This is a genomic window from Citromicrobium sp. JLT1363 (genome assembly GCF_000186705.1).
Taxonomy (GTDB): Bacteria; Pseudomonadota; Alphaproteobacteria; order Sphingomonadales; family Sphingomonadaceae; genus Alteriqipengyuania.
Genome location: NZ_AEUE01000002.1, coordinates 1 through 56,446 on the forward strand (window position 1 = coordinate 1; position 56,446 = coordinate 56,446).

Below are 56,446 nucleotides of genomic sequence, written 5' to 3' on the forward strand. Positions count from 1 at the left end.
CCTGCGCCCACCCGGTGAGCCCCGGCTTCACGATGTTGCGGTACGAATAGAAGGCAAGGTGTTCCTCGTACCACTCGGCCAGCTGGTTGGCCTCGGGGCGTGGGCCTATCAGGCTCATCTCGCCCTTCAGCACGTTGAACAATTGCGGCAGCTCGTCGAGCCGGATCTTGCGGATGACCCGGCCGATGCGGGTAATCCGCTTGTCGTCGTCCTTGGTGATTGCGTCATCGCGCGCCGCATCGCCCCTGGCAGGGGGGCGGCTGGTCATCGATCGGAACTTGTACATGCGGAACGGGCGTCCGCCGTGGCCCGTGCGCGTCTGGACGAAAAACGGCGACTGGCGGTCCTCCAGCCAGATCATCAGCATCAGCGCCAGCATCACGGGCAGGGTCAGGACGATTGCAATGATGCTGCCGACCACGTCGATCAGCCGCTTGATCGGGGTGTAGGACTGGTTGGGGATCAGCGATCCGAAGGAGTTTTCGGAAAGATGTTCGATCTTTACCTGCCCGGTGATCGATTCGAGCAGCTGCTTGTAATGGTAGACCGGCACCCCTGAGAGCGAGGCGTTGGCCAGCAGGCGCTCCCATTCGTCCGACAGGTCGGCGCGGAAATCGGCCACGATGCTGACCCGTGACCCCTCGGGTATCACGGGCGCGGTCATCATCTGCGTGGGGAACTTGGCGACTTCCTGCATCCGGTTCGCTTTGCCGAACGGGACCACATGGAACGTCTGGGCCACCAGATCGCGGTCGATCCAGCGCAACCGCATGGCAAAGAAGGTGCCCGTGATCGTGGAATAGAGCAGGAAAAGGCGGCTGTATTCGATCCTGAAGGCAAACAGGACCAGCGCCGCCAGCCCGAAGGCCAGCAACATGATCGGTACGCCGTGAACCGTGCCCCGCGTGCCCGGCAGGTTGAGCACGCGCCCGACAAGGAACAGGCCCGAAAGCAGCGCGATCGACGCGGCAATCGCCGTCCGTACCATCACTGGATCGGTAAACGCCTCGACCGTTTCGAGCGTGTCGTACGTGACCAGCGGCACGAACACCACCAGCGTCCAGGCAACGCCATAGCGAATAATCGCTCGTATAGGGTTGAACGGGTGGCGCAAGTCCAGCGCCCCCGGCTTCGTATCGAGCAACAAGACGGTTTATCCGGTAAGGGGTGAACCTTCGCTGTTGCCCTTAGACGATTTGCGCATCACCCGGCAATAGGACCGCTCCGGGCGCCCCGCCAAGAACACCGTTGCCTTCGCCGCAAGCACGGTTGTAAGGGGTCGCGGAGTTCTCGGGGGCGGGCTCGGCACGTGTCGGGCCAGGCGCTCTCGTCCATCACAAAGCGACAGGCGAGTTTCCCGACCATCATGCTGAACAACAAATCCGTCCTCGTGACCGGCGGCACCGGGTCGTTCGGCAAGGCCTTCATCCGCACCGTGCTGGATCGCTATCCCGATGTCCGGCGTCTGGTGGTCTATTCGCGCGACGAGCTGAAGCAGTTCGAGATGCAGCAGCTCTTCCCGCAATCGCGATTCCCCGCGCTTCGGTATTTCCTCGGCGATGTGCGCGACGAACAGCGCTTGCGTCGCGCGCTGGAGGGGATCGACATCGTGGTCCACGCCGCCGCGCTCAAGCAGGTGCCGGCCGCCGAATACAACCCGTTCGAATGCATCAAGACCAACGTGCTGGGCGCACAGAACCTGATCGAGGCGTGCCTGGACAACAAGGTGGAGCGCGTCGTCGCCCTCTCGACGGACAAGGCCGCAGCCCCGATCAACCTGTATGGCGCGACCAAGCTGTGCAGCGACAAGCTGTTCGTCGCGGCCAACAACGTCACCGGCAATCGCGACCTGCGCTTCTCCGTTGTGCGTTACGGTAACGTGATGGGCTCGCGCGGCTCGGTCATCCCGTTCTTCATGGCGAAGAAGGACGATGGCGTGCTGCCGATCACCGATCCGCGCATGACCCGCTTCAACATCTCGCTGCAGGAAGGCGTCGAGATGGTCCTGTGGTCGATCGAGAACGCACAGGGCGGCGAAGTTCTGGTGCCCAAGATCCCGTCCTACCGGATCGGCGACGTCGCCACCGCCGTTGCGCCCGAGGCCGAGCAGAAGGTGATCGGCATCCGTCCGGGCGAGAAGATCCACGAGGAAATGATCACCGCCTCGGACAGTTTCAACACGGTCGACATGGGCGATTACTACGCCATCCTGCCGGTCGGCATGCCGCAGACGATCGAGCAATATTGCGAGGCCAACGGCGGGAAGCCGGTGGAACCCGGCTTTGCCTACAACAGCGGCAGCAACCCCGATTTCCTCACCGTGGAAGAGCTGCGCGATCTGATCGACAAGCACGTCATCGGCCAGGCAATCGACTGAGGCGATCTGCGGCGATGGCCTTCATCCCTTACAGCCGCCAGCAGATCGAACAGGCCGATATCGACGCGGTCGTGGATGTCCTGAAGTCGGATTTCCTGACGCAGGGGCCGGCGATCGAGCGGTTCGAGAAAGCCTTCGCCGCGCGCCATCAGGTCGCGCACGCGGTTTCGCTCAGCAATGCAACCGCGGCGCTGCACATTGCCTGCCTTGCCATGGGCGTGGGCCCCGGCAGCCGGGTCTGGACCAGCCCCAACAGCTTCGTCGCCAGCGCCAATTGCGCGCTTTATTGCGGCGCCGAGGTCGATTTCGTCGATATCGATCCGGGCAGCCGCAACATGTCGGTCGAGCGGCTGGCGGAGAAGCTTGAGCAGGCGGAGCAGGGCGGCGCGCTGCCCGACGTCGTGATCCCGGTCGATTTCTCCGGGATGCCGTGCGACCTTGCCGAAATCCGCGCGCTGGCCGATCGCTACGGCTTCAAGATCCTGCAGGACGCCAGCCACGCGACCGGCGCACAGTACCAGGGCAAGCCGGTGGGCGGGCAATATGCCGACGCGACCGTGTTCAGCTTCCACGCGGTGAAGATCGTCACCTCGGCCGAAGGCGGAATGGTCACGACGCAGGACGCGGACCTTGCGAAACGGATCGCCCTGCTGCGCTCTCACGGCGTGACCCGCGATGCCGACCTTCTGGAGCGCGAGCCGGAAGGCGGCTGGTACTACGAGCAGGTCGATCTGGGCTATAATTACCGCATCACCGATATTCAGGCTGCGCTCGGCGCATCGCAGCTCGAACGGATCGACACGATGCAGGCCGAACGCGCCACGCGGGCCGACCGTTACGATCGGATTCTGGCCGATCTCCCGTTGAAACTGCCCAAGCGCTTCGTCGACCGGACCTCGGCCTGGCACCTCTACGTGGTCGAGCTGACAGATGAGGCGAAGTGCGACCGCGCGAGGCTGTTCGCCGCGATGCGCGAGGCGGGGATCGGCGTGAACGTTCACTACATCCCGATCCACACCCAGCCTCATTACGAGCGGCTGGGCTTCAAGCGCGGCGATTTCCCGGCGTCCGAAGCCTATTACGACCGCGCGATCACCATTCCGCTGTTCCCCGCGATGACCGATGAGGAGCAGGACCGCGTGGCGCAGGTCATCCGCGAGCACGTGATATGAAGATCGCGGTGATCCCCGCGCGCGGCGGCAGCAAGCGAATCCCGCGCAAGAATATCAAGCCCTTCGCGGGCAAGCCGATGATCGGTTACGCGATCGAGGCCGCACTGGCGTGCGAGGCGATCGACCGCGTCGTGGTTTCGACCGACGACGAGGAAATCTCCGCCATCGCGCGCGAATTCGGTGCCGAACTCCCCTTCCGCCGTCCTGCCGAACTGGCCGACGACATCACCCCGACCGTGCCTGTGATCGCGCATGCCATCGAGACCTGCCGCGGGCTCGGCTGGGACGTGACGCATTGCTGCTGCATCTATCCCGGCGTGCCCTTCATCCGCACGGCAGACCTCGACGAGGCGCTGGCGCTGCTCGAAGAGCATGGGGGCGAAGGTTACACTTTCCCCGTCACCGGCTTCCCCTCCCCGATCCAACGTGCGCTGAAGTGCGACAAAGATGGCAAGGTCGCGCCGTTCAATCCCGAGCATGTCGGCACCCGCACGCAGGATCTCGAGCCGGGCTATTTCGACGCGGGCCAGTTCTACTGGGCCAAGGCGGATACCTGGCTCGAAGGTGGCTCCGCCCATGCCAATGGGCGCGCCATCGTGCTGCCCGAATGGCGCGTCGTCGATATTGATACTCCGGAAGACTGGAAGCGCGCGGAAATCTTGTACAAATCGCTCGCGCAATGAAGGTCGCGATCCGGCTGGACGTTTCGACCGAGATCGGCACCGGCCATGCCAAGCGGATGTCGGCGGTCGCGCATGCGCTGCGCGAGAATGGCGCTGAGATCTGGTTCATCCATCGCCAGCTGGATCTCGACGCCGGGTCTTTTCTCGACCTTGACGATGCCGCCATTCTGTCGCTCGCCCCCCCGGAAGCAGCGTTCACGCCCGATCCGCTGGTGCCACATTCGCACTGGGCCCGCGTCCCGCAGGAACGCGACGCCGAAGAGACCTGCGCCGCCCTGCGAGGCCAGGACTTCGACGCCGTCATCGTCGATCATTACGCGTTTGACGCGCGCTGGCACGATGCGGTCCGCGATCGGCTGGGCGTGCCGCTGATGGTGATCGACGACCTGGCCGACCGGCGCCTGTCGGGCGAGTGGCTGGTCGATCACAATTTCCACCCCGATCATGGCGCGAAATACGCTGGCCTGACTCCCGCGTCCATGCACATGCTCGCCGGTCCCGCCTTTGCTATGCTGGGCCCCATCTATGCCGGTGCGCCGCGTTATGAGATGCATGACCAGGTCGGCAGCATCGGCGTGTTCATGGGCGGCGTCGATGCGTGCGGGGCCAATTTCACGGTGCTGGACGCGTTCGATAGTATCGGTTGGGAAGGCCCGGTAGAAATCGTATCGACCTCGGCCAATCCGGCACTCGATCGCTTGCGTGCCCGGATCGCGAATCGCGCCGGTACCAGCCTTGCGCTGGACTTGCCGAACCTCGCCGAGTTCTTTGCCCGCCACGACCTCCAGATCGGGGCGGGCGGCGGCGCCATTTGGGAGCGGTGCTGCATCGGCCCGCCCACGGTCTGCATGGTCTGCGCCGACAACCAGCGGTTGAGCGTCCCGTTTCTCGACGCGGCGGGAGTGGTCCTCGGCTATGATCCGGGTGACGGTGCCACGCCGCCGCAAGTCTCCTTGGCTCAAACGATCGAGTGCGCCATAGGAGACGCGTCAAAGCGTCGCGCCATGAACCGCGCGGCAACCGCCTTGGTAGATGGCAAGGGGGCCATGCGCATCGCGCAAGCCCTCTTCGGGAGCGCATAGGAGAGCATATGGCCTGCAGATTGCGCCGTATCCGCGAAGAAGATCTCGACCGCGTGCGCGAATGGCGCATGCTGCCGGAGATCACCCGCTACATGTATACTGATCCGGACATATCACCTGCCGATCAGCGGGCGTGGTTCGAACGGATTCAGGCCTCGCTCCGCGATATCGTATGGATCATCGAATTGACCGATGGCGATGTCCCGGTCGGGGTGCTGAGCCTGAGCGACATAGACCAGGTCAACCGCCGGGCCTGCTGGGCCTATTACATCGCCAGCCCCGAAGCGCGCGGCAAAGGGCTGGCCAAGTCCCTCGAGCTCAATGTCTATCGCTACGTCTTCGAGACGATGGGCCTCAACCGCCTGTGGTGCGAGGTCTTCTCTTCCAACGATCGCGTGGTTTCGCTGCATGAACGCTTCGGCAGCAAGGTCGAGGGCGTCTTGCGGCAGCATATCTGGAAGGATGGGGAGAGCTACGACGTCGTCCGGATGGCGGTGCTGGCGGACGATTGGCCGGCGATCCGCGAGGCGCACACCTACACCCAAATAGAAGTCGAATAGGAACCGAACCATGCAGATCAATGGCCGCACCATTGGCCTGTCCGAGCGCCCCTACTTGATCGCGGAGATGAGCGGGAACCACAACCACTCGCTCGACCGTGCGCTGGAGATCGTCACCTCGGCTGCCGAACACGGTGCCGATGCGATCAAGCTGCAAACCTACACGGCCGACACGATCACGCTCGACGTGGATGGACCGGGCTTCACGATTGAGGACGAAAATTCGCTCTGGAATGGGCGACGGCTGCACGAACTTTATGAAGAGGCGCATACCCCGTGGGATTGGCACGCGCCGATCATGGAACACGCGAAGAGCCTGGGCATAGACTGCTTCTCCTCGCCCTTTGACGCTACGGCAGTCGACTTCCTCGAAGGGCTGGATGTTCCGGCCTACAAAATCGCCAGTTTCGAATCGATCGATCTTCCGCTGATCCGCAAGGTGGCGAAAACCGGCAAGCCGATGATCATCTCGACCGGCATGGCCAGCGTGGTCGAAATCGGCGAGGCTCTGCGCACTTGCCGCGAGGCGGGGAACGAGCAGGTCTGCATCCTCAAATGCACCAGCACCTATCCGGCGACCCCGGAGAACACGAATATCCGCACGATTCCCAACATGCGCGACACCTTCGGCTGCGAGGTCGGCCTGTCCGATCACACGATGGGCACCGGCGTATCGGTCGCGGCGACGGCGCTGGGCGCGGTGCTGATAGAGAAGCATTTCACGCTGGCGCGCGCCGATGGCGGCGTGGACAGCGCCTTCAGCCTGGAGCCGCATGAATTGCAGCAGCTGCGCGACGAGACCGAGCGCGCATGGCAATCGCTGGGGCAGGTTACTTACGGGGGCACCAAAGCCGAAGGCGGATCGCGCCAGTTCCGCCGCTCTCTCTACGTCGCCGAGGACATGGCGGAGGGCGAGGCATTTACCGAGAAGAACCTGCGATCGGTTCGCCCCGGCTTCGGCCTCGCCCCCAAGCACTACGACGTACTGCTGGGCAAGCGCGTGAACCGCGCGCTGACCAAAGGCACCCCCACAAGCTGGGATCTGATCGCCTGACCTCGCCATGGCGTACCGCGTCCTCATCATCGGCTGCGGGGCCATTGCGGGCGGATACGACGCACAGCGTTCGCCCGACGAGTGGCCGCTGAGCCATGCCGGCGCCATTGCAAGGGACGACAGTTTTGAACTCGTCGCCTGCGTCGATCCGGACGATGCGACGCGCGATGCCTTCGCCAGGCGCTGGGATGTACCGCAGGCCGCCGCATCGCTGGATGCCTTGGGCGCGAAGCCGGGCGAATTCGACCTGATCGTCATCGCTTCGCCCACCGGCCATCACGCCGCGCATCTGGATTGGGCGGCGACGATGAAACCCCGCGCCGTCTTCTGCGAAAAACCGCTGGGGTCCAACCTTGCGCAGGCCGAGAAGCTGGCAGGGCAGTACGAAGCCGCGGGCGTCCCTCTCGCCGTGAACCACCTGCGTCGCTGGGCGCCGGAGATCGTGACAGAGGCGTCTCGGATCGCCGCCGGCAGGTATGGCGCGCTGATCGCGGCCTCGGCGATCTATACCAAGGGGATCGTCCATAATGGCGGGCACATGGTCGACCTGCTGCGATTCCTCGTCGGCGAGGTGGGGCTTCATTCGGTCGGGCCCGCGCGGTCCGACCACTGGGATGACGACCCCACCGTCAGCGCGATCCTGACCGCGCAGAACGGCGCGCCCGTCCACCTCATTGCGGGCGATGCGCGGTACGTCACACAGTTCGAACTCGTGCTCAGCTTCCAGAAGGAACAGATCGCCTTTCGCGACGGCGGGCGGCGGATCGAGCGCAGGCTCGTGGAAGACAGCAGTGTTTTCGCGGGCTATCGCGAACTGGGGCTGGCGACATCGTCGGCTCATGGCCTGGATGCCGCGATGACGAGCGCCTACGACAATATCCGCAAAACGCTCGACCAGAATGCGCCGCTCGCTAGCACTGCCAAGACAGCGCTAGCCGCCCAGCGGCTGTGCGAAGCAATCCGCCGCAAGGCACTCGATACAGCAAACGAAGGCACTCCGACATGACCGACACCCTGGCGCTTCACGGTGGAACTCCCGTCATCTCCCGCGAGCTTGCACCCTTCCAGTCGATGGGTCGGGAAGAGGAGGAAGCGGCGGCGCGCGTCGTGCGATCGGGCGTCCTGTCCGCCTATATCGGCGCGCCGGGCGAGATGTTCATGGGCGGCACCGAAGTGCGCGCGTTCGAGAAGAAGGCGGCGGAGTATTTCGGGGTCAAGCACGCGCTCGGGGTGAACAGCTGGACCAGCGGGCTCATCGCGGAAGTCGGCGCGATCGGCGTCGAGCCGGGGGACGAGATCATCACCACGCCCTGGACGATGTCGGCCACCGCAATGGCGATCCTCCACTGGAATGCGATCCCCGTTTTCGCCGATATCGACCGCGAAACCTTCAACATCGATCCCGAAAGCGTCCGGTCGCTGATCACACCCCGGACAAAGGCCATCATGGCGGTCGACATCTTCGGCATGACCGCCGATGTCGCCGCACTTCGCGCGATTGCCGACGAGCACGGGTTGAAGCTGCTCGGCGATACTGCCCAGGCCCCTGGCGCGCTGCGCGAAGGCGATTTCACCGGCACCGGATACGATATCGGCGGCTTCAGCCTCAATTATCACAAGCATATCCATTGCGGCGAAGGTGGCATCCTCGTCACCAATGACGATGCTCTGGCAGAGCGGCTCGCGCTGATCCGCAACCACGCCGAAAGCGTCATCAAGCCGAAGAGCCGCGAAGATCTCGCCAACATGATCGGCTACAATTTCCGCATGGGCGAGATCGAGGCAGCGATCGCTTCGGTCCAGCTCGACAAACTGGAAGAACGCGTCGCCGACCGGCAGCGCGTCGCCGACGAGCTGAACGCGGGGCTGGGCGGCCTCAAGGGACTGACCACGCCCAAGGTCAAGGACGGCGCCACGCATGTCTACTACGTCTACGGCATGGTGCTGGATACCCAGGCGCTTGGCATATCGCGCGCGAAGATCGCGGATGCCCTGCGTGCGGAAGGGGTGCCAGGCTTGGCCGCCGCATATCAGAATATCCACCGCCTGCCGCTCTTCACCGAGCAGGTCGCCTATGGGACCGGCAACTTCCCTTGGAGCCTACGCAAGGATCGCAATTTCGCCTATGGCATCGGCACATGTCCGGTGGCGGAAGAGCTTCAGGATACGAGCTTCCTGGGCTTGTCGATCTGCCTCAATCAACTGCCTCGCAAGGATGTGGCGGATATTGTCGCCGCGTTCCACAAGGTATGGGACAATCTCGATCAGCTGAAGGATTAGGCGTGGCGCCCCTCCCGGAGATTGCAGGCACGAAGGTCGTGCTTCGGCCGTTCGAGGCGAAGGACATAACCGAGACTTATCTCGGCTGGCTGCGCGATCCGGAGGTGACGCGCTTTTCCAACCAGCGCTTTCGCGAGCATACCCTCCAGACCTGCCGCGATTACTTCGCCAGCTTTGCAGACAGCCCCAACCGTTTCGTTTCGATCCGCGACAAGGCGACTGGAGACGCCATCGGCACGATGACAGCCTATGCCAATCCGCACCACAACACCTGCGATGTGGGCATCATGATCGGCAACCGCGATTATTGGTCCGGCGGCTACGGACAGGAGGCGTGGAACCTGCTGCTCGACTGGCTTCTCGCCCCGACGGGGGGCGGCATCCGCAAGGTCACGGCCGGAACGCTCGCCTGCAATCGTGGCATGGTGAAGCTGATGGAACGATCGGGCATGACCCGCGAAGGCGTGCGCGTGGCGCAGGAAATCGTCGAGGGCGAGCCGCAGGACATCGTGCTTTACGGGCGCTTCGCATGATCGACGATCTGCCCGGTCCGGTCGCGGTCGTCGCGCATGATGCGGGGGCGGCGAACATGATGTTCGCGTGGATCGCCGCAAGCGCGCGCAACGACCTGCAGGTAGCAGTGGCAGGCCCGGCGGAGAGCCTGTGGCGGGCACAATTCCCGGGCTGCTCGCCAGTACCTTCGATTGCAGCCGCACTCGAAGGGGCCGCCACTCTGCTGAGCGGAACCGGTTGGGCGAGCGACATGGAGCACGACGCGCGCGTCATCGCAGCCCGCCGTGGTATTCATTCCATCGCGGTACTGGACCATTGGGTGAACTACGCACCCCGCTTCGAGCGGAACGGCGAGCGGCAGCTGCCCGACGCGCTCTGGGTCGGTGACGAATATGCTGCGGCCATCGCACGCCGAGAATTCGGCGGCATGACGATTTCGCAGCAGCCCAACTCCTATCTCGAAAATCAGGCCCGGGAAGCCGGGCCAGTGCCGCGAGAAGGGGACGTACTGTTCGTGGCGGAGCCTGCGCGCAGCAGCTGGGGGTATGATACGCCCGGCGAATTTCAGGCGCTCGACCATTTCATGGCCAACCGGACTTCGCTGGGAATTGGGCAGAACGTTGGAGTCCGCCTTCGTCCGCATCCTTCGGACGAACCGGACAAGTATGACGGATGGATCGCAGCACATCCGGGCGTCACGCTCGACAGGGCGGCGAGCATGGGCGAAGCGCTTGGTAAGGCTCGCTGGGTGGTCGGCCTCAATTCCTTTGCTCTCGTCATAGCACTCAAGGCGGGACGTACCGCTATCTCCTGCCTCCCGCCGTGGGCCCCGGATTGCGTCCTGCCCCATGACGACATCCGGCGCCTCTAGCCTGACGCGATGCAATGGCCCTTTATGTCATCACCGATTTCCTCCGGGCCCACGATTGCCGGGTGAACGAATTCCGCGGCGTGCGCGAGAAGCGCTTGCGGTTTCGCTTCCGCGGTGAGAAGGCGCAGCGTCATGCGCGCGCGTTTTCCGAAAACCACCGCTTCGTGGCCCCGCTTGCGTGAGAGGCGATCGGTATGAGTGTGCGTTCGGCACGGACCGTCTGGCTGGAAGGGCCGGGTAAGCTGGTATTGCGGGAGGAGCGTCTTGACGCCCCCCGCAAGGGCGAGATTTTATGCGAGACGATCGTCTCTGCCATTTCGCCCGGCACGGAACTGGCCGCTTGGCGCGGGCTGCCTCCTCTCCGCCCGGGCGTCGTCTTTCCGCGCTTGCAAGGCTACTGCAATGTGGCGCGGGTCCTTGAGTGCGGGCCGGACGTGACCGGTTTCGCCCCGGGTGACCGGGTGTTGAGCCTGCAATCGCACCGCAGCCATTTCGTAATGCCGGCCGCCGGGGCGTTGTACACTTTGCCCGCGCAAGCACAGGCCCGGCATATCGTGGCGGCGTATCTGTTCCACCTCGGTTACAATGCGGTGCTACGTAGCGACGTGCGGGTCGGTCACAGGGTCCTCGTTATCGGTCTCGGCGCTCTGGGGCTAACCACGGTGGCGATGGCCGCCCTTGCCGGAGCACGGGTCTATGCACTTTCCGGCCACCAGAAGCCGGCTGACATCGCGAAGCAGTACGGCGCAAGCGGGGTGTTTTCGCGAGACCGGGAAGATGCTTTGGCCGACGCGCTCGGCGAAGGAGCCGATATCGTCGTTGCGACCACCAACGGGTGGGACGATTTCGCTCTCGCTCTGCGGCTCACCGCAAAAAACGGTATGATCGCCTGCCTCGGCTTTCCCGGGCGCAACGAACAGCCGGGGGAGTTTAACCCGCTGGCCAGCGAGTACTTCTACACGAAGCAATTGAGGATCGAGGCGGTAGGCGCGTCGCCCCTGGAGAACGACGCACGCGGCTTCATCCGCTTCAACCAGCGCGACAATATCGCCTTTTTGGCCAGTGCAATCGAAGATGGCCGCCTCGATCCGCAACCGATCCTTTCCGGCACCTACCGGGGCGAAGACATTGCGCAGGCCTATGCCGATCTCGACCAGCGCAAGGACGATGCGATTACCTATCTGCTGGAATGGAACCCATGAGCGGCACATCCAATCTGACCGCCGGTGTCGTCGGATGCGGACGCATGGGCGCTTTTAGCAGCGAGAGCATGCGGGTTCATGGCCCGGATTCCTACTTCCCGCTCGCTCACGCCGAAGCGATAGAGGCGGCCGAGGGGCTGGACCTCGTGGCGCTTTGCGATTCCAACGAGGACAGCCTTGCTCGCGCCGGCGAGCGTTATGGCGTCGAACGCAGATACGCCGATTACCGCAGGATGCTCGCCGCCGGTGCTCCCGATCTGCTCGGGATCGCCACCCGCACGATCGGCAGGGCTGATATCATGATCGATGCGATCGAGGCGGGGACGCGCGCGCTGCACGTCGAAAAGCCGATGTGCAGTTCGATGGGGGAGTTGTCCCGCCTCGAAGCTCTGCTCGATCGGGCTGACGTGTTCGTCACGCTCGGGGCGCTTAGGCGGCACCTTGCCATATATCGCGAGGCGCTCGCGATGGCGAAATCGGGTCGCTTCGGAGAGTTGAAGGAAGCTTTCGGCGAATTCGGCGAGCGCACCTTGTATTGGTCCCATCCCCACACGGTGGACCTCATTCTCATGGCGGCTTCGGGCGCGCCCGTGGAGGCGGTGGAGGCACGGCTGGGCCCCGTCGAGCGCACGGGTATGAGAATTCTCAACGATCCGGTCGTGAAACACGCGACGATTCACTTCCAGGGCGGCTTCATGGGGCATGTGACCCAGCTTCCCGGGACGGATTTCCGGATGGCGACGGAGACCGCGCAGATTGCGGTGGTGGCGAACGGGCATAGCCTGTGGCGGTCGGGCCGGGAAAAGCCTGCACCCGGAGCAGCGCGATCGGCCGATCCGGCAGGAGACAATCCCTACCACGAACCCGAACGTCTCGATTACCAGCCACCCGAGGTGCCGCAAGGCGCGCTGGCGCCGATCATGCAACTCATGGCGGCACTGCACGGACAGATAGCAGCGCAGCAGGCCAGTCAGGCTCTCAAGCGCGATATCCTGACCGGTCAGAAGATTCTCTTTGCCATCGTGCAATCCCATCTCGAGGGCGGGCGTCCCGTCGGTCTGGACGAGATAGATCCTGCGATGTTCATCGAGGCTAGGAGCGGGGATTTCTACGCATGAATCAGGCACCTGATCGGAAGCCGAACGTCGTTTTCTTCGCACGCGGATACCAGGCCGGTTTCTATCCGGAACTGCGAGACGATCGCTACGAAGCGATTTTCGCGACCCTGACACGCGAGGAAGCGGCGCGGGTACGGGCCAAGGGATGCACGGTATCGGCCTGTTTCGAAGAGGATTTCGACACGATCGAGCCTGCGCAAGTTCCGCCGCACTACCTCCTGACATCATTTATGTCCGAGCGCTTCCTGGGTCGATACTCCCAGGCGGAACGGCTCGAAATCCTCGGCAAGGAGATTGCCTGGTGGCGAGGTCTTCTGGACCGGTGGAGCCCGGTGGCGGTGGTGAACGAACTGATCGCGATCGAGATATCGGAAGTCCTGCTGATCGAAGCCCGCGATCGCGGGATCGTCTATCTGGCACCGATGTACTGCCCCATCGAAGGCATGTTCTACTGGCTGCCGGATCCACTGACGCTGTCGGGTCAGGCGCTTGACCTGCCCGAACCCTCCGCGCGCGCTCTCGAGCTCGCCGATACGTATCTCGGCCAGGTCCGGCAGAGCGATTACAAGCCCTACTATGTCCGCAACCTGGCAGGTCGACGCAGTCTGCGACCGCTGACGGTCGGTCTGGCCAAGTCGGTTCTGTGGCGCTGGCGCGACCGGCGATCGAGTAATCTGAGCAAGCCGCACGCCTTCCGCTACGAGACGTATAGTGAGGAGTATTCCAAGCGGTTACAGGGGTTTCTGGCCAGCTTTTCCGAGGGATACGACCGGCTGGAGCAGATCCCCGAGGCGTCGGAGGTCGTCCTTTTGCCGCTCCATCAGGAGCCGGAGGCCACGCTCAATTACATGAGCGAATTCATGTCCAATCAGGTGGCGACGATCGAGAACATCCTCAAATGTCTCGGCCCTCATCAGATCCTCGTCGTCAAAGAGCACCCCGTGGACAAGGGCGCACTATTGCGCCCCAAGTTCCGCGAACTACGCGAGCGCTGTTCCAATCTGGCCTTTCTCCCAGCCGAAGTTCATGCGCGCGAGGTACTGGCACGGTGCGAACGAGTAGTGACGCTGACAAGCAGCGTAGGCTGGGAAGCGGCGTGTCTCGGCAAAAGCGTCTGCGTGATGGGAGAGATTTTCTGGGACAGCGTGCCCGGCATTACGCGAATCGCGTCCTGGCACGATTTGCGCCGGGCCATGCGCACCCCCGTAGAGCAGATGGAACGAGTTTCGCCCCAGGCGGCCCGACAATTCGTGGCCGGACTGGTGGAGTTCAGCCACGAAGGCCGCCCGCTTCCCAACCCGCAGCTCTATTCGCCCGAAAACATCGCGCAGGTCGCGGATGCCGTGGCCATCGGTGCGGGAATTGCACCGGCGAAAGCCAGCGCCTAGGTCGGCAGGCGTGAAACGCATCCTGCTCAAGCTCTGGATGGTTGAATCCAATATTCGCGGGACGATGCGCCTGTCGAAATGGTTTCACTACAAGGTGCCGATCTTCGGACGGGCGATCTCGATGATCCTCGATCGGTCGCTCTTGCTGCGGTACGGCTTCGAGGTGACCTCCTACAGGGTCAACGTGCGCCAGTTGCAGGCCTCGCACCCCAGTGGCGTGCTGCTCGGCGGCAATGGCATCGTGTCCGACGGGCGCGTGGCGATCATGTCCGGTGTTAAATTCGTCGGTCCCTCGCCGGACAATCCGCGCTATCTCGAACGCCATCGGACAGGCGACGTATTCCGCTTGGGCGACAATGTCGTTATTGGGGCGAACTCGGTCGTGGTCGGTCCGGTTGAGATCTGCGACAATGTGGTGGTCGGCGCCATGTCGCTGGTGAACCGTTCCATTACCGAACCGGGCACCTATGTCGGGATCCCGGCAAAGCGGATCAACGACGAGGTGCCCAGCGATATCTGGGTCTCGCGCTCGGGCGCAACGCAATAGTCGCGATTGTTGGCAAGGGATGTAACTGTAATGGCAAATACGGTTTTGTACGACACCGCCAATTTCCTGCGCTGGCGGCTTGTCCCGGTGCGCAAGCTGACCAAGGTGAAGAACAAGCTGGTTGGCCGTGCCGCTCCACCACGGCGTTCCGTGTCGTTCGATCCCGTCCGGCTCGAACAATTGCAGACAAGCGGCTGCTGCCCCGCCCTGCCGGTCGACCCCGGCGTGGTCGGGGCGATCCAGGAAATATACCTGCCGCGTGCGGAAAAGGTCGTCCCCACGGACAAGGGGCACCCGTTCACCAACATCATGCCGCCGGAGGACTTCAACGCGGACAATCCCGTGTTCCGCCTCGCCTTCTCGGACGACATCCTGAATGCGGCCGAGGCCTATTTCGACGGCAAGTTCTCCTTCGCGAGCATCCAGGTCGTCAGGTCGTTCCCGACCGAGGGGCCGCTGCGCGAGAGCCAGAAGTGGCACAGGGATTACGGCGACAGCCAGTCGCTACATTTCATCATGTATCTCAATGATGTAGACAGCGACGATGGCGGCCCCTTCGCCTATATCGACCGCGCGAAGAGCAAGACGGTGAACCGTTCTCCGATCATCCGCCGCCTGACGGACGAGCAGATCGCGGGCGAGGTCGGCGACGATGAATACGAGCGCTTCTACGGCAAGGCGGGCGATGCGATCCTCGTCGATCCCGCAGTCTGCTATCATTTCGGAAGCCGCTGCAAGACGCCGCGCACGGCCATTTTCATCACCTTCAACACCCATGTGCCCTATACCGAGATGATGCAGCCGCTGGGCAGCAACCGGGCCAGCGCAGCCCAAGCCGCGCGCAAGGTGCGACCGGACCTGTCGGACGAATACATCGATTCGATCCTGCAGGTGTGACCGCTCCGGGCAGGCCCGCAATTCCGGCAATGATGAATTCTCGCGCCGCGTTCGTGGCTGTCGGACTTGGCGTGAGCGTGCTCACGCTGCTGCGCGGCGTCGTGCTGATGACCGTGCTCGCCTACGACGATCTGGGCCTGGTCGCGCTGGTCCAGTCGGTGATCCTGTTTTCGGGGCTGATGCATTTCGGCCTGCTCAACGGGGGGTACCGGCTGCTGTGCCACGCAGGGCCCGGGTACAAGCAGCGCATCATCGATCTCGCCTACACGGGATTCGGCGCGATCGGCGCGGTGATGGCGCTTGCCGCAGCCGTCATATCCTTCTGGCTCGATACCGATCTGCATCGGCTCATCGCGGCGCTCGCCGCGATTGCCGGATTCTGCACTCTGGTGCGGTCCTGGATGACGAACGAAATGGTGGCGGCAGGCCGGCTGGGCGCGGTCAATCTGGTGAATGCGGTCTCGATGTTCGCCTCGCTGGTGGTACTCGTCCTGCTCTACCCGGGCGTGTCGTCGATCGACCCGGCCCTCGTCGCTGTCATCGCGATGGCAATCCAGCCGGTGCTGTTCGTCGTGCTGTCCTTCGCCACCGGCGCGGCATTGAGACCGCGCCGGCTCAAGATGTCCCGCCGCCTCGCAGGGATCATCTTCTCTGCCGGGTTCACGCTGTTCCTGACAGGTATCGCGATCCAGCTGATGAACCTCATGGAGCGCAGTTATGTGCTGAGCGAGATCGGCCTCGAGCCGCTGGGGCGGCTGTATCTGGCATTCCTGTTCCTGACGCTGTTCCAGCTCGCGCCCAACCTGATCCAGCAGGTGTTCCTTCCGAACATCGTCAAGCACCGCAAGGCCCGTGATACGGCAGGCGTATCGCGAGAGCTCCGTCATCTGCTGGCGATTACCGTCGCCTATTCGTTCGCCGCGATCATCGCGCTCTGGCTCCTGGCCGAGCCGCTGCTCGGGCTGATCCTCCCGCAATATGTGGCGGACCTGCACTGGGTCTACCTCATCATGCCCGGGCTGATCGCATTCAGCTTGTCATCGCCCTTCGCGCTGACCTTCAACGTGGTGATCGATTACACCTGGTACATCGTGGCCTATGGGGCGGGCATCGCCCTGACCGTTGGCGCCTTCGGCATCGCCCTGATCGCCGACACGCCTTTCAGTCTGGATGGCGTCATGATCCTGCGCAGTGCGATCTACTGCGTGATGGCGATACTGCTTGTCGCAGGCTGGTGGCGCGTGTCCCGCCGCTATCCCGAATTCCGCCTGACAGTCCGCTAGCGACTGGCGCCTTGCTGCCTGCGGACCGAGCGTGTACGCGCCAGCCGCGAGGGACTGGACGGGCGAACGACACGACATGCCGCACTTTCCGAAATGCTGCGTCCTGAATAGCGTCCCGGATGCGGCTGGCGGTCACCGGGGCACGCGCTCGGCCGCGAGGGGAGACGCCCGCTGATGGCCCGCGCCATTTCCCGCCCCCCATCCCCCGCCGCCAAGAGCGAAATGAAGCGGGAACGCTTCAGGTTGCGGATCCGGCAGGTTGCCCTGTTTGCGGCCATCCTGATCTCCGGCGGGCTCAGCGTTATTCCACGCGAGCCACTCTTGCTGCTGGTGCTGGTGGCCTGTTGCTGGCTCGTGAATCCGATGCGGATGTTCAAGACCGAATTCGCGGGCATCTGGATCCTGCTGGCGGCCACGATCGCTGCCGCGCTGATCGGGGGGCAATCATTCCAGCTGGGGGCCCTCGCGATCCGCTTCTCAAATTTCCTCGCCGGCATAGCCCTGCTTATGGTCTATATCGATCGAAGGCCCGGAACGATTGCGAGCGATCTTCTGCCGATCTTCAGATTCTTCGGCGTTCAGGCGGTCCTGACACCGATCCTGGCTATTCTGGTCCCGGGATTGTTCTGGACCTTCAACGTAGAGAACACGACCTATCACACGCTGCTCTATGTCTTCACCTATCATGAATTCGTGGATACCGGCGCCATCTTCAAACGGCCGGACGGATTCTTCTTCGAACCGGGCGTCTTGCAGATATACCTCAACGCCTACCTCTTCATCGCCCTGTTTCTGCGGCGCTTTTCCATTTACGACGTGGGGTTGGCGGCTCTCGCGGTCGTGGCCACGCAATCGACCACGGGGGCGGTGATCCTGGTTCTGCAGGTTGCAGTGGCCTATTTCCGCTGGCTGCAAACCGCTGAACGCGTGCAGAAGCTTGCGGTCGTCATCATCGCGCCCCTCGTGCTGCTGCCGGTGGCGGGTTACACCACCTACAACCTCGTGGAGAAGTTCTACGGCCAGTTCAGCGGCTCCGCCGAAGCGCGCGAATACGACCTGCGCACAGGCCTGAATGTCGTGATGGAAAAGCCGCTGACCGGGATCGGCTTCGATTACGAGTACTACTTCGACGTTGCCGAGCAGGTGGGCTACCGCGATGTCGAGCTTTCGCGCGACAACATCACCGAACGATCCAACAGCAATGGTATCGTGACGCTGCTTTATTCCATAGGCATTCCCCTGAGTCTGGTCTTCCTGTGGGGGACTGCCCGCCAGCGCCTGTTCCGGCCACGATGGCTGTTCGGGGCTCTCATTTTTCTGTCGATGACATCCGAGGCCCTGTTCCTGCAGCCCTTCACGCTGATGGTCGTCTTCAGCGGCCTGCTGATCCCCGACCGTAAAGGAAGAGCCCGCCGGACCTATCGCCCGTCCGCCGGCCGACCGGTCAGCACGCAGGCTTGAGGAAGGCAGACCCGATGCGCCCCAGAATCCTTTTCATCGGCATCGATTTCTATGCCTATGTCCGCGAGATCCGCGCCGCGTTCGAACGGATCGGCTACGACAGCGATTTCCATCCGATCGAAAGCACGGATTTCTGGAGCAAGACTGCCAAGAAGTTCGCTCCGGGCCCCTACCAGAAGCGGCTCGATGCCTACCACGCGCGCCTGATCGAACAGAGCGCGGCGACGCGTTACGACATGGTCCTGTTCATCCAGGTCCACCATATGAGCCACGCGAACATGGCGCGTCTGCGCGAGGTGCAGCCGCAGGCCCGCTTCGTGCTGTACAACTGGGATTCGCTGACCACGCACGATTACCGGCCCTACGCACCGTTCTTCGATTCGATCTTCACCTTCGATCCCGACGATGCCCGGACGGCGGACGTAACCTACCTGCCGCTGTTCGCCATCCCGCCCTTCTACAAGGTGGATCGCAGCCGCCCGAAGGATCTCGATCTCTACTTCGTGGGCGCGATCGGCTCGCTCGCCCGGTTCGAGGCGCTGGAGAAGCTGCATGCCTTTTGCGAGAAGGAAGGCCTGCGCACCCATTTCCACCTGAAATGCAGCCCTGCAGTGAAGCTGATGCTGAAGCGCAAGGGGAAGAGTCTACCCGGGATCACGGGCGAATCGATGCCTTTCGAAGGCATCATCGATCTGATCGAGCGTTCGCGCGGCACCTTCGATTTCGCCAATCACGCGCAATCGGGCTACACCATGCGGCTGATCGAGAACATGGCGGCAGGGGTGAAGGTGGTGACGGAGAAGACCCGGATCGAAACGGAAGACTTCTATCGCGACGACCGGTTCCTGACGATCCGCGATCACGACCTGTCGGCGGTGCCGGAATTCCTCGCCAAGCCGATCACCTCGCAGCTGGATGTCGAGCAGTTCTCTGTCGACAACTGGGTGCGCCAGCTCGTGCAGCCGCAGGAGACCGGGGCATGAGCGAGGAAACCAAGGGCTTTCGGCAGGCAATCGCCAAGCGGGTGCAGTGGCTGCGCTGGTACAGGTACAAGATGGCGGGGTACGACATTCACCCCAGCTGCGAGATCGAGCGCGGCCTCAATCTCGATCGCTATTTCCCGCAGGGCATCCATGTGGGGGCGCACACCATCCTCACCTCGCGCGTGACCATCCTCAGCCACAAGCTGGTGCCCAAGAAGAGCCTGGGCCGCTACGACGGCGAAAAGGTGCACACCTATATCGGCGAATGGTGCGTCATCGGGATCGGCGCGGTCATCATGGGCGGCGTGCGCATTGGCGACGAATGCGTGATCGGTTCGGGCGCAGTCATCACGAAGGACGTACCCTCGAATACGATCATGGCGGGCAATCCGGCACGCGTGGTGCGTGAAGGGATCGAGATGGAAGACATCAAGCTCTAGTCCACACAAGGCTGCCCGGTTGATTCCCGGTCCCACGTTGCTATGCGGCTAGCGGATTTTTCGACGACAGCATTCCCCGTTTACAATCGAGTATTCTGCACGGACGAAGTGCCTGCATCGCGGGGCGGCTGGCGACATTGAGAGGATTTGAGACATGCAGAAGACCGCCCTTGTATGCGGTGCCGGCGGGTTCATCGGCGGGCATCTGGTCAAGCGCCTGAAGAACGAAGGCTTCTGGGTGCGCGGTGTCGACCTCAAGTTCCACGAACACGCCGAAACCGAAGCGGACGATTTCGCCATCGGCGATCTGCGCGACCAGCGCTTCGTGCGCGAAGTGGTCGATCAGCGCTTCGACGAGGTCTACCAGCTGGCCGCCGACATGGGCGGTGCGGGCTACATCTTCACCGGCGAGAACGACGCCGACATCATGCACAATTCGGCGACGATCAATCTCAACGTCCTCGACGCGTGCCACAAGCGCACCATCAAGCGCGTGTTCTATTCCTCGTCCGCCTGCATGTATCCCGAGCACAACCAGCTCGATCCGGACAACCCGAACTGCGTCGAGGATTCGGCCTATCCGGCAAATCCGGACAGCGAATATGGCTGGGAAAAGCTGTTCTCCGAACGGCTCTACCTCGCCTACAACCGCAATTACGGCATGGAAAACCGCGTCGCGCGCTATCACAACATCTTCGGCCCGCTGGGCACCTGGCAGGGTGGCAAGGAAAAGGCGCCCGCCGCGATGTGCCGCAAGGTCGCCATGGCCGAGGACGGCGGCAAGATCGAGGTCTGGGGCGACGGCAAGCAGACGCGCTCCTTCCTCTATATCGACGAATGTCTCGAGGGCACGACGCGCCTGCTGCGCTCCGACTTCGAGGGGCCCGTCAATATCGGCTCGGACGAGATGATCACGATCAACGGCCTCGCCGAAATGGTGATCGACATTTCGGGCAAGGACGTGGGGGTCGAGAACATCCCCGGCCCGCTCGGCGTGCGCGGGCGCAACTCGGATAACAACCTGATCCGCGAAAAACTCGGCTGGGCCCCGTCGCAGACCCTGCGCGAAGGTATGGAAAAGACCTACGCCTGGATCTCGACCGAAGCCAAGCGGCGCGACAACCAGCGCTGACAGGCAAACGCGGCAATGCTCCATTTCCGCATCCGCGACTTTGTTTCGATCCTGCTCTACCGGCTGCTCGCGCCGTTTTTCGGGCGGCTTGGCAAGGGCGTGCGGATCGTCTGGCCGCTGCGCATCTTCGGTGCGAAATTTTGCGAGTTCGGCGATGGCGCCGTACTGCAGTACGGCGCCTACCTCGCTGTCCTGAAAGAGCATGAAGACCCGCCGCTGCTGCGGATCGGCGCCCGCACCATGATCGGCAATCACAGCCATATCGTGGTGACCAAAAGGGTCGAATTCGGCGAAGGCGTGCTGACCGCGGATCGCCTGTTCGTCAGCGACAATGGCCACGAATTCGCCGACCCCACCGTGCCGATCCTCGATCAGGGCCTGCGCCAGCTGGCCGAAGTGCATATCGGGGACGGGTCCTGGATTGGCGAGAACGTGTGCATTTCGGGGGCGTCGATCGGGCGTAATTGCGTGATCGCCTCGAACAGCGTGGTCACGCGCGACATTCCGGACCTGTGCGTTGCTGCCGGTGCCCCGGCGCGGATCGTCAAGCGCTACTGCCAGACACGCAAGGCGTGGCGGCGAACCGATGCGGACGGCATCGTGATCGAGGAATAGCGGCGAACTCGCAGCCGCTTGCGCGCGGCATTGTCAATCCGGCACCCCCGGGTTACTGGCACGCCGACCTAAAAGGCGGGGACTTTTCATGAGCGCTAAGAAGAAGCTTCTCGGGCTGGCAAACAGCCTGATCGCACCCACTGGCGTGCAGCTGTACCGCAAGGGCGTCGACATGGAATCGGTGCTGCGGCAGGTTTCCGGCTGGAACCACGGCATCAACTCCGTCCTCGATCTGGGCGCCGCGAAGGGCGACTGGAGCCGGATGGCGCTCAAGCTGTTCCCGAATGCGCAGTTCGTCGGGGTCGACCCGCTGGAGGAGCGCAAGCCTTTCCTCGACAGGCTGAAGGCGGAAAATCCGCGCTTCGATTACGTGCAGGCAGTGGCCGGCAAGGATGACGGCGGCACGGTGGAACTGGCGGTGACGCCCGATCTCGACGGGTCCACCATCCACGGCAGCGAGGGCGAAATGCGCACCGTTCCGGTCCATTCGGTGGACGCGGTGGTCGAAATGAAGGGTCTGAAGGGCCCGTTCTTCATGAAGTTCGACACGCACGGGTTCGAAAAGCCGATCCTCGAAAGCGCGGAAAAGACGCTGGAGCAGACGAAGTACATCGTGATGGAAGCCTATAACTTCCGCCATTCGCCCGACACGCTGCTGTTCCACGAAATGATCGCCTTCATGGAAGAACGCGGCTTTCGCGTCAGCCACCTGGTGGACATTCTCAACCGCCCCACGGATGGCGCGCTGTGGCAGATCGACCTGTTCTTTGCGCGCAAGGACGATCCGATCTTCCGCAGCGATTCCTATCGCCATGGCTGATACCGCGCCCGCCGCAACCCCGGACCATGCGCGCCCCGACCAGTGCGTCGAGGCGATGGGCTATGCGGTCTATAACGAAGACCTCGCGCTGATTCCGCTACGCCGTCCGTGCTCCACGATCCAGACGATCAGCCCGATCAGCTACGGCAACGCGACGAAGGACGAAACCTATCGCAAGGCGATGCAGCAGGCCGACTACCTGTGCCTCGACGGGGTCTATTTCGGCCTCGCCAGCGTGATCCTCGACGGCAAGACGATGAAGCCCAACCAGGGGCCCGACATTTTCTATCACTTCATGGAGCGGCTGCAGGAAAAGAAGGGCCGCGTGTTCTTCCTCGGTGCGTCGCCCGCCACGCTGAAGAAGATGGAAGAGCGCACGCACCGCGACTATCCCGATGTGGAGGTCGCCAGCTATTCGCCGCCGTTCAAGCCCGAGTTCACCGATGAAGACAACGACGCGATGATCGCGGCGGTCAATGCCTTCAAGCCCGACGTGGTCTTCCTCGGCATGACCGCACCCAAGCAGGAAAAGTGGGGCTACCTCCACCGCGACCGGCTGGATGCCAGCATCGTGGCGGCGGTCGGCGGGGTGTTCGACTGGTATGCGGGCAACCGCAAGGAAATCCACGCCTTCTGGTGGAAGATCTACATGGCCTGGCTGATCCGCACGATCGACCGGCCCGAACTGCTCAAGCGCTATCCCAAGATCGGCCTGTTCTTCTGGCACCTGATGCTGGCGCGCGTGGGAGTGAAGAAGCACCCCGAATTCGACGACGGCAGGGGCTGAGGGCCCCCGCGGTGGCGCTGGGCGAGACTTACGACCTGACAGGCAAGCGCGTGTTCGTCGCGGGGCATCGCGGGCTGGTCGGCTCGGCGATTGTCCGGCGGCTGGCGCGCGAGGACTGCGATGTTCTGACCGCACCGCGCCGGGCGCTCGACCTGACCGAGCAGGCGGCGACACGCGAATGGTTCATCCAGCAGCGGCCCGATGCGGTGTTCCTCGCCGCCGCGAAAGTCGGCGGGATTGGGGCGCACGAACAGGCGCCGGCGGATTTTCTGTACGAAAATCTGATGATCGAGGCGAACGTGATGGAGGCCGCGCACCGCAGCGGTGTCGGCAAGCTGCTGTTTCTCGGGTCCTCCTGCATCTATCCCAAGCATGCAGACCAGCCTCTGCGCGAGGATGCGCTGATGACCGGGCCGCTCGATCCGATCCACGAAGGCTACGCCACCGCCAAGATCGCAGGGCTCCGTCTGGCACAGGCCTATCGCAAGCAGCATGGGCGCGATTTCATCAGCGCCATGCCGACCAATCTCTACGGCCCGGGCGACAATTTCGGCCCCACCACCAGCCATGTCCTGCCCGCGCTGATCCGCAAGGCGCACGAGGCGAAGCTGGCGGGCGATGCAACAATGGAGATCTGGGGCACGGGCTCGGCGCGGCGCGAGTTCCTGCATGTCGACGATCTCGCCGACGCCTGCGTGTTCCTGATGCGCGAATATTCGGACGACAGGCTCATCAATGTCGGTTTCGGGGAGGATATTGCGATCCTCGATCTGGTGCGGCTGGTGAACGATATGGTCGGCTACACTGGCGAGATCGCCCACGACCGCACGAAGCCCGACGGAACGCCGAGAAAGCTGATGGACAGCTCCAGGCTGAACGCGCTCGGCTGGCGGCCGTCGATCGGCCTTCGGGAAGGCATCGCGCAGACCTACGAATGGTTCGTGCAAGAGCTTGAAACCGGGCGCATCCGCGACCTGTCGTAGTGGCTTCAGATCGCGCATCTCCCCAGCCGACTCGGTTTGACTTGAAGCCCCAAGGCACTAGAAGGCGCGCGTTCCCCAGCCGGGGCCGAACGGCCTTCTGAAACCACGGACGGACATTCCCATGACCTCTCCTCTCAGGCTTGGCATCATTGGCGCCGGGCGCATGGGGATTACCCATTATTCCATCGCCAACGCGCATGACCATGCCGCCATCACGGGCGTTGCCGACCCGTCCAAGCTCGTCACCACGATGCTGGGCAAGTACGCGAAGGTCGGCACCTACAAGGATTACAAGGGCCTGCTGAAGGGCGAGGAGCTGGACGGCGTGCTGGTCTGCACTCCGCCCGCCTTCAATCCGGACATCCTCGACGCGGTGCTCGAAGCGAAACTGCACGCCTTCGTCGAAAAGCCCTTCATGCTGAACTCCGCCGACGGCGCGCGGTTCGCCGCCGGGTTCGACGCGGCGGGGCTGGTCAACCAGGTCGGCTACGTGAACCGCTGGAACGACATGTTCACCAAGGCCAAGACTTTCGTGGACGACGGGCTGATCGGCGAACCGCTGCGCTTCCGCAGCGAGATGTTCAGCGGCACCATCATCCGCGATGTAGGCGAGGCGGGGTGGCGCTCCACCCACGCCAATGGCGGCGGCGCGATCTACGAGATGGCGAGCCACGCGATCGACCTGATCGGATACTTCTTCGGCGCGCCGGACCGGGTCGGCGGCACCAGCCTCTCCAAGGTCTATTCCAAGCAGGTGGAAGACATCGTCAGCTCCAGCCTGTTCTACGACAACGGGCCGAGGGGGGGCCTCGCGGGCACGCTCTACGTCAACTGGTCCGATGCAAGCTATCGCAAGCCGACCAACAAGTTCGAGATCTTCGGCAAGGGCGGCAAGATCCAGGTCGACCAGCACGGGATGAAGGTGTTCCTGGCCGAGGCGAACGAGGCCCACGACCTCAAGCAGGGCTGGAACCAGATTTATATCACCGACGTGTTCTCCAGCGTGCCCTTCTACGTGCGCGGCATCGAATATACCGCGCAGCTGTTCGACTTCATCGCGTCGATCCACGAAGGCAAGCCCGTGCGCTGCACCTTCGCCGATGCGACCGCGAACCTGCGCGTGATGGAGCAGCTCTTCGCCGACGATGCGGCCCAGAGAGCCGAAACGCGGGCGGGAGACGCGGCATGAGCAACAACGGACCAATCGACCGCATCGTATTCGGCGATAACCAGTTCTTCGGCATCAACCACATGAGCCAGGACAAGGCGCAGGAACGTGCCGAACGTTTCGCCAAGCTCGACAATATCATGCAGGTCTACGACCACGCCATCGAGGCGGGCGTCGAGGGCATCATGCTCAACAGCAATGACCGAGCGAAGGGCATCTGCGACCGGTTCCGCGCTGACAAGGCGAAGTACGGCCACCTCAAATGGTATCCGTCGATCCCCTACCCGCACAAATACGCGGCGATGGTCAACGACAAGGGCATGGTCGGCGCGGCGCAGGAAATGCTGTTTGCCAAGGGCGCGAAGTCGGCACTGGGCAAGATGGTCAGCGGCGGCATGGCAGTCGCCACGCTGGATGCAGTGAAGCTGATGAAGATGCTCGTCGATCAGGAGATGGAGATCTATCACGATCTCGATATCCGGGTGGTCTTCCTGCAGAACATCATCGTCGACCTGATGCTGGGCTACGACGTGGCAGAGCCGTTCGTGGCCTATTGCCAGCACATCCGTAAGAAATACGGCGCCTATCCCGGCCTCATCACGCAGAACCTGCCGTTCCTGCGCCGCAAGCTGATCGAGTGGGGGATCGAGGATGTCGTGATCTGCGCCTCGATCAACAAGATCGGCTACCTGATGTCGCCCGGTGTCGAGGAATACGAGGCCGTGCTGGCAGAGAACGACGGGTCGAAATACCCGGTCATGGCCATGTCCACGCTGGCGTCGGGGGCTGTGCCGCCCGGCGAAGCCTATGATTACATCAACAAGCTGAACGTGCAGTCGGTGGTGTTCGGTGCGTCTTCGCCCGGCAATATCCAGCAGACCGTCTCGCTGATCGAAGGCGCACCCGCATGAAGGTGCTGATTACCGGCGGCGCGGGCTTCATCGGATCGCGGCTCGCCGCGCGGCTGGCCGAAAAGGGGCACGAGATCACCGTGCTCGACAACCTGCTGGAGCAGGTTCACGGCGACGATCCCGAGCAGTCCGAAGGCTATCGCGCGGTCGCGGAAACGACCAACTTCATCCGCGGCACGGTGACGGATCGCGCCACGATGGAGCGTGCGCTGGAAGGTCAGCAAGCGGTCGTCCACCTCGCGGCGGAAACCGGCACCGGCCAGTCGATGTACCAGATCGAGCGCTATTCGGACGTCAATATCGGCGGCACGTCGCTGCTGCTCGATATCCTTGCCAACACCGAACACGCGGTGAAGCGCGTCGTGGTTGCCTCCTCGCGCTCGATCTACGGCGAAGGGCGCTACCGCGCGCCCGATGGCAGCTACGTCTACCCCGATCACCGCTCCGAAGCCGACATGCAGGCAGGCGAATTCGAGGTGAAGCAGCCCGGTGTCGATGGCCCGCTGGAGCTGGTCGCGACCGACGAGGAATCGAAGATCCACCCCAGCTCGGTCTACGGCATCACCAAGCAGGTGCAGGAACAGCTGGTGATGACGGTGTGCCCCTCGATCGGGATCGAGGGTGTGGCCTTCCGCTACCAGAACGTGTTCGGGCCGGGCCAGTCGCTCTCCAACCCCTATACCGGCATCCTCTCGATCTTCTCGAACCTGATGATGCAGGGCAAGCCGATCAACATCTTCGAAGATGGCGAGGAAAGCCGCGACTTCGTGTTCGTGGACGACGTGGTCGAAGCAACCGTGCTCGGCGTCGAGCACCCGGCAGCGGCGAACGAGGTGTTCAATGTCGGCACCGGGGTTCCGGTGACCGTGATGACCGTGGCACACACGCTGTCGCGCCTGCTCGAAGCCGATGTGCCGATCGAGGTGAGCGGCAATTTCCGCTTGGGCGATATCCGGCACAACTACGCGGATATGACGAGGATCGGCGAAAAGCTGGGCTTCACTCCGGCCTATGATTTCGAACAGGGCATCGCGCGCCTGGCGGCATGGGCGAAGGCATCGGGCCCGCAGGCCAGCTCTTACGAGGAAAGCCTCGAGGAAATGCGCCGCAAGGGCCTGATGAAGTAACCGCGATGGCAAGACGCGAACCGCGAATCGCGCGCCTCAGGGGCGCGTTGGGCGACAATTGGCAACTCGCCACACTCTGCGTGCTGCTGGCCGCAGCCTTCCTGCTGGGCGGCGGATCGCGCGGGGACATTCTTTCGCTCATGATCCTGCGCCCCCTGGCAGTGGTGTGCCTCGGCCTGGGCCTGCTCGGCATGACCCGGCGCGACTGGCGCGCCTTTCGCGTGCCGCTGGCGATCATGGGGGCGATCCTTGCGCTGATCCTGCTCCACCTGATCCCCCTGCCACCCTTCATCTGGACCAATCTTCCGGGCCGCGAGATCGTGGTAAGGGCGAGCGAGCTGGCAGGGCTGGAAGGCATTTGGAGGCCCATCTCGATGGTGCCCTATCGCGGCTGGAATGCCTTTTACGCCATGCTTGTGCCCGCCGCTGCGATGGTACTGGCTGTGCAGGTCCCTCCCCAGCGCCAGAAGATCGTGCTCTACGTGGTGCTTGGGGCCATGGTTCTGGCGGCGTTTCTGGGCATTGCCCAGGCGGGCAGCGGGTACAATCCCGCGACCTACCCCTACCGCCTCAGCAATTTCGGCTCTCCCGTCGGCCTGTTTTCCAACCGCAATCACTTCTCCGCGCTGATGTGCATCGCCATCCCCGCGCTGGCCCTGATCGCAACGCGCGCGCCCGCGTCCAACCGAATGCTCGTCCACGCACTTTGCGCGGGCGGGGTGATGCTGGCGGTGTTCATGATCCTGGCGACCGGATCGCGTGCCGGGCTCGTGCTCTCCGGGGTCGGCTTCCTGACCGCGTGGCTGATCTGGTCGGCGCGGCCGGCCAGGGTGAAGCGTCGGCAGGTGGGCCGGACATGGATCGTCCCCGCAGTTGCGGTGGCCTTCTTCGTCGTCGTTGGGGCGTGCCTCGCCATCATATTCGACCGGGCCGAAGCGCTCGACCGTATTTCGACGAGCAGTGTCGCGGAGGAAAACCGGGTCCAGACCTGGCAGGTGACGGCCGAAAGCCTACCGGATTACATGCCGGTGGGATCGGGCATCGGCTCCTTCAAGGAGCTTTTCCAGATCCACGAGCCTTCCAGCATGCTGGGATTCGCCTACTGGAACCACGCCCATAACGACTGGCTGGAATGGCTGCTGGAAGGGGGTGTTCCGGCGCTTATTCTGATGCTGTTCGCCGTCTGGGCCTTTGCCCGCAGCGCCTTGTATTTATGGCGGCATCGGCGCTCGGACAGCTCCGGCGTCCGGCTGGGCATGTTCGGCGGCGCGGCCATTTTAATCCTTGGTCTTTGGAGCTTCGTGGACTACCCATTGCGGGTTCCCTCGATGGCGTGCCTTGCGGCGATCGCTGCGGTCTGGATGACGGCGCCGAGGGTGAGCAAGCCCTCCTTTGCTCGGAACGGATAGAATGCGTACGGTGAGTGTCGACGAAGGGCTGGCAGCATGTGTTCGGCTCGGTTGGCAGGATTAACAAGGGTCGGGATCGAGACATGCGACTGATTTTGCTCTTGGCTGTTGCCGCGTTCGGCCTGGCCGGCTGCGCGGGCAAGCCCCAGCCGATCGGCGGCGCCCCGGGCCTCCAGGTCATTCAGGGCGAACTCCCGCCCCCCACCCAGGCCGACGTGATCGGGCCCACGGTTTCCTATGGCGTGGGGCCGTTCGATACGCTGACGATCGATGTTTTCGGCATTCCCGAACTCAGCAACCGTGAGGTCAGGGTGGATGCCAACGGGCGCATCGAGTTTCCGCTGGTCGGCACGCTCGACGTCGCGGGGCTCCAGGCGCGGGAGGTTTCCGCCCTGATCGAGAGCCACCTGCGCGGGCAGTTCGTGCGCGATCCCGATGTTACGACGACGGTGGACGACACGGCCACGCGGTCGGTGGTGGTCTATGGAGAGGTCAACCAGCCGGGGGTCTATCCGATCCAGGGCCAGTCTTCCCTGCTCAAGTCGGTCGCAACTGCGCGCGGCCTTACGGACTTCGCCGATTCACAGGATGTGGTGGTGTTCCGCACGGTGAACGGGCAGCGGCTGGCCACGCTCTACAACCTGCAGGCCATCAGCCGCGGCCTTTATTCCGACCCGGCCATCTATCCGAACGACACGGTGGTGGTGGGTGAAAGCCGCTCTCGCCGGATGTTCGACAATCTGGTCGGCGCTGCTGCGCTGATCGCTACTCCCATCACGATCCTGTTGCAGCAAACCCTGTAACGGTCGGCTAGACTTGGCTTTTTTGCGATGAATATGGCGGCATCCCCCTCGGACGAGGGAAGTACCCTGATGGACGATCAGCCCGACCGGCAAGCGCGGATCAGGAACGAAACCCCGTTGATACGCGAATACTGGGCCATCCTCCTGCGCCAGAAATGGGTGGTCGGCGGGATCATCGTGCTTGCACTGCTGGCAGGCCTGGCGATGACGTTGCTGGCCACGCCGCAATACACGGCGAGCTCGCGGATCGAGATCAGCCGGCAGGATCAGCAGATCACCAATGTCGAAGGCGTGGACAAGGGCGACCGCACGTTCGACCAGGAATTCTACGATACGCAGTACGAGCTGCTGCGTACCCGCGCGATTGCGGAGCGGGTAGCCCGCGAACTGCGCCTGGCGAACAACGCCGAATTCTTCGCCGCCCACGGGCTGGAGCCCGATAACACGCCTTTCCTGGCCGATAATGGCGCTGCCCCCACGCGCGAGGATCTTGCCCGCCGCGAGAAGACGGCGGTAGGCCTGCTGCTGGGCAATATCTCGATCAGCCCCGTCTCGCGCTCGGCCCTGGTCGATATCAGCTACACCAGCGGATCGCCCACGATTTCGGCGCAGGTTGCCAACGAATGGGCCCGGCAGTTCATCGCCGAAAGCAACGACCGGCGTTACGAATCCACCGCCGACGCGCGCGAGTTCCTCGAGCGGCGCCTCGCCGAACTGCTGGAAGAGGTGGAGGAATCCGAACGCAAGCTGGTCAACTACGCGAACGAGAACGACATCGTGATCCTCGACCGGGTCGAACAGGACGGCGATACGGTCGGCAGCACATCGCTCGTTTCCCGGAACCTCGACGCGATGAACCAGGCACTGAACGAAGCGACGGCGCAGCGCGTGCGCCTCGAATCGGAAGCCCGGACGGGCGGCGGAGCGGCCACGGTGAACAACTCGGCGCTCAGCAACCTGCGCGCACGCCGGGCAGAGCTGCGCGCACAATATGCCGAGCTGATGGTCCAGTTCGAACCGGGCTATCCCGCGGCGCGCAACCTGCAGGAACAGATTTCCACCCTCAATCAGGCGATCGCGCAGGAAGAGGCGCGCATCCGGGGTGGCGCGGGCGACGATTATCGCGCCGCAGTGGAACGCGAGGAAACGCTTCGCGCGCGGGTGAACGCGCTGACCGGCCAGCTGCGCAATCAGGAGCGCGCGCGCATCCAGTACAACCTCTACCAGAACGAGGTGGATACCAACCGCCAGCTCTACGAGAGCGTGCTTCAGCGCTACCGCGAGATCGGCGTGGCCAGCGTGGGCGCCAGCAACATTTCCATCGTGGACGAGGCGCAGGTGCCCGGTGGCCCGTCCTCGCCCAACCTCCCGCTCAACCTGCTGGTCTCGCTTTTTGCCGGCGTCGCGCTGGCGGGAATTGCGGTGTTCCTGCTGGAACAGCTGGACGAGGGCATTCGCGATCCGGCGGAGATCACGCCGCAGACCGGCCTGCCGCTGCTCGGCGCCATCCCGACGAGCGGGGTGGAGAACGAGGAGATCAGCGAGATCATCCGCGATCCCAAGTCGGATCTGTCCGAAGCCTATCTCACCGTGCGATCCAACCTTGCCATGTCGACCCGGCACGGTGTGCCGAAGTCCTTCATGGTCACCTCGAGCCGCCCGGCGGAAGGCAAGAGTACCACCAGCTACGCGCTGGCCAGCGTGATCGCGCGCACCGGCAAGCGTGTCGCGCTGGTCGATGCTGACATGCGCTCGCCCTCGATCCACACGCTGTTCGATGCGAAGAACGAGGACGGCTTCTCGAACTACCTGACCGGCACCGACGATCTGCGCTCGCTCATCCACGAAACCGACATTCCCAATCTCTGGCTGATGACCGCGGGGCGCACCCCGCCCAGCGCGGCCGAGCTGCTGAGCACCGACCGCGCGGCGGAGATGGTCGCCAAGCTGCTGGAACAGTTCGATCATGTCGTGGTCGACGCGCCGCCGCTGCTCGGCCTCGCGGACGCGCCGCTGATTTCCAGTGCCATAGATGGCGTTGTCTACGTGATCGAAGCGCGCGGCGTGCCCGTTCGCGGAATCAACCTGTCGCTCGAACGTTTGCATGACAGCAACGCCAATCTGCTGGGTGCGGTCATGACCAAGTTCTCGGGCAAGGAAAGCTCGCAATACGGCTATGGCTACGGGTACGGCTATGGCTACGGGCTCAACTACGGACGCGAAGAAAAGCCCGCCTGATGCCCCGCCTGCCGACGCTGAAAGGCGACGCGCGATGGCTCCGAAGCCTGCTGGTCGTCGCCACGCTGCTTCTCGCCTGGACCTCCGTGACCCAGGCCGGAAGCATGATCTTCCAGTGGAACCTTCCGCGTATCGCGCTGTGGTTCGATGCAGAGGACCCGGTCGCCCTCATCCGCGCCGCGAAGGAGGATCTCGCGGTCGGCGGAACGGAAGGCAATCAGGGCGCTGCAGCGATCGATGCGGCAACCCGGTCGATCGCCCGGAACCCGCTCAACAAGGACGCCTTCGGTATTTTCGGCCTTGTGAGCCTGGCCAATACCGATCCCGAAAGGACGTCTCGCCAGATGGCGATGGCAGACCGGCTGTCGCGCCGCGATCTGGGTGCCCAGCTGTTCCTGATAGAGGACGCGGTGCGCCGCAACGACGTGGCAGAGGCGCTGCGCCACTACGATACCGCCATGCGGATCAGCGACTCGGTTCGCCCGTCGCTCTATCCCGTCCTTACCGAAGCCATGCGCGGACCCGCTATCCGCGCGCGCTTCCTGCCCTATATGAACGCGTCGAACCCCTGGCTCGAACCCTTCCTGCGCCATGCGATCGGCAATTCGAGCGATCCCGCCTCCATCGTTTCGCTCGCCGTCGAAGCCGGTGGCTTCCCCGAGGGGCCGCAATTCGCCACCCGCGTCCCCGAACTGCTTTCGGTGCTGGTCGCGCAGGGTGACTACGCTTCCGCGCGTCGCCTGTTCGAAGTGGTGGCCGGCGGCGATCCGGCAATCCTGACCGCAGCGCCCTTCAACGACGAAACCACCGGTATCGCGCTGGCACCCTTCACCTGGCAGCCCTTCCAGGTGGACGGGATCGACTCGATGTTCATTTCGGGCGGGCAGTCGGGGCTGGAGCTGGAATCCCGAATGGATTCCGGATTTACCGGCAGCGTGGTGCGCAAGCTGTTCGCGCTGTCGCCCGGCACTTACGCGGCGGCGATCCCCGTCGCTTCGCGCGGCCATGCCCCAGGCGACGCCGCGATCATGCGCGTGGCCTGCGTCGCGGGCGGGGACGCGCAGATAATCCTGAACGCGCGCGAGGACCTTGCTGAGGAAACGACGCTGCGCGGAGGCTTCGTCGTTCCCGCCGGTTGCCCCTACCAGATGGTGACGGTGCTGGCGGAAACGCAGACCAGGCCGGGAGGCGTCGTGCTCACGCTCGGCTCACCGGCTATCGCGCGCCGCTGAATCCGGCCGGCGCGCGCATGCGCAATCTCAGATCATTCGAGTAACCGCGCACAGGCCAGCGTCTTGCGAGCCTGATCGGCCTTATCGCCCTCGTCGCTCTCTGCGACCTGCGCATCGATATCCTCTGGAACGTCACGGCCCTGCGCCCCTTCGGCCGACCGGGCCCGGCGCGCGAAGGCGCGCGCGCCCGCTTCCAGCGCGCGGACCTCGCGGGAATTGCTGCCCGACGTCAACGGCGCAATCGCAACTGCCGTGACGCGGAAGGCAACCGCGCAGCCGATGGCGCGGTCATATGCACTCGATTCGCTGTCTTCCTCCAGCTGCCCGCCCAGCGAGAGCGCCTGCGCCACTCCGGGCGGATCTTTTTCGGCAGGCCCTGACGCCTGTTCCTCGGTCGTGCCCTGCGAAGCCGAGCAGGCGCCCAGCAGCAGCGGCAGGAGAACGGATGCGGGCAGTAGGCGTCTTGAAATCATGGGGTCATCCGGTGAGGAAAGCGCCGCTTGCCTTAGCTGCGCAGCCCGCACCGGTCCACCACCGGCGATCCGCTCAGCCGGGCGTCTGCCAGATCCCGCGGGTGTCGTAGACCATCGCATCGCGCCGCTCTTCGGCGGGGATGGAGCGGAACAGGTCGTGGTCCACCAGCACGATCAGGATGCCGCATGTCTCCAGCGCGGTGTCGATGTCGACAAGGCTCGCACCCGTATCGCCGAATTCGACCGGCAGTTCCTTGGCGTAAGGCTCGACGATATTGATCCGCTCGCCAAACTTGCGCGCAAGGCGGGCGGCGATGAAGCGCGCCGGGCTCTCGCGGAAATCGTCGATATTGGCCTTGAAGGCCAGGCCGAGGCAGGCGACCTGCGCCTCCGGGCTTTCCTCGATCAGCGCGGTGGCCTGCTCCAGCACATGGTGCATCTTCGCATCGTTCACCTCGCGCGCGGTGCGGATCACGCGTGAATCTTCGGGCGCGCCGTGCACGATGAACCATGGGTCCACCGCGATGCAGTGGCCGCCGACGCCGGGCCCGGGCTGGAGGATGTTCACGCGCGGGTGCCGGTTGGCGAGGCGGATCACCTCCCACACGTCCAGCCCCTGACGGTCGGCAATCATCGACAGCTCGTTGGCAAAGGCGATGTTCACGTCGCGGAAGGCGTTTTCGACCAGCTTGGTCATTTCCGCCGCGCGCGCTTCGGTGGTCACGCATTCGCCGCGCACGAAGCGCTTGTAGAAGGCGAGCGCCTTGCGTGCGCAGCGCGGCGTGATCCCGCCGACCGAGCGGTCGTTATGGACCAGTTCTTCGAGGATACGGCCAGGCAGCACGCGCTCGGGACAATAGGCGATGGCGATATCCGGGGTGGCGGGCGCGATGCCGGGCATGGCCAGATCGCTCCGCTTCTCCGCCAGCCGGTCACGCACGGCGTCGGTCGTGCCCACCGGGCAGGTCGATTCGACGATCACCAGCGCGCCGGGCTTGAGCACGGGAGCGATCGCGTCCGCCGCCGCCATCACGTAGGCCGTATCGGGCTCGTGTGCGCTGTCGCGCTTGAAGGGCGTGGGCACCGCGATCACGTAAACGTCGGCCTCGGGCATCTGCGTGCTGGCCTTCAGCGTCCCGCGCGAGACAACGGCCTGCACCAGACCGTCCAGATCGACTTCCTCGATATGGATATCGCCCCGGTTGACCGTCTCCACAACGGCTTCGGAGGTATCCACGCCGGTCACTTCGCAGCCGCTGCGGGCTATGATGGCGGCGGTCGGCAGGCCAATATAGCCCAGGCCCACCACGGCGACCGTGCATCTGTCATTCGTCATGCGCTTGCCGAAGCCCTTTTCGCGTAAATCATGCGGGACTGGCTTTTGCACGAGTGCGGTAAAATTTATGGTAACGGCCCGCCTGCTAAGGGCCTCGCCCGAAGGGGAGCATTGCGTGGATATACTGGTTACCGGAGCGGCAGGCTTCATCGGTGCGGCCCTGGCCGAAGCGCTGTGCGCGCGCGGCGACCGGGTGATCGGGATCGACAATCTCAACGATTACTACCCCGTCAGCCTCAAGCGGGACCGGGTGGCGCGCGTTACCGGGAAGGCGGGCGATGCCTTCCGCTTTGCCGAATGCGATTTCGCGGACGAGGCAGCGCTGGAACGCGTGCTGGAGGGGGAGAGCTTCACCCGCATCGTGCACCTCGGCGCGCAGGCAGGCGTGCGCTATTCGCTGGAGAACCCGCGTGCCTATGCGCGGTCCAACCTCACCGGCCATCTCAATATTCTGGAGCTGGCGCGCGAACGCAGCGCCGAGCACCTCGTCTATGCCAGCTCAAGCTCCGTCTATGGCGGGAACGAAAAGGTGCCCTTCTCGGTCGAGGACCGGGTCGACCACCCCTATTCGCTCTATGCCGCGACCAAGAAGGCGGACGAGCTGATGAGCGAAAGCTACGCGCATCTGTACCGCCTGCCGCAGACGGGCCTGAGGTTCTTCACCGTGTACGGCCCCTGGGGCCGACCCGACATGATGCCGTGGATATTCACCTCGAAGATCCTCAACGGCGATCCGATTCCGGTGTTCAACCACGGGAAGATGAGCCGCGATTTCACGTTCATCGACGATATCGTGCGCGGCGTGATCGCCTGCCTCGACGCGGCGCCGACAGATGACGGTACCACCAAACCGGGCGGCAGCGTGGCCCCGCATGCGATCTACAATATCGGCAACAACCGGCCCGAAGATCTGATGCGCGTGATCGGGATCATAGAGAGCGCCTGCGGGCGCAAGGCCCAGATCGAGATGATGGGCATGCAGAAGGGCGACGTGCCGCGCACCTTCGCCGATATCGACGCGATTGCGCGTGACCATGGCTTCGCGCCGGAGACCACCGCCGACGAAGGCTTCCCGCGCTTCGTCGACTGGTTCAGGCGCTATCACGGCATGGGCTAGCGCTTCGCCATCAGGTCCGCGATGCGCTGTGACGACTTGCCGTCACCGAAGGGGTTATGCGCCTGCGCCATCGCGGCATAGGCGGCCTCGTCATCCAGCAGGCGGCCCACCTCGCGCACGATGGCGTCGGGATCGGTGCCGACCAGCTTCGCCGTGCCCGCCTCGACGCCTTCGGGCCGCTCGGTCGTCTCGCGCATCACCAGCACCGGCTTGCCCAGCGCGGGCGCCTCTTCCTGCACGCCGCCGCTGTCGGTCAGCATCAGCGTGCTCGCCTGCATCAGCGCGGCGAAATTGGGGTAGTCGAGCGGTTCGAGCAGCGCGACATTGTCCAGCCCCGCAAGCTCTGCCTGCATGATCTCGCGCACGTTCGGGTTGAGGTGAACGGGGAACAGCACCGCGGTATCCTGGCGCGCGGCGATCCGCCGGATCGCCCCCGCAATCGCGCGCATCCCTTCACCGAAGTTCTCGCGCCGGTGGCTGGTCACCCCGATGATGCGCTTGCCGGTGAAGGGCGCGGCGGCGGCGTGCAGATCGGCCGCGAGCGCGGGCTTCTCCCCGATCGCGGCCAGCACCCAGTGGAGCGCATCGACCACCGTGTTGCCGGTGACATGGACCTGGCCCGGATCGACGTTCTCTCGCAGCAGGGCCTCGGCGGAGGTCCTGGTCGGCGCGCAATGCAGCGCAGCCATGGTGCCGATGATCTTGCGGTTCACCTCCTCGGGCCAGGGATGGTGGATATCGCCGCTGCGCAGCCCCGCTTCGACATGGGCGATGGGCACCTTGCGGTAGAACGCAGCGAGCGCGCCGCACATGGCGCTGGCGGTATCGCCCTGCACCACCACCCAGTCCGGCGTTTCGGTATCGAGCGTTTCGCCGATCCCGGTCAGCAGCCGCGCGGTCAGCGCGTCGAGCGTCTGGCCCGGCTGCATCACCGCAAGATCGTGATCGGGCACGATCCGCGCAATGTCGAGCACCTGGTCCAGCATGCCACGATGCTGACCGGTCACGATCACGACGGGTTCGAACCGGGGATCGCCCTTCAGCAGGTGAATCAGCGGGAAGAGCTTGATCGCCTCCGGCCTCGTGCCGAAGACGATCGCGATCTTTTGCGGGGCGGTATCCTGCGCTCGGGCCATGCACCGGCCCTTACGCAAAACGGGGCGCGACGCCTAGTCGTCGCCGCCGATCTCGTCGCTGCTCTCGGGCTCGGGCAGAGGCTCGGCAGCCACTTCGGCCTCGCGCTCGCGCTCCAGCCGCTCGTTATATTCGCGCTCGATCATCTCGACACGCTCCTGCTCGGCAGCGGCATCCTCGTCGATCATGGAAAGGCGTTCCGCGCGCGCTTCGGCAATCAGCTGGCCGAACCGCACGGCCGAGCCGCCCTCGCGCGCTTCGTAGGCCGCGTCGATCATCTTCTGGGTGCAGCCGGTAAAGCCCGCAGCGCCCGTGGGCGAGCAGCTCATCGCGCCGAAATCGCCGATGAAACGGAGGGCTTCGACGCGCTGCGCCCAGGCCGTGTTCTCCGGATCGTCGCTGTAACGAAGCGGGGTCGGGATGCGGTAGCGTTCCGCCTCGACCACGATCTGGCAGACCACGATCTCGTTATCGGCGGTCTTCTCGGGGCAGTCGTCCTCGTCATAGGCGATGACCATGTTGACCCGGTCCCCCCCTTCGCTCTGCGCGAGGGCGGGCGCACCCATTCCAAGCGCGAGCAGGACGGCGGCGGTGGCGGTCGGGAAAATCTTCATGGCAGGCCCCTGCGGCTATTCGAACAAAAACTGGTATCTGCGCCTAGCATAAGCGGCGCAAATGGCTGAACCATGACTGAAGCGGTCGGCCTTGCAGGCCGGTTCGCTTCAATCGGGATGCGATCAGACGCGCTCGCTGATGCGGATCGCGGCGCGACAGCCCAGCCGGATCGCGGCGGACAGCAGCGGGTAACCGGGCGTTTCCTCGGCCCCGGCGGCGATGGCGGCATCGTGATGCTCGCGCTCTTCCTCGCGGAATTTCTCGATCATGCCCTGGAGTTCGGGCTCCTCGTCGGCTTCCTGCAAGGCGTCGAGCTGTCTGGAATAGTGGTTGTCGATCTCGGTCTCCACCGCCGCAGTGCAGGCCATCGCGGCCTTCGGACCGATCAGCGCGGTCGCCGCGCCCAGCGCGTAGCCTGCCACGTTCCAGAAGGGATGCAGCGCAGTCGGGCGCACGCCGCGCTCGGCCATCAGCGCGTTGAACGCATCGTGATGCTCGTCCTCCTGCCGGGCCATCGCCGCGATCTCGCCCGAATGCGGTGCGCGGTCGCCCATCACGGCAAGCTGACCGGCATAGATGCGGGTCGCGCCGAACTCGCCCGCCTGGTCGACCCGGATCATGCGTTCGATATGGTCTTTCATGGCGTCTTCCATTTGCGTGTCAGCAGCGCGAGCGCGCAGACGCCCGAGGCCATCGAGATGATGAAATTATATCCTGCCAGCGAAACGCCCAACAGCGTCCATGGTGCCTGATCGCACCGGATCAGCGGCGTATCGAGGATCGCGTCCATGGCGCTGACGCCCTCGCTGGCCGAAAGGGTCGAAGCACAGCCGGTGATCCCCTCCCACCAGTCGTATTCCACGCCCGCGTGAAAGCCGCCGATCAGCCCCGAAGCGATGATCGCCAGCGCGGCGAAGGCGATCCACAGGCGCTGCGGGGGCGCGATGAAGGCCAGCACGGCGAAGCCGAGCGCGACGAAATGCGGCCAGCGCTGCCACCAGCACATTTCGCACGGAAAAAGGCCGAAGGCGTACTGGCTGACATAGGCCCCGCCCAGCAGGAAAGCGGGCGCGAGGAGGACGATCCAGCGCGCGAGGCGCGAATGCGGCGAGTCGAGCATGCCCCGGAAAAACGCCCTACTTGCGCAGCGCGACCGAGCTGGCGGTCGTGCGCCGCAGGGTCTTGATCGCGTAGTCGAGCTGGAAATCCTCGATCCCCTGCTCCTTCAGTTCGGCCGCCGTCTGCGAGAAGCGCGGGTCTGCCTTCAGGTCGCGTTCCAGATCGTCGTCCTGCAACTGTGCTTCGTTGATGAGGTGACCGCGCAGGTCGCTCTCGCGCAGCTGATACTTCATCCGCCGCTCCAGATCGGGGTCGGAAATCTGCGGCACGCGGATATCGGGCTTGATCCCGCCTTCCTGCACTGAATGCCCGTCGGGCGTGTAATAGCGCGCGGTGGTCAGCTTCAGCGCTGCGTTGCTGCCCAGCTTCACCAGCGACTGGACGCTGCCCTTGCCGAAGCTGCGCTCGCCCATCACCAGCGCGCGGCGGTGATCCTGCAGGGCGCCCGCCACGATTTCGCTGGCCGAGGCAGAGCCCGCATCGATCAGCACGATCAGCGGCACGTCGGCGGCGATCTGGCCGCGATACATCGTCTCGGCATTATAGGTGATCGATTCGCCGCGGGCCCGCCCGCGCTGCGAGACGATCCGCCCGTCGTCGAGGAACAGGTCGGACAGGGCCACTGCCTCGTCCAGCGAACCGCCCGGGTTGGACCGCAGATCGAGCACCAGGCCGTTGATCCGGCCGCTCGCCTCGGTCTGGATTTCGCCCCAGGCGGCAAACACGTCCGCGCCGACATCGCGCGAGAATTCGTTCACCGTGATGACGCCGATATTACCATCGGACAGCGAATGGGTGACCGGCTCCAGCTCGATCACACCGCGCGTCACGCTGGTTTCGATCGGCTCTTCGCTGCCGGGGCGGAAAATCGTGAGGTTGATCGAGGTGCCCGCGGGCCCGCGCATCTGCTCCACGGCTTCGTCCAGATCGCCGCCGTAGATCAGCTTGCCGTTGAGGTGTGTGATGAAATCGCCGGCCTTGATGCCCGCCTTTTCCGCCGGGCTGCCGCGGAACGGGCTGACCACCTTCACCGCGCCGTCTTCCATCACGACCGACAGGCCGAGGCCGGAATAGTTGCCGTCGATCATGGTTTCGAGCCGCTGCAGATCGGACCCGTCGAGATAGGCGGAGTGCGGATCGAGGCTGGCCAGCATGCCGTCGATCGCGCCGCGAATCAGCTTTTCGTCGTCGACCGGATCGACATAGCTCGCCTTCACCTGCTGGTAGGTGGCGAAAAGCTTGGCGAATTCGGGCGACACACGGCTGTCCACCTGGGCCATCCCGGCGGTCGCGATCGGAACCAGGGCGAGCGCCGAGACGAGGGCGAGGGAACGGGCGACGACGGGGAGTTTCATAAGTTCAGGCCTTCGAGACTTTCGGCTGTTATGTATAGCGCGCAAGCGATTAACACCAGATGCACTCCGACGCTGGATGCCCCGCATCAGTCCGCAATATGGTCGAGCGGGTTGGCCGGGCGGCCGCCAAGACGCAGTTCGAAGCCTACCGGCCCGCCTTCGGGTGGGGCCACGCCCAGCGGCGCGCCCTCGGTCAGATCTTCACCCACGGTGACATCGGTACGCGCCAGGCCGGTGACGAGGCTGGTCCAGCCACCCGGATGCTCGACGATCACGATCCGCGCATAGCCCCGGAACGGCCCCGCGAAGGCGACCCTGCCCGGCGCCGGAGTGACGATCTGCGCGCCCTCGCCTGCGCGAATCAGCAGGCCTTCCGAGCGCCCCCCGCTCCTGTCGACCGAGCCGAAGCCGCGCAGCGTCCGGCCATTCACCGGCAGCCGCAGACCGACGGGCGAGCGCGCCTGCCGTCGGGTGGCGGGCGGTATCGGGGTCGCGGTGCCCGGCGCGCGAGCGCGTGATGGCTGCGCGGGGCGGATTACCGGGCCGGGCAATGCGGCCAGCTCTTCACGCAAGGCGCCTGCCGCGTCGATCCGCTCCACCAATCCATCCAGATCGCGCGCCTCTTCGGCGTAGGCGAGCGCGCGTTCCTCCAGCCGATCGGCCTCGCCGCCGCGACGCCGGGCGGCAAGCCGCTTGCGGGTTTCGATCGCGGCCAGCTGGTCGCGGCGCAGGGCCAGCCGCTCTTCCTGATCGGCAAGGCCTGCCAGTACGGTTTCGGCTTGCTTGCGAAGTGTCCGGCTGCGCTCGATTTCCGCGCGCAGCGCCGAGGTGCGGGTGCGGACCTCGGGGATCGTGGTTTCCAGCACCGCGCGCAGATAGACGGTTTCGCGCAGCGATCCGGGGCGGAAGATAGACAGCGCGAGCGGGCGGCGAGAGAAGTTCTGCAGCGCCCCGGTCAGCCGGATCAGCGGCTCGCGCCGTTCGCCAAGCCGGGCATCGAGCGCGCGTTGCTGGCGCGCGATGAGCGAAAGCCGCCCCTGCGCCACCGCGATTTCGGCTTCGGTTTCCTGGATGCGTGCGGCCAGCGCGGCTGACCGGCTGGCGACACGCTCCGCCTCTTCCTGCGCCTCGGCAGCTGCCTTCTCCAGCGATGCGCCTCGCTCCGCCGCGCGCTGGGAGGCGCGCTGGGCGCGCTCGATCGCGGCCCGGACATCCTCGGCGCTCTCGAATTCGCCCGCGCTCTGCCCGCGCAGCTGCGGACCGAGCGCAAGCGCGGCGAGCAGCGCGACCGGCGCGGCGATCAGGGCGAGGCGTCCAAGCATCGCGGGCTACCCTGCCCGATGATAGGGATGGCCTGCAAGAATGCTCGTGGCGCGGTAGAGCTGTTCGGCCAGCATCGCGCGGGCCAGCAGGTGCGGCCATGTGGCGCTACCGAAGGCCAGCAGCAGGTCGGCCTCGGCACGCTGCTGCTCGCTATGGCCGTCCGCAGCGCCGATCAGGAAGCGCGCCTCCCGGATGCCGCCATCGCGCCAGTCACCCAGGATTCCCGCCAGTTTCTCGGAAGAAAGGTCGCGGCCCTTTTCATCGAGCGCGACGGTTCGCAGCGGCTGCTTGTGCGGCGGGATGCGCCCGCCGGTTTCGGGCAGTTCGGTCAGCTTCGTGTCCCACGTGATGCGGGACATGTAGCGATCCACCAGTTCGGCCTCGGGGGAACGCGCGATCTTGCCGCGCGCGACGATATGCAACAGCATCTTCGGTCGGTTGCGCCGCCTACGCGTTCCCGCCCGCGGCCATCTTGTCCTCGTCGCCGAAGGACCACATGCGTTCGATATTGTAGAAGCTGCGCACTTCGGGGCGGAACAGGTGGACCACCACGTCGCCCGCGTCGAGCACCACCCAGTCGGCGGCGGGCAGCCCTTCGAGGCGCACCGGGCCGTACCCGTCCTGCTTGATCTTCTCCGCCAGCTTCTGCGCGATCGAGGCGACCTGCCGGGTCGAGCGCCCCGATGCGATCACCATGTGATCGGCCATGCTCGACTTTCCGTCGAGATCGATGGTCACGATGTCCTGCGCCTGATCCTCGTCCAGCTGCTGCATCACCATGGCGTGCAGTTCGTCGGAACGGTCTTCAGACACGCGCGTGCCCTTGCCGGAAGCGGTGATTCCCGCGGGCGCGCCGGAGGATACTGGTGTGGCTTGCACGTTTGTCATGGGCGAGGTCGATACTCCTGTCATTCCAGAAAGATGGGAATGGTCGGGAGCATATGCGAGTCATGTGCCCCCGGGCTCCGCGTCGGACCCCACATCGGGAATGGGCCTGTGAGTGACCCGATCGCGGAGTAGAGCGTCACCATAGCGCGAAGCCCAGTCGGGATCGCCAGCGCGGATGGCGGTGGCGGACCGGGCATCGGGATCAAAACGCAAGGTCACCAGGATCGGTGCGCTCCATTCACCCCTGTTTGCGAACCGCGCCGCGTCCATGCGGAAGCGCCGCAGCATGGCCGCCGCGGGGCTGGCGACGGTTGCCATCTCATACCCCGGTCTTGCGATAACCGCAATCGGCAGCGTCCACGCGATCCGGCGCCACGCCTTCCACCTGTGGAATGTCATCAGATTGTCCGATCCCATCAGCCACACGAAGTCCCGTTTCGGGTAGCGGCGCTGAAGCGCGGTGATCGTATCCACGGTGTAGCGGGTGCCCAGTTCGCGCTCGATCGCGGTCACGCGGATCGGGGCGCGGCGGGCCTGCTCCACGGCAGAGGTGTAGCGCGCGTGCAACGGCGCCATGCCCTTTTTCGGCTTGAGCGGATTGCCGGGCGATACCAGCCACCAAACCTCGTCCAGCCCCAGCGCGCGCAGGGCGAAGAGCGAGATGCGCCGATGGCCGCCATGCGCGGGATTGAAGCTGCCCCCCAGCAGGCCGATACGTGGGCCTGCCTGAGCGGTGCCGCCACGGCCTCTGCGCGAAAATGGCACGCCCGGCCGGGTGAGAGATAGAGAATCGGACAAGGGCGGCAAAACCCGCATAACGCCGATCGGTTCCGGGAAATTATGATTAATGACAGGTATTTTCACCATTCATCGTAACCAGACTTCGATTCGTCCGAACGACTCGTCGCAGGATTCGACCGGCCCCATCCCTCTTGTTACCCCCCGCATCGGGACCGGAGCAACGGTTAGGGGTCGCTTTGACAAATCGGACGGATGATCGCGTCACGTGGGCGCAGCGCATGGAACATTGGTTTCCGGAGCGCGAGTTCTTCATGCGCTCGCAAGGGCAGGTTCGCTTCATCAAGATCAGTTCGGGCCTGCAGAAGCGGACCGCCGCCCTCGCTTTGACCGCATCTGTCGCCTTCGTCGGCAGCATGGGCGTGATGAGCGTGCTGCAATATCAGTCCAGCCTCGAACGCGCGGCGCTGATGGAACGCGAGGCCAGCGTGGCCACCGCCGAGGAACGGCTGGATGCCTACCAGGCCGATATCGGCGCGGTGACGCACGATCTGGAAAAGCGGCAGGACTTCATCGAGGAAATGATGAAGGTCATGCCCGCAGATGCGATCCAGCATGGCTCCAGCGAAGAGGGCGAGACCAGCGAACTCGTCCAGAAGGTTTCCGCCGCAGTCCCCGAAGCCGAGGCTCTCGCGCGGATCGAGGCGCGGCAGATCGCCTTTGTCGAAGGTCTCACCAATTACGCAGATCTGCGTTCGCAGCAGGCCATGTGGGCCCTGCGCGAACTCGGGCTCGACCCGCAGAAGATGCTCGCCAGCGCGGAACAGGGGGCCCGGGGCGGCCCGCTGGAAACCGTTTTCGCCGATGGCGAGATCGACCCGCGCTTCGAACGTCTCGGCCTCAGCCTGACGCGGCTGGCCGCGCTTGAATCGACGCTGGCGGGCGTGCCGCAGATCAAGCCGACCGACGCACCGGCTGCCAATTCGTCCTACGGGCTGCGCCGCGATCCGTTCACCGGCCGTGCGGCAATGCACAAGGGGCTCGATTTTCCGGGCGCGATGGGCGCACCGATCTATGCGACAGCGCGCGGCAAGGTGACATTCGTGGGTCGCCGGGGCGGCTATGGTAACGTGGTGGAAATCAGCCACGGGCAGGGCCTGTTAACCCGTTACGCCCACATGTCGCGTTTTGAAGCGCAGGTGGGAGACCGGGTTGAAGCAGGCGCGGTGATCGGCGCTATTGGCAGCACGGGTCGATCGACCGGCCCGCACCTGCATTTCGAGGTTCGAGTGAACGGCACCGCAGTCAACCCGCGCACATTTCTGGAGTTAGCCCCCGATGTTCTCAAAAAAGCCCGCCGAAACCCCGGCCCCAGCAGCACCCGCACGGCCGGCAACACCCAAGGCGACGCCGGTGTCTAAGAACGGCTCTTCCTCGGGCAGCTTCTCCGTCCTCGGTGCGGACGTCACCATTACCGGCAACATCTCCGCATCGACCGAACTGCATATCGACGGCACGGTTGAAGGCGACATCGAGTGCGCTTCGCTGGTGCAGGGCGAAGGCAGCCAGATCACCGGTGAGATTCAGGCGGAAAGTGCGCGTCTGGCCGGGCGGGTGGACGGTTCCATCCACGCCCGCGAACTGGTGATCCTGCGCAGCGCGACGATCAACGGCGACGTGCATTACGAAGCGCTCACCGTGGAACAGGGCGCCGCCGTGCAGGGCCGCTTCGCCCCGCGCGATGCCGAAAGCCACTCGACGAACAGCTCCGCATCGAGCCAGGCCTCCACGGACGGCAACGGCGCGAGCGAGACGCAGGCGCCGTCGTCCTCGACCACGGCCGATCTCGGCATCTCGCCCTTCGCGCCGGACACCTCGGCCGACAACGACCGCGAAAACGCGCCGAGTTCGAACTACTACTAATCCCTGGACGGGAGGAGCGAGGGGCGTGCTGCCAGCTGGCGGTGCGCCCCTTCCTCTGTCCGGCGTGCGGTTCTTCAGTCCAGCACTTCGGCCCGCAGCGCCTTGCGATCGAGCTTGCCGACCATCGTGACCGGCAGGTCCTTGCGGATCACCACCTCGTCCACCCTCTCGTGCTTGCCGACGCGGGAATTGAGCCAGTCGCGCAATGCCTCGGCGCTGGGTGCGCGGACATCTGCGTTGAGCGTGACGTAGGCGCGCGGCACCTCGCCCTTGTAGTCGTCGGGCACGCCGATCACGAGCACGTCGCGGATGGCAGGGTTTTCCTGCAGCACTTCCTCGACCTGGCTGGGGAAGACCTTGAAGCCGCCCACGGCGATCATGTCCTTGATGCGATCGACGATGGCCACGAAGCCGTTATCGCCAATGGTCGCGACATCGCCCGTGCGCAGCCACTTGCGGCCCAGGTGCTCCACGAACACCTCTGCGTCGGCCTGCGGCAGGTTCCAGTAACCCTGCATGATCTGCGGGCCGTTGATCGCCAGTTCTCCCGGTTCGCCTTCCGGGGCAAGCTTGCTGGCATCCTCCTTGTCGAGCAGCAGCAGCCGCGTCTGCGGCAGGACCTGCCCGATGGTGCCGTTCTTGCGCTGCGCCTCGTAGGGATTGGTCGAGACCACGCCCGAGCTTTCCGTCAGGCCATAGCCTTCGACCAGCCGCACGCCCGTAACCTTCTCCCACTTCTCACGCAGCGGATCGGCCAGCGGCGCACCGCCCGAAATGCAGATCCTGAGCTGCGAGAAATCGGTCTGCGCGATCCTGGGATGATCGAGCAGCGCCTGGAACATGGTGGGCACGCCGGGAAAGCCGGTGCAGCGCGCGCGCTTGAGCGTTTTCAGCACGTCGGTCGCATCGAAGCGCGGCACCATCGCGATGGTTGCCCCGCGCACGATGCTGCGGTTGAGCACGCAGGTATTGGCGAACACGTGGAACAGCGGCAGCGCGCCCATGATGATGTCGGGCTCGCTGCGGTCGAACGGGTCGATCGCGTTCACCTGCTGCGCGTTCGCGGCAAGGTTCGCATGGCTGAGCATCGCGCCCTTGGGGCGCCCGGTGGTGCCGCCGGTATATTGCAGCAGCGCAATCTCGTCGGGCGTGATGTCCAGATGGCGCGGTTCGGCGCGGGGCAGCATATCGCGCCAGTTGACGATTTGCTCGCCGTAAGCGGGCTTCGCGACCGAACCGCTCTTGAACAGCTTGAGGCCCAGCCCCTTGAACAGGGGCAGCATGTCCGAAAGCTCGCCCACGACAAGCGTCTGGAGAGAGGATTGCTCGAGCACGGCAGCCGCCGTTTCGTAAAGCTGGGCCGCATCCACCGTCACCAGCAGCCGCGTGCCCGAATCCTCGACCTGGTGGGACAGTTCGTCGACCGAATAGAGCGGCGAGAAATTGACCACCGTCGCGCCCGCCATCATCGCCCCGTAATAGGCGGAAAGGTAGATCGGCACGTTGGGCAGGAACAGCCCCACCCGATCGCCCCGCCCGATCCCGGCCTGCTGCAAGCCTGCGGCGAAACGCCGCGCTTCGGCGTGCATCGCCTGGTAACTGAGCTTGCGACCGAGGAATTCGACCAGCGTGCGATCCGGATGGGAATCCACCGCCCGCCCGAACAGGGCGGGCATGGTGGTCGTCTCGATGGGAGCGTCCCACGGGCGCGGGTGGTGATAGGGCAGCTTGCTTACATCCATGTAAGCCTGATGAGGCCCCGCGCGCCGCCGCGCAAGCATTTGCTAGGCGGCTGGGCCGAAAATCTTAACCCTGATCGCTCGTGTCGACCGCCTCATCCGTATCGCTATCGGCTTCGGGAGCGGCTCCGGTATCGAGCGGCGCACCGCTGAGCTGCTCTTCCTCGCTCGCGCGCTTGGCCTGGAGCCATGCGGCGGCTTCGGCTTCCTGCGCGGCCTCGGCGGCGGCTTTCTCGTTTTCCTGGCGCTCGCGCCGCAGTTCCTCGATCAGCCGGGCCTTGTCGCTCGCTTCGACCTGCGGGTCGGCAGCGGCATTTTCGAGGCCCGCCTTCTTCGCCGCGGCCTTGACCACCGCATCCAGTTCGCGCTGCGAACACAGGCCCAGCGTCACCGGGTCCTTGGGCTGGATGTTCTGGATGTTCCAGTGCGTGCGATCGCGGATCGCACCGATGGTGTTGCGCGTCGTGCCGATCAGCTTGGAGATCTGCGCGTCCGACATTTCGGGGTGGTTGCGCAGGATCCAGGCGATGCCGTCGGGCTTGTCCTGCCGCTTGGAGACCGGCGTGTAGCGCGGCCCCTTGGTGCGCGTGACTTCGGCGGGGGCCTTCTGCATCTTGAGGCTGTAGCTGCTGTCCGCCTGGCCCTTCTCGATCTCTTCCTGCGTCAGCTCGCCGGCGTAGACCGGGTCGCGTCCGGTATACTTGCTGCCCGCCAGATCGTCCGCCATGGCCTGCACTTCGAGAATGTGCAGTCCGCAGAATTGCGCGATCTGTTCGAAGCTGAGCCCGGTATTGTCGACCAGCCAGGTGGCGGTCGCATGGGGCATCAGCGGGGTCGGTTGGTCGGCCATGATGGTCATCCTGAAAATGCGTGCCCCGGCAGGTTCGGGCGGGGCTGAAAATGAAAGGGCCGCCCCATGCAGGAGCGGCCACGTCGCGCCCAGTGTAAGGGCCGCGGCCCTTCAGGGCAAGTCAGATCGCGATGCGCGGGTCCGCGCTCTGGAAGCCGCGGTCAGCCAATGATCAGGGAGTAAGGCACTCGCCGTCGAATTCCTCAAGCCCGGCGAGGAACTGCGCGGTTGCCGCTTCCCAGCTGAACTTCGCGCCGAAGGCGGCGCACGCGGCCCGGTCGCGCGTCAGCGCGTCGGCAATCGCCTGGTCCAGATCGTCGCCCATCGCGCCGACCTCTTCGGTCAGGATGTCGCGCGGGCCCGGCACGGGGTAGGCCGCAACGGGCGTGCCGCAGGCCAGCGCCTCGATCATGACGAGGCCGAAGGTGTCGGTCTTGCTGGGAAACACGAAGACGTCGGCGTCGGCATAGCAGCGGGCGAGATCGTCGCCCCCGCGTTTACCGAGGAAGACCGCCTCGGGATAGCGCGCCTCGAGGTCGCTGAACGCCGGGCCATCGCCCACGATCACCTTGGTGCCTGGCTGGTCGGTCTTGAGGAAGGCCTCGATGTTCTTCTCCACCGCGACGCGCCCGACATAGAGCTGGATCGGCCGGGCCAGCCCCTCGAAATCGGGTGACAGGCCAAGATCGGGGCGGAACACGGCGAGATCGACGCCCCGGCCCCAATGGTGCAGCCGGGTGAGGCCCTGCGCGCGCAGTTCCTCGCGGATGCTCTCCGTCGCCACCATCACCCTTTGGGCGGGGCGGTGAAACCAGCGGATATAGGGCCAGAAGGCGTCGGGCGGCAGGTAGGTCCGCCGGGAGACATAGTCCGGGAATTGCGTGTGATAGGCGGTGGTGAAAGGCACCGCCTTGGCAAGGCAATAGCGGCGTGCCGAAAGACCCAGCGGGCCTTCCGTGGCAATATGCACCGCATCGGGCTGGAGCTTGGCGAGCTTGCGCCCGACCGTGCCCGGCATGGTCAGCGCCAGGCGGATTTCGGGATAGGTCGGGCATGGAACCGACGGATACTGATCGGGCGAGATCACCTCCACCCGGTGCCCGCTCTCGCGCAGGATGTCGCAGGTGGTGGTCAGCGTGCGGACCACGCCGTTCATCTGCGGGTGCCAGGCATCGCTGACGATGGCGATCGATTTGGGCGGCGTCCCCACGAGGTCAGCCAGCCCGCCCGGTTCGAGCAGCAGCATCACGCGACCGCGCGCGCGGCGCCTTCCTGCCGGTCATCGTCGGGCTCCACGACGGTGCGCCGTGCGATCTCGTCCGCCCATTGAAGCACTTCCATCCGCCCGTCGAAATGCTCGACCAGCGCATTGCATCCTTCGACCCAGTCGCCGTCGTTCCAGTATTCGATATCGCGGCCATTATGCTGGAACATGCGGTGTTCGGCAGTGTGGATATGGCCGCACACCACGCCGTCGACCCCGCGCTCCCCGGCTGCGCGGGCCACGATTTCCTCGTACTTGGAAATGAACTCGACCGCATTCTTCACCTTGTGCTTGGCCGCCTTCGACAGCGACCAATAGGGCATCCCGAGCGCGTTGCGGGCCTTGTTGACCCATCCGTTGAGCGCCATCATCAGATGATAGGCGGTGTCGCCGACGAAAGCGAGCCACCTATGGGTGAGCATCACGGTATCGAACTCGTCGCCGTGCAGCACCATCAGCCGGCGCCCGTCGGCGGTGGTGTGGAAGGCCGCGCGACGGATTTCGACGTCGCCGAAATTCATGCCGGAAAACGGCCGCACCACCTCGTCGTGATTGCCGGGAATGTAGACGATCCGCGTGCCGCGCTTGGCGCGCTTCAGGATCCGCCACACGATGTCGTTGTGCGAGGCGGGCCAGTAGAACTTCTTCTTCAGCCGCCAGCCGTCGATGATGTCGCCGACCAGATACATCGTCTCGCTATCGGTGCTGTCGAGGAAGTCGATCAGCATTTCCGCATTGCAGCCCTTGGTGCCCAGGTGCACGTCGCTGATCCAGATCGTGCGATAGCGGCGGCGCTTGCCGTCTTCCGGCTCGGGCACGGAGGGTTCGACCGGCGGGAAGCTGGCGACATTGTCGAACTCGCCGGCAAAAGCGGAAAACGCTTTCGGCAAGCCTGCTGGTGACGTTTGGTCGAGCATGGTGGTGGCCGGCCCCTGTTGTTCGTCCAGAACACATCCGGCGAAAAACTGTGGTTTCGCCAGGTTGTATGCTCCGAGGCTTAGGGGGCCTTTGTTACAGCCGACTCACAAAATCGTGACAATACTGCGAATATCCACAGTCTTACCTGTCAGATGAAAGTCCTGATCGTGAAAGATCCTCGTCGATGGCGAGAACGATTTTGCCGATATGGTCGCCATTCTCCATCCGGGCATGTGCCTTGTCGGCGTCGGCCAGCGCGAAGATCTCGTCCATCACCGGGCGGATGGTGCCATCTTCCACCAGCGGCCATGCCTCGCGCGCGATCTCGTCGCGCAGCGCGGTCTTGAACGCGTCCGATCGGGGGCGCAGCGTCGATCCGGTCAGCACCAGCCGCTTGGACATCACCAGCGCCATGTTGATCTGGGCCTTGAGCCCGCCGAGAACCGCGATGGTCACGTGCCGCCCATCGGGCTTGAGGCACTTGAGGTTGCGCGACACGTAATCGCCCGAAACCATGTCGAGCACCACGTCCACCCCGTCGCCGCCGGTGATCAGCCCCACGGCTTCCACGAAATCGGTGGTCTTGTAGTCGATCGCGTGGTCCGCGCCGACGGCCCTGGCGGCATCGCACTTTTCCTCGCTGCCCGCGGTCACGATCACGCCCAGCCCGAAGGCCTTGGCCAGCATGATCGCCATGGTCCCGATTCCACTCGTGCCGCCATGGACCAGCAGCATCTCGCCATCGCGCGCCATGCCGCGCTGGAAGACGTTGTGCCACACGGTGAACAGCGTCTCGGGCAGCGCAGCGGCCTCCGCCATGGTCAGCACATCGGGCACGGGCAGCATATGGCCCTCTGGCACCACGCAATATTCGGCATAGGCCCCGCCCGGCGTCAGCGCACAGACCTGTTCGCCCAGCCAGGACACATCCACGCCTTCGCCCACGGCCACGATCTCTCCCGAAGCCTCGAGCCCCAGGATCGGCGAGGCGCCCGGCGGTGGCGGATAGTGCCCGGCGCGCTGGATGCAATCCGGCCGGTTGACCCCGGCATAGGCGACCTTGAGCAGCACTTCGCCCGCGCCGGGACGCGGAACCGCCGCATCCTCCCGAAGGCCGAGAACTTCCGGCCCGCCGGTTTCAGCATAGCCGGTCGCGCGCATCGTGTCGGGTACGGCTGGCACTGCATTTTCCCCCGTCGCATCCTGTGTCAGCCCGCGCCCTAGCCACGCGCCGCATTGACAGCAAGCGGGACTGGGAGGAGAGTGCGGGGATGGAAGAAGACGTCGGCCCCCGCCCCACCAGCGATGCGGCCAGCCAGCTGGCTGCCGACGATCTGTCACGCCTCTCGCAGTTCGAACTCGACGACCGGATACGCCTGCTGCAGGTGGAGATCGCGCGGGTGGAACAGTATCGTCTGCGCTATTCCAAGCAGCGCGACGCCGCCGAAGCGCTGTTTTCCAGGAAAAATGGGGAATGAGAGCGGTCCGCCCTTCACACCTGCGGGGCGGCAACCAATATTCCTCCGTAGTCGTTCACCCCGCGCTCACTCCTCAGGCACAAACTGGGTCGCGCGAATCCCCGGTGACAATCCGCAGCTGCCGATCCCGCTGCCAAATCTCGCAGGATACCTATGCCTAGCTTTGCGCAAAATCTCGAAAAGACCCTCCACGCCGCGCTCGACGGTGCGCGCGAACGGCGGCACGAATATGCCACGCTCGAACATCTGCTGCTGGCGCTGATCGCGGACGACGACGCGGCAGAGGTGATGGGCGCCTGCGGGGTGGACCTGGCCGAACTGGCGGATGTGGTGCGCACCTATCTGGATCAGGAATACCAGTCGCTGAAGGCGGACGAGGCGGGCGAACCGCAGCCCACCGCCGGTTTCCAGCGCGTGGTGCAGCGTGCGATCCTGCACGTCCAGTCTTCCGGCAAGGACATGGTGACGGGCGCCAACGTGCTGGTTGCGCTGTTTTCCGAACGCGATTCCTACGCGGTCTATTTCCTGCAGCAGCAGGACATGAGCCGGCTCGATGCGGTCAGCTTCATCAGCCACGGCATCGGCAAGAGCGGCCAGGCGATCGAGCCGCGCTCTCCGCGTGGCAGCGACGAAGCCGAGGCCGAGGAGAAGGAAGAGGCCAAGGGCAACAAGAAGGAAACCGCGCTCGACCAGTTCACGGTCAACCTCAACGCGAAGGCGGACAGCGGCAAGATCGACCCGCTGATCGGGCGCGGACCAGAAGTGGACCGCACGGTGCAGATCCTGTGCCGCCGCTCGAAGAACAACCCGCTCTACGTCGGCGATCCGGGCGTCGGGAAGACCGCGATTGCGGAAGGCCTCGCGCGCAAGATCGTCGAAGGCGATGTGCCCGAAGTGCTGGAAGAGGCAGTGATCTACTCGCTCGACATGGGCGCTCTGCTCGCGGGCACGCGGTATCGCGGCGATTTCGAGGAACGGCTCAAGCAGGTCGTCTCCGAACTGGAAAAGATGCCGCACGCGATCCTGTTCATCGACGAGATTCACACGGTGATCGGCGCCGGCGCGACCAGCGGCGGGGCGATGGATGCATCCAACCTGCTGAAGCCCGCGCTTTCATCCGGCGCGATCCGCTGCATCGGATCGACCACCTACAAGGAATTCCGCAATCACTTCGAAAAGGACCGCGCGCTGCTGCGCCGGTTCCAGAAGATCGACGTCAACGAGCCCACGATCGAGGATACCGTGAAGATCCTCAAGGGTCTCAAGTCCGCGTTCGAACAGCACCACAAGGTGACCTACACCGCCGATGCGCTGAAAACCGCGGTGGAACTCTCCGCGCGCTACATCAACGACCGCAAGCTGCCCGACAAGGCGATCGACGTGGTGGACGAAGTCGGCGCGATGCAGATGCTGGTGCCGCCCAGCCGCCGCAAGAAGAAGATCACCGCGCGCGAGATCGAGGCGGTGATCGCCACGATGGCACGCATTCCGCCGAAATCTGTCAGCAAGGACGACAAGACCGCGCTCGAAAACCTCGAACGCGATCTGAAGCAGGTCGTCTTCGGGCAGGACCCGGCGGTGAAGAAGCTGGCCACCGCGATGAAGCTCTCCCGCGCGGGCCTGCGCGATCCGGACAAGCCCATCGGCTCGTTCCTGTTCTCCGGGCCCACCGGCGTCGGCAAGACCGAAGTCGCGCGCCAGCTCGCCTCCATCATGGGCATCGAACTCAAGCGGTTCGACATGTCCGAATATATGGAACGGCACTCGGTCTCGCGCCTGATCGGTGCGCCTCCGGGTTATGTCGGCTACGACCAGGGCGGTCTGCTGACCGATGCGGTCGACCAGAACCCGCACTCCGTGCTGCTGCTCGACGAGATCGAGAAGGCACATCCGGACCTGTTCAACATCCTGCTGCAGGTGATGGATAATGGCCGCCTGACCGACCACCACGGCAAGACGGTCGATTTCCGCAACGTGGTGCTGATCATGACGACCAATGCGGGCGCGGCGGACATGGCGCGCAGCGGCATCGGCTTCGGCGACGTGAGCAAGGAAGATGCGAGCGAGGAGGCGGTGAAGCAGATGTTCACCCCCGAATTCCGCAACCGTCTCGATGCGATCGTGCCGTTCGGCTACCTGGGCAAGGACACCATCGCGCGGGTCGTCGACAAGTTCATCATCCAGCTCGAACTCCAGCTGGCCGAACAGAATGTCGACATCCAGTTCGACGATGCGGCGAAGACTTGGCTCGGCGACAAGGGCTACGACCGGCTCTACGGCGCGCGCCCGATGGGCCGCCTGATCCAGGAAAAGATCAAGCAGCCGCTGGCCGAGGAACTATTGTTCGGCAAGCTGGCCGATGGCGGCGAGGTCAACGTGACCATGAAGGACGGCAAGCCGCACTTCGAACTCACGCCCGCCCCGCCCAAGGGCAAGCGCAAGAAAGCCGCGCCGAAGAAGAAGGCGACGCCCGAAAGCGGTGCCGAAACGGGCGCGGACAAGGACAGCGAAAGCTAAACCGGGAACGGCGGGCATGGCAGGGTGCTTTCACCCTCATGCCCGCCGCGCCCTTTTCCTGGATCCAGCCACACCCGCACGGCATCTACGTGGTGCCTGCCGATGCGTGGGTCGATCCGTCGCGCGCAGTCGATACCGCGCTCGTTACCCATGGCCATGCAGACCACGCGCGCGGCGGGCACGGCACCACGTTTGCCACGCCCGAAACGCTCGCGATCATGGAGCTGCGCTATCGCACCGGGGCTGAGGACGACGCGGGTGACATCCCACACAAGGCGATGCCCGTTCGCTACGGAGAGACGATCCGCCTGAAGGGCGGCGTCGATGCGACCTATATCCCCGCAGGCCACGTGCTGGGCAGCGCGCAGATATTGCTTGAGCATGCGGGCGAGCGGATCGTCGTCACCGGCGATTACAAGCGCCGCCCGGATCCGACCTGCCCGCCCTTCGAAGTGACGCCGTGCGACATCTTCATCACCGAGGCGACCTTCGGCCTTCCCGTATTCACCCATCCGCCCATCGCGGGCGAGATGGCCAAGCTGACCGACCGGCTGGCGGCGCATCCCGATTCGTGCGTGCTGGTGGGCGCCTATGCGCTGGGCAAGGCGCAGCGGGTGATCGCCGAACTGCGAGCGGCAGGGCACACCGACCCGATCTACCTCCACGGCGCGATGGAGAAAATGTGCCGGCTGTACGAGGAACACGGCGTCGACTTGGGCGAGCTTCGACTCGTCTCCGATCACACGAAGGACGACATGCGCGGCCACATCGTGGTGTGCCCGCCCTCGGCGCTCAACGACCGGTGGAGCCGCCGCCTGCCCGATCCGATCACCGCCATGGCGTCAGGCTGGATGCGCGTTCGCCAGCGCGCAAGGCAGCGCAATGTCGAGCTGCCCCTGGTCATCTCGGACCATGCCGACTGGGGCGAGCTGACCGATACGATCCGCGAAGTGAACCCGCAGGAAACCTGGATCACCCACGGCCGCGAGGAGGCGCTGCTACGCTGGTGCCAGCTGCACCAGCGGCCCGCACGCGCGCTCGCGCTGGTCGGTTACGAGGACGAGGACGATTGACGGGGATGACCGAGCCACCCCCGCCCGCGCGCGTCGGATCAGTCGATCTCGGCGAGGCCGGCTGCAATCCTTGCCAGCATTTCCTCGGTGATCGCACCCTGCGACTGGGGCTGGATTTCCTTGAGGCTCATGCTCTTGATGTACGGGTAGTACTGGCTCGCCTCGAGATCGGGCAGCTCGGCGACGACGACAGCGCGCGCAGCCTCGTCGGCCATCAGCGTTTCGATCGGCGTTTCGATCGTCAGCGCGGCCTCAGCTCCCTGCGCAGCGACCGGAGCGGCGGCCAGCGCCAGCGGAGTGGCGACCATGGCGAGCGACGCCGCGAAGAACCTGATTGTCATGACAGTGGACCTTTCCCTTTCGAAACCGGCGTATGCTTGCCGTCTCGGGAAATGAGTACCTGCGATTCACCCTTCCGAAAAGAGGGTTTGCCCCACTGATGGAGAAATTCGCCGCCCTGATCGACGCGCTTGTCTATACCCGCAGCCGGAACGAGAAGCTGCGGCTGATCGGCGAATACCTGCGCGCCACGCCCGATCCCGATCGCGGCTGGGCGCTTGCGGCGCTGAGCGACGGGCTCGATTTCCCGGCGGTCAAATCCTCCACCATCCGCACCATCCTGAAGGATAGGGTAGACCCGGTGCTGTGGACGCTCAGCCGCGATTTCGTGGGCGACACGGCAGAGACCGCAAGCCTGCTGTGGCCCCAGGAGCAGCTGGCGCCGGAAGACGCGCCCTCCCCGCCCACGGTCAGCGAGACGGTCGCGCTGCTTGACGCCATGACGCGCAAGTCGGTCCTGACCGAACTGCCCGCGCTGCTCGACCGGCTCGATGTGTCGGGCCGTTACGCGCTGCTGAAGCTTGCCACGGGGGCGATGCGGATCGGGATTTCGGCGCGGCTGGCGAAGGTCGCCTTCGCGGATGCCTTCGATGTGCCGGTAGAGGATGTGGAAGAGTACTGGCACGGGCTGAAGCCCCCCTATTCGGAGCTGTTTGCCTGGGCGGCAAAGGGTGCGGACCCGCCGGACATGGCGGATATCCCGCTGTTCAAACCCTTCATGCTCGCGCATCCGCTGGAAGACACGGTGGTCAGCCTGGAAGACTATGTCGCCGAGTGGAAGTGGGACGGCATCCGGGTGCAACTGGTGCATGCCGGCGAAGGCGAGAATGGCGAAACCCGCCTCTATTCGCGCGGCGGCGACGATATCTCCCACACCTTCCCCGAAATGCTGCCCGCGCTGGACTTTCCCGCGATCCTCGACGGGGAGCTGCTGGTGCAGGGAGCGGTCCAGGGCGGCGAGGCGGGAGGCGCGGCCAGCTTCAACGCGCTGCAGCAACGGCTCGGCCGCAAGACCGTCTCCAAGAAGATGCTGGCCGAAAGCCCCGCCTTCGTGCGCGTCTATGACGTGCTCTCGCTCGACGGCGACAATCTGCGCGACAGGCCATGGACT

The 56,446-nt window shown here is 64.5% G+C and carries 57 protein-coding genes (1 of these 57 cut by a window edge); 39 read left to right on the plus strand and 18 right to left on the minus strand.

The annotated features are described in order from the left end of the window. On the minus strand, positions 1–1,147 hold a 1,147-nt coding region (locus ADAD_RS15415; RefSeq protein ID WP_158005183.1), incomplete at its 3' end, for a sugar transferase. 219 nt (positions 1,148–1,366) lie between these two features. Here ADAD_RS15415 and pseB point away from each other — a divergent pair. The 32 genes from pseB to ADAD_RS0102530 all read left to right on the plus strand — a co-directional run bounded on the left by pseB (position 1,367) and on the right by ADAD_RS0102530 (position 33,136). Next, positions 1,367–2,377, plus strand: coding sequence for a UDP-N-acetylglucosamine 4,6-dehydratase (inverting) (gene pseB, locus ADAD_RS0102375; RefSeq protein ID WP_010408819.1), 1,011 nt, complete (start codon positions 1,367–1,369; stop codon positions 2,375–2,377). A 14-nt stretch (positions 2,378–2,391) separates the two neighbouring features. Further along, positions 2,392–3,549 (plus strand): UDP-4-amino-4,6-dideoxy-N-acetyl-beta-L-altrosamine transaminase, encoded by a 1,158-nt coding sequence (pseC, locus tag ADAD_RS0102380; RefSeq protein ID WP_010408822.1) that lies wholly within the window; start codon positions 2,392–2,394, stop codon positions 3,547–3,549. Then, positions 3,546–4,232 (plus strand): pseudaminic acid cytidylyltransferase, encoded by a 687-nt coding sequence (pseF, locus tag ADAD_RS0102385; RefSeq protein ID WP_010408828.1) that lies wholly within the window; start codon positions 3,546–3,548, stop codon positions 4,230–4,232. The genes pseC and pseF overlap by 4 nt, the downstream gene beginning before the upstream one ends. Continuing rightward, positions 4,229–5,314 carry a UDP-2,4-diacetamido-2,4,6-trideoxy-beta-L-altropyranose hydrolase gene (gene pseG, locus ADAD_RS0102390; RefSeq protein WP_010408834.1) on the plus strand — a complete coding sequence of 362 codons (1,086 nt, stop codon included), beginning with the start codon at positions 4,229–4,231 and terminating at the stop codon, positions 5,312–5,314. The genes pseF and pseG overlap by 4 nt, the downstream gene beginning before the upstream one ends. An 8-nt stretch (positions 5,315–5,322) precedes the next feature. Then, entirely contained in the window at positions 5,323–5,874 is a 552-nt protein-coding gene (gene pseH, locus ADAD_RS0102395; RefSeq protein ID WP_010408836.1) for a UDP-4-amino-4,6-dideoxy-N-acetyl-beta-L-altrosamine N-acetyltransferase, read from the plus strand. Between the two features lie 10 nt (positions 5,875–5,884). Continuing rightward, complete coding sequence (gene pseI, locus ADAD_RS0102400; RefSeq protein ID WP_010408837.1) at positions 5,885–6,928, plus strand: pseudaminic acid synthase; 1,044 nt, start codon at positions 5,885–5,887, stop codon at positions 6,926–6,928. Between the two features lie 7 nt (positions 6,929–6,935). Continuing rightward, positions 6,936–7,934 carry a Gfo/Idh/MocA family oxidoreductase gene (locus ADAD_RS15420; protein WP_010408838.1) on the plus strand — a complete coding sequence of 333 codons (999 nt, stop codon included), beginning with the start codon at positions 6,936–6,938 and terminating at the stop codon, positions 7,932–7,934. Continuing rightward, the gene (locus ADAD_RS0102410) at positions 7,931–9,208 is read left to right on the plus strand and encodes a DegT/DnrJ/EryC1/StrS family aminotransferase (RefSeq protein ID WP_010408839.1); all 1,278 of its coding nucleotides are present in this window, start codon (positions 7,931–7,933) and stop codon (positions 9,206–9,208) included. The genes ADAD_RS15420 and ADAD_RS0102410 overlap by 4 nt, the downstream gene beginning before the upstream one ends. A 2-nt stretch (positions 9,209–9,210) precedes the next feature. Beyond that, on the plus strand, positions 9,211–9,741 hold the full coding sequence (locus ADAD_RS0102415; protein WP_010408840.1) for a GNAT family N-acetyltransferase: 531 nt from the start codon (positions 9,211–9,213) through the stop codon (positions 9,739–9,741). Then, on the plus strand, positions 9,738–10,592 hold the full coding sequence (locus ADAD_RS0102420) for a hypothetical protein (RefSeq protein WP_010408843.1): 855 nt from the start codon (positions 9,738–9,740) through the stop codon (positions 10,590–10,592). Before ADAD_RS0102415 ends, ADAD_RS0102420 begins: the two co-directional genes overlap by 4 nt. A gap of 14 nt (positions 10,593–10,606) precedes the next feature. Beyond that, positions 10,607–10,774 carry a hypothetical protein gene (locus ADAD_RS16945; protein ID WP_010408846.1) on the plus strand — a complete coding sequence of 56 codons (168 nt, stop codon included), beginning with the start codon at positions 10,607–10,609 and terminating at the stop codon, positions 10,772–10,774. 12 nt (positions 10,775–10,786) lie between these two features. Continuing rightward, entirely contained in the window at positions 10,787–11,794 is a 1,008-nt protein-coding gene (locus ADAD_RS16545; RefSeq protein WP_083825545.1) for a zinc-dependent alcohol dehydrogenase, read from the plus strand. After that, positions 11,791–12,912, plus strand: a complete 1,122-nt coding sequence (locus tag ADAD_RS0102435; protein ID WP_029139848.1) for a Gfo/Idh/MocA family protein — start codon at positions 11,791–11,793, stop codon at positions 12,910–12,912. Before ADAD_RS16545 ends, ADAD_RS0102435 begins: the two co-directional genes overlap by 4 nt. Beyond that, positions 12,909–14,300 (plus strand): capsular polysaccharide export protein, LipB/KpsS family, encoded by a 1,392-nt coding sequence (locus tag ADAD_RS0102440; RefSeq protein WP_010408852.1) that lies wholly within the window; start codon positions 12,909–12,911, stop codon positions 14,298–14,300. The genes ADAD_RS0102435 and ADAD_RS0102440 overlap by 4 nt, the downstream gene beginning before the upstream one ends. 10 nt (positions 14,301–14,310) lie before the next feature. Further along, the gene (locus ADAD_RS0102445; RefSeq protein WP_010408853.1) at positions 14,311–14,847 is read left to right on the plus strand and encodes a DapH/DapD/GlmU-related protein; all 537 of its coding nucleotides are present in this window, start codon (positions 14,311–14,313) and stop codon (positions 14,845–14,847) included. A gap of 30 nt (positions 14,848–14,877) precedes the next feature. Further along, entirely contained in the window at positions 14,878–15,744 is an 867-nt protein-coding gene (locus ADAD_RS0102450; protein ID WP_010408854.1) for a hypothetical protein, read from the plus strand. Between the two features lie 53 nt (positions 15,745–15,797). Then, positions 15,798–17,027 (plus strand): hypothetical protein, encoded by a 1,230-nt coding sequence (locus tag ADAD_RS0102455; protein WP_158005184.1) that lies wholly within the window; start codon positions 15,798–15,800, stop codon positions 17,025–17,027. 174 nt (positions 17,028–17,201) lie between these two features. Continuing rightward, the gene (locus ADAD_RS0102460; protein WP_083825547.1) at positions 17,202–18,488 is read left to right on the plus strand and encodes an O-antigen ligase family protein; all 1,287 of its coding nucleotides are present in this window, start codon (positions 17,202–17,204) and stop codon (positions 18,486–18,488) included. A gap of 14 nt (positions 18,489–18,502) precedes the next feature. Continuing rightward, the gene (locus tag ADAD_RS16950; RefSeq protein WP_010408857.1) at positions 18,503–19,471 is read left to right on the plus strand and encodes a hypothetical protein; all 969 of its coding nucleotides are present in this window, start codon (positions 18,503–18,505) and stop codon (positions 19,469–19,471) included. Beyond that, positions 19,468–19,911, plus strand: a complete 444-nt coding sequence (locus ADAD_RS16955) for an acyltransferase (protein WP_010408859.1) — start codon at positions 19,468–19,470, stop codon at positions 19,909–19,911. Before ADAD_RS16950 ends, ADAD_RS16955 begins: the two co-directional genes overlap by 4 nt. Positions 19,912–20,065: 154 nt before the next feature. Continuing rightward, positions 20,066–21,043 carry an NAD-dependent epimerase/dehydratase family protein gene (locus ADAD_RS0102475; RefSeq protein ID WP_010408860.1) on the plus strand — a complete coding sequence of 326 codons (978 nt, stop codon included), beginning with the start codon at positions 20,066–20,068 and terminating at the stop codon, positions 21,041–21,043. Positions 21,044–21,058: 15 nt separating this feature from the next. Next, positions 21,059–21,658, plus strand: coding sequence for an acyltransferase (locus tag ADAD_RS0102480; RefSeq protein ID WP_010408861.1), 600 nt, complete (start codon positions 21,059–21,061; stop codon positions 21,656–21,658). 88 nt (positions 21,659–21,746) lie between these two features. Beyond that, positions 21,747–22,478: an FkbM family methyltransferase gene (locus tag ADAD_RS0102485; RefSeq protein ID WP_010408870.1), complete on the plus strand. Its 732-nt coding sequence runs from the start codon at positions 21,747–21,749 to the stop codon at positions 22,476–22,478. After that, the gene (locus ADAD_RS0102490; protein WP_010408872.1) at positions 22,471–23,265 is read left to right on the plus strand and encodes a WecB/TagA/CpsF family glycosyltransferase; all 795 of its coding nucleotides are present in this window, start codon (positions 22,471–22,473) and stop codon (positions 23,263–23,265) included. Before ADAD_RS0102485 ends, ADAD_RS0102490 begins: the two co-directional genes overlap by 8 nt. A gap of 11 nt (positions 23,266–23,276) precedes the next feature. Next, entirely contained in the window at positions 23,277–24,248 is a 972-nt protein-coding gene (locus ADAD_RS0102495) for a GDP-L-fucose synthase family protein (RefSeq protein ID WP_010408874.1), read from the plus strand. 121 nt (positions 24,249–24,369) lie between these two features. Further along, the gene (locus ADAD_RS15430; RefSeq protein ID WP_010408876.1) at positions 24,370–25,437 is read left to right on the plus strand and encodes a Gfo/Idh/MocA family protein; all 1,068 of its coding nucleotides are present in this window, start codon (positions 24,370–24,372) and stop codon (positions 25,435–25,437) included. Further along, a complete protein-coding gene (locus tag ADAD_RS0102505) occupies positions 25,434–26,327 on the plus strand; it encodes a hypothetical protein (RefSeq protein ID WP_010408886.1) in 894 nt (297 codons plus the stop codon). Before ADAD_RS15430 ends, ADAD_RS0102505 begins: the two co-directional genes overlap by 4 nt. Continuing rightward, the gene (locus ADAD_RS0102510) at positions 26,324–27,454 is read left to right on the plus strand and encodes an NAD-dependent epimerase/dehydratase family protein (RefSeq protein WP_010408887.1); all 1,131 of its coding nucleotides are present in this window, start codon (positions 26,324–26,326) and stop codon (positions 27,452–27,454) included. Before ADAD_RS0102505 ends, ADAD_RS0102510 begins: the two co-directional genes overlap by 4 nt. Positions 27,455–27,459: 5 nt before the next feature. Beyond that, a complete protein-coding gene (locus ADAD_RS0102515; RefSeq protein ID WP_029139850.1) occupies positions 27,460–28,863 on the plus strand; it encodes an O-antigen ligase family protein in 1,404 nt (467 codons plus the stop codon). 83 nt (positions 28,864–28,946) lie between these two features. Then, positions 28,947–29,666, plus strand: coding sequence for a polysaccharide biosynthesis/export family protein (locus tag ADAD_RS0102520; protein WP_010408891.1), 720 nt, complete (start codon positions 28,947–28,949; stop codon positions 29,664–29,666). Positions 29,667–29,699: 33 nt separating this feature from the next. Then, a complete protein-coding gene (locus tag ADAD_RS0102525; RefSeq protein ID WP_029139851.1) occupies positions 29,700–31,904 on the plus strand; it encodes a GumC family protein in 2,205 nt (734 codons plus the stop codon). Continuing rightward, positions 31,904–33,136, plus strand: a complete 1,233-nt coding sequence (locus ADAD_RS0102530) for a hypothetical protein (protein WP_010408897.1) — start codon at positions 31,904–31,906, stop codon at positions 33,134–33,136. Before ADAD_RS0102525 ends, ADAD_RS0102530 begins: the two co-directional genes overlap by 1 nt. A 32-nt stretch (positions 33,137–33,168) precedes the next feature. On the opposite strand, the gene ADAD_RS0102535 is transcribed toward ADAD_RS0102530, so the two are convergent. Together ADAD_RS0102535 and wecC are read right to left on the minus strand one after the other, a co-directional pair. After that, the gene (locus tag ADAD_RS0102535; RefSeq protein ID WP_010408899.1) at positions 33,169–33,609 is read right to left on the minus strand and encodes a hypothetical protein; all 441 of its coding nucleotides are present in this window, start codon (positions 33,607–33,609) and stop codon (positions 33,169–33,171) included. Positions 33,610–33,682: 73 nt separating this feature from the next. After that, positions 33,683–34,945: a UDP-N-acetyl-D-mannosamine dehydrogenase gene (gene wecC, locus ADAD_RS0102540; RefSeq protein WP_010408902.1), complete on the minus strand. Its 1,263-nt coding sequence runs from the start codon at positions 34,943–34,945 to the stop codon at positions 33,683–33,685. Between the two features lie 115 nt (positions 34,946–35,060). Here wecC and ADAD_RS0102545 point away from each other — a divergent pair, with 115 nt between their 5' ends. After that, positions 35,061–36,062, plus strand: coding sequence for an NAD-dependent epimerase/dehydratase family protein (locus tag ADAD_RS0102545; RefSeq protein ID WP_010408905.1), 1,002 nt, complete (start codon positions 35,061–35,063; stop codon positions 36,060–36,062). On the opposite strand, the gene wecB is transcribed toward ADAD_RS0102545, so the two are convergent. From wecB to ADAD_RS0102590, 9 genes are all read right to left on the minus strand, one after another. Further along, positions 36,059–37,198: a non-hydrolyzing UDP-N-acetylglucosamine 2-epimerase gene (gene wecB, locus ADAD_RS0102550; protein ID WP_010408908.1), complete on the minus strand. Its 1,140-nt coding sequence runs from the start codon at positions 37,196–37,198 to the stop codon at positions 36,059–36,061. The genes ADAD_RS0102545 and wecB overlap by 4 nt on opposite strands. A gap of 33 nt (positions 37,199–37,231) precedes the next feature. Continuing rightward, entirely contained in the window at positions 37,232–37,810 is a 579-nt protein-coding gene (locus ADAD_RS0102555) for a hypothetical protein (protein WP_010408910.1), read from the minus strand. A gap of 123 nt (positions 37,811–37,933) precedes the next feature. Further along, the gene (locus ADAD_RS0102560; RefSeq protein WP_139020320.1) at positions 37,934–38,452 is read right to left on the minus strand and encodes a demethoxyubiquinone hydroxylase family protein; all 519 of its coding nucleotides are present in this window, start codon (positions 38,450–38,452) and stop codon (positions 37,934–37,936) included. Continuing rightward, positions 38,449–38,931, minus strand: coding sequence for a disulfide bond formation protein B (locus tag ADAD_RS0102565; protein WP_010408918.1), 483 nt, complete (start codon positions 38,929–38,931; stop codon positions 38,449–38,451). The genes ADAD_RS0102560 and ADAD_RS0102565 overlap by 4 nt, the downstream gene beginning before the upstream one ends. Positions 38,932–38,947: 16 nt before the next feature. Further along, complete coding sequence (locus tag ADAD_RS0102570; RefSeq protein WP_010408920.1) at positions 38,948–40,285, minus strand: S41 family peptidase; 1,338 nt, start codon at positions 40,283–40,285, stop codon at positions 38,948–38,950. An 86-nt stretch (positions 40,286–40,371) separates the two neighbouring features. Continuing rightward, positions 40,372–41,607, minus strand: a complete 1,236-nt coding sequence (locus ADAD_RS0102575) for a murein hydrolase activator EnvC family protein (protein WP_010408923.1) — start codon at positions 41,605–41,607, stop codon at positions 40,372–40,374. 6 nt (positions 41,608–41,613) lie between these two features. Further along, positions 41,614–42,036 carry a 23S rRNA (pseudouridine(1915)-N(3))-methyltransferase RlmH gene (locus ADAD_RS0102580; protein ID WP_010408926.1) on the minus strand — a complete coding sequence of 141 codons (423 nt, stop codon included), beginning with the start codon at positions 42,034–42,036 and terminating at the stop codon, positions 41,614–41,616. A 19-nt stretch (positions 42,037–42,055) separates the two neighbouring features. Further along, the gene (gene rsfS / locus ADAD_RS0102585) at positions 42,056–42,496 is read right to left on the minus strand and encodes a ribosome silencing factor (RefSeq protein ID WP_010408928.1); all 441 of its coding nucleotides are present in this window, start codon (positions 42,494–42,496) and stop codon (positions 42,056–42,058) included. A 60-nt stretch (positions 42,497–42,556) separates the two neighbouring features. Beyond that, a complete protein-coding gene (locus ADAD_RS0102590) occupies positions 42,557–43,261 on the minus strand; it encodes a nicotinate-nucleotide adenylyltransferase (RefSeq protein ID WP_010408930.1) in 705 nt (234 codons plus the stop codon). A gap of 254 nt (positions 43,262–43,515) precedes the next feature. Between ADAD_RS0102590 and ADAD_RS0102595 the strand changes: the two genes are divergently transcribed. Beyond that, positions 43,516–44,655, plus strand: a complete 1,140-nt coding sequence (locus tag ADAD_RS0102595) for a M23 family metallopeptidase (RefSeq protein ID WP_010408932.1) — start codon at positions 43,516–43,518, stop codon at positions 44,653–44,655. Beyond that, positions 44,648–45,157, plus strand: a complete 510-nt coding sequence (locus ADAD_RS17325) for a polymer-forming cytoskeletal protein (protein WP_010408934.1) — start codon at positions 44,648–44,650, stop codon at positions 45,155–45,157. The genes ADAD_RS0102595 and ADAD_RS17325 overlap by 8 nt, the downstream gene beginning before the upstream one ends. Positions 45,158–45,231: 74 nt before the next feature. On the opposite strand, the gene ADAD_RS0102605 is transcribed toward ADAD_RS17325, so the two are convergent. The 5 genes from ADAD_RS0102605 to ADAD_RS0102625 all read right to left on the minus strand — a co-directional run bounded on the left by ADAD_RS0102605 (position 45,232) and on the right by ADAD_RS0102625 (position 51,089). Then, positions 45,232–46,899, minus strand: coding sequence for a long-chain-fatty-acid--CoA ligase (locus ADAD_RS0102605; RefSeq protein ID WP_029139853.1), 1,668 nt, complete (start codon positions 46,897–46,899; stop codon positions 45,232–45,234). Positions 46,900–46,963: 64 nt separating this feature from the next. Further along, a complete protein-coding gene (locus tag ADAD_RS0102610; RefSeq protein WP_050803694.1) occupies positions 46,964–47,746 on the minus strand; it encodes a DUF1013 domain-containing protein in 783 nt (260 codons plus the stop codon). Between the two features lie 172 nt (positions 47,747–47,918). Then, positions 47,919–48,992, minus strand: coding sequence for a glycosyltransferase family 4 protein (locus ADAD_RS0102615; RefSeq protein ID WP_010408940.1), 1,074 nt, complete (start codon positions 48,990–48,992; stop codon positions 47,919–47,921). Further along, positions 48,992–49,927, minus strand: a complete 936-nt coding sequence (locus tag ADAD_RS0102620; protein WP_192807566.1) for a UDP-2,3-diacylglucosamine diphosphatase — start codon at positions 49,925–49,927, stop codon at positions 48,992–48,994. The genes ADAD_RS0102615 and ADAD_RS0102620 overlap by 1 nt, the downstream gene beginning before the upstream one ends. Positions 49,928–50,069: 142 nt before the next feature. Beyond that, entirely contained in the window at positions 50,070–51,089 is a 1,020-nt protein-coding gene (locus tag ADAD_RS0102625; RefSeq protein WP_010408943.1) for an NAD(P)H-quinone oxidoreductase, read from the minus strand. 110 nt (positions 51,090–51,199) lie between these two features. On the opposite strand from ADAD_RS0102625, the gene ADAD_RS0102630 reads away from it, so the two are divergent. The 3 genes from ADAD_RS0102630 (at position 51,200) to ADAD_RS0102640 (ending at position 54,996) form a co-directional block, all read left to right on the plus strand. Then, on the plus strand, positions 51,200–51,406 hold the full coding sequence (locus ADAD_RS0102630; protein WP_010408946.1) for a DUF1192 domain-containing protein: 207 nt from the start codon (positions 51,200–51,202) through the stop codon (positions 51,404–51,406). Between the two features lie 153 nt (positions 51,407–51,559). Further along, positions 51,560–53,923, plus strand: a complete 2,364-nt coding sequence (gene clpA, locus ADAD_RS0102635; protein WP_010408948.1) for an ATP-dependent Clp protease ATP-binding subunit ClpA — start codon at positions 51,560–51,562, stop codon at positions 53,921–53,923. A gap of 38 nt (positions 53,924–53,961) precedes the next feature. Then, on the plus strand, positions 53,962–54,996 hold the full coding sequence (locus ADAD_RS0102640) for a ligase-associated DNA damage response exonuclease (protein ID WP_010408954.1): 1,035 nt from the start codon (positions 53,962–53,964) through the stop codon (positions 54,994–54,996). Positions 54,997–55,034: 38 nt separating this feature from the next. On the opposite strand, the gene ADAD_RS0102645 is transcribed toward ADAD_RS0102640, so the two are convergent. Beyond that, positions 55,035–55,337: a hypothetical protein gene (locus ADAD_RS0102645; protein WP_010408956.1), complete on the minus strand. Its 303-nt coding sequence runs from the start codon at positions 55,335–55,337 to the stop codon at positions 55,035–55,037. Between the two features lie 98 nt (positions 55,338–55,435). On the opposite strand from ADAD_RS0102645, the gene ADAD_RS0102650 reads away from it, so the two are divergent. Further along, on the plus strand, positions 55,436–56,446 hold the 5' portion of the coding sequence (locus ADAD_RS0102650; protein ID WP_010408961.1) for a cisplatin damage response ATP-dependent DNA ligase. Its footprint extends 606 nt past the window's final position; only the first 1,011 of its 1,617 coding nucleotides appear in the window; it begins with the start codon at positions 55,436–55,438; the stop codon falls past the right edge of the window.

Coding starts and splice junctions, on each gene's coding strand:
- pseB (WP_010408819.1), top strand. CDS start 1,367: ATGCTGAACAACAAATCCGTCCTCGTGACCGGCGGCACCGGGTCGTTC.
- pseC (WP_010408822.1), top strand. CDS start 2,392: ATGGCCTTCATCCCTTACAGCCGCCAGCAGATCGAACAGGCCGATATC.
- pseF (WP_010408828.1), top strand. CDS start 3,546: ATGAAGATCGCGGTGATCCCCGCGCGCGGCGGCAGCAAGCGAATCCCG.
- pseG (WP_010408834.1), top strand. CDS start 4,229: ATGAAGGTCGCGATCCGGCTGGACGTTTCGACCGAGATCGGCACCGGC.
- pseH (WP_010408836.1), top strand. CDS start 5,323: ATGGCCTGCAGATTGCGCCGTATCCGCGAAGAAGATCTCGACCGCGTG.
- pseI (WP_010408837.1), top strand. CDS start 5,885: ATGCAGATCAATGGCCGCACCATTGGCCTGTCCGAGCGCCCCTACTTG.
- ADAD_RS15420 (WP_010408838.1), top strand. CDS start 6,936: ATGGCGTACCGCGTCCTCATCATCGGCTGCGGGGCCATTGCGGGCGGA.
- ADAD_RS0102410 (WP_010408839.1), top strand. CDS start 7,931: ATGACCGACACCCTGGCGCTTCACGGTGGAACTCCCGTCATCTCCCGC.
- ADAD_RS0102420 (WP_010408843.1), top strand. CDS start 9,738: ATGATCGACGATCTGCCCGGTCCGGTCGCGGTCGTCGCGCATGATGCG.
- ADAD_RS16945 (WP_010408846.1), top strand. CDS start 10,607: ATGGCCCTTTATGTCATCACCGATTTCCTCCGGGCCCACGATTGCCGG.
- ADAD_RS16545 (WP_083825545.1), top strand. CDS start 10,787: ATGAGTGTGCGTTCGGCACGGACCGTCTGGCTGGAAGGGCCGGGTAAG.
- ADAD_RS0102435 (WP_029139848.1), top strand. CDS start 11,791: ATGAGCGGCACATCCAATCTGACCGCCGGTGTCGTCGGATGCGGACGC.
- ADAD_RS0102440 (WP_010408852.1), top strand. CDS start 12,909: ATGAATCAGGCACCTGATCGGAAGCCGAACGTCGTTTTCTTCGCACGC.
- ADAD_RS0102450 (WP_010408854.1), top strand. CDS start 14,878: ATGGCAAATACGGTTTTGTACGACACCGCCAATTTCCTGCGCTGGCGG.
- ADAD_RS0102460 (WP_083825547.1), top strand. CDS start 17,202: ATGGCCCGCGCCATTTCCCGCCCCCCATCCCCCGCCGCCAAGAGCGAA.
- ADAD_RS16950 (WP_010408857.1), top strand. CDS start 18,503: ATGCGCCCCAGAATCCTTTTCATCGGCATCGATTTCTATGCCTATGTC.
- ADAD_RS16955 (WP_010408859.1), top strand. CDS start 19,468: ATGAGCGAGGAAACCAAGGGCTTTCGGCAGGCAATCGCCAAGCGGGTG.
- ADAD_RS0102475 (WP_010408860.1), top strand. CDS start 20,066: ATGCAGAAGACCGCCCTTGTATGCGGTGCCGGCGGGTTCATCGGCGGG.
- ADAD_RS0102480 (WP_010408861.1), top strand. CDS start 21,059: ATGCTCCATTTCCGCATCCGCGACTTTGTTTCGATCCTGCTCTACCGG.
- ADAD_RS0102485 (WP_010408870.1), top strand. CDS start 21,747: ATGAGCGCTAAGAAGAAGCTTCTCGGGCTGGCAAACAGCCTGATCGCA.
- ADAD_RS0102490 (WP_010408872.1), top strand. CDS start 22,471: ATGGCTGATACCGCGCCCGCCGCAACCCCGGACCATGCGCGCCCCGAC.
- ADAD_RS15430 (WP_010408876.1), top strand. CDS start 24,370: ATGACCTCTCCTCTCAGGCTTGGCATCATTGGCGCCGGGCGCATGGGG.
- ADAD_RS0102505 (WP_010408886.1), top strand. CDS start 25,434: ATGAGCAACAACGGACCAATCGACCGCATCGTATTCGGCGATAACCAG.
- ADAD_RS0102510 (WP_010408887.1), top strand. CDS start 26,324: ATGAAGGTGCTGATTACCGGCGGCGCGGGCTTCATCGGATCGCGGCTC.
- ADAD_RS0102515 (WP_029139850.1), top strand. CDS start 27,460: ATGGCAAGACGCGAACCGCGAATCGCGCGCCTCAGGGGCGCGTTGGGC.
- ADAD_RS0102520 (WP_010408891.1), top strand. CDS start 28,947: ATGCGACTGATTTTGCTCTTGGCTGTTGCCGCGTTCGGCCTGGCCGGC.
- ADAD_RS0102525 (WP_029139851.1), top strand. CDS start 29,700: ATGGCGGCATCCCCCTCGGACGAGGGAAGTACCCTGATGGACGATCAG.
- ADAD_RS0102530 (WP_010408897.1), top strand. CDS start 31,904: ATGCCCCGCCTGCCGACGCTGAAAGGCGACGCGCGATGGCTCCGAAGC.
- ADAD_RS0102535 (WP_010408899.1), bottom strand. CDS start 33,609: ATGATTTCAAGACGCCTACTGCCCGCATCCGTTCTCCTGCCGCTGCTG.
- wecC (WP_010408902.1), bottom strand. CDS start 34,945: ATGACGAATGACAGATGCACGGTCGCCGTGGTGGGCCTGGGCTATATT.
- wecB (WP_010408908.1), bottom strand. CDS start 37,198: ATGGCCCGAGCGCAGGATACCGCCCCGCAAAAGATCGCGATCGTCTTC.
- ADAD_RS0102555 (WP_010408910.1), bottom strand. CDS start 37,810: ATGAAGATTTTCCCGACCGCCACCGCCGCCGTCCTGCTCGCGCTTGGA.
- ADAD_RS0102560 (WP_139020320.1), bottom strand. CDS start 38,452: ATGAAAGACCATATCGAACGCATGATCCGGGTCGACCAGGCGGGCGAG.
- ADAD_RS0102565 (WP_010408918.1), bottom strand. CDS start 38,931: ATGCTCGACTCGCCGCATTCGCGCCTCGCGCGCTGGATCGTCCTCCTC.
- ADAD_RS0102570 (WP_010408920.1), bottom strand. CDS start 40,285: ATGAAACTCCCCGTCGTCGCCCGTTCCCTCGCCCTCGTCTCGGCGCTC.
- ADAD_RS0102575 (WP_010408923.1), bottom strand. CDS start 41,607: ATGCTTGGACGCCTCGCCCTGATCGCCGCGCCGGTCGCGCTGCTCGCC.
- ADAD_RS0102580 (WP_010408926.1), bottom strand. CDS start 42,036: ATGCTGTTGCATATCGTCGCGCGCGGCAAGATCGCGCGTTCCCCCGAG.
- rsfS (WP_010408928.1), bottom strand. CDS start 42,496: ATGACAAACGTGCAAGCCACACCAGTATCCTCCGGCGCGCCCGCGGGA.
- ADAD_RS0102595 (WP_010408932.1), top strand. CDS start 43,516: ATGGAACATTGGTTTCCGGAGCGCGAGTTCTTCATGCGCTCGCAAGGG.
- ADAD_RS0102605 (WP_029139853.1), bottom strand. CDS start 46,899: ATGGATGTAAGCAAGCTGCCCTATCACCACCCGCGCCCGTGGGACGCT.
- ADAD_RS0102610 (WP_050803694.1), bottom strand. CDS start 47,746: ATGGCCGACCAACCGACCCCGCTGATGCCCCATGCGACCGCCACCTGG.
- ADAD_RS0102615 (WP_010408940.1), bottom strand. CDS start 48,992: ATGCTGCTGCTCGAACCGGGCGGGCTGGCTGACCTCGTGGGGACGCCG.
- ADAD_RS0102620 (WP_192807566.1), bottom strand. CDS start 49,927: ATGCTCGACCAAACGTCACCAGCAGGCTTGCCGAAAGCGTTTTCCGCT.
- ADAD_RS0102625 (WP_010408943.1), bottom strand. CDS start 51,089: ATGCGCGCGACCGGCTATGCTGAAACCGGCGGGCCGGAAGTTCTCGGC.
- ADAD_RS0102630 (WP_010408946.1), top strand. CDS start 51,200: ATGGAAGAAGACGTCGGCCCCCGCCCCACCAGCGATGCGGCCAGCCAG.
- clpA (WP_010408948.1), top strand. CDS start 51,560: ATGCCTAGCTTTGCGCAAAATCTCGAAAAGACCCTCCACGCCGCGCTC.
- ADAD_RS0102640 (WP_010408954.1), top strand. CDS start 53,962: ATGCCCGCCGCGCCCTTTTCCTGGATCCAGCCACACCCGCACGGCATC.
- ADAD_RS0102645 (WP_010408956.1), bottom strand. CDS start 55,337: ATGACAATCAGGTTCTTCGCGGCGTCGCTCGCCATGGTCGCCACTCCG.